Annotated in this window: 58 protein-coding genes, 1 tRNA gene and 1 pseudogene (1 of these 60 running past the window's edge); 54 read left to right on the top strand and 6 right to left on the bottom strand. The window is 39.1% G+C overall.

Translation table 11 applies throughout. From position 1 onward, the window contains the following. The 15 genes and pseudogenes from HMPREF2805_RS08760 to HMPREF2805_RS08690 all read left to right on the top strand — a co-directional run. Positions 1-369, top strand: the end of a protein-coding gene (locus HMPREF2805_RS08760; RefSeq protein WP_075232204.1) for an ABC transporter ATP-binding protein. 396 nt of this gene lie to the left of the window's left edge; 369 of the gene's 765 nt are visible here — the last part of the coding sequence; its start codon lies off the left edge, out of view; it ends in the stop codon at positions 367-369. After that, positions 369-1,079: an ABC transporter ATP-binding protein gene (locus tag HMPREF2805_RS08755; RefSeq protein ID WP_075232203.1), complete on the top strand. Its 711-nt coding sequence runs from the start codon at positions 369-371 to the stop codon at positions 1,077-1,079. The genes HMPREF2805_RS08760 and HMPREF2805_RS08755 overlap by 1 nt, the downstream gene beginning before the upstream one ends. Positions 1,080-1,380: 301 nt before the next feature. Continuing rightward, a complete protein-coding gene (locus HMPREF2805_RS08750) occupies positions 1,381-2,037 on the top strand; it encodes a CBS domain-containing protein (RefSeq protein ID WP_075232202.1) in 657 nt (218 codons plus the stop codon). A gap of 129 nt (positions 2,038-2,166) precedes the next feature. Further along, entirely contained in the window at positions 2,167-2,457 is a 291-nt protein-coding gene (gene rpsF / locus HMPREF2805_RS08745) for a 30S ribosomal protein S6 (protein ID WP_075232201.1), read from the top strand. Between the two features lie 11 nt (positions 2,458-2,468). Next, entirely contained in the window at positions 2,469-2,939 is a 471-nt protein-coding gene (gene ssbA, locus HMPREF2805_RS08740; RefSeq protein ID WP_075232200.1) for a single-stranded DNA-binding protein SsbA, read from the top strand. A 31-nt stretch (positions 2,940-2,970) separates the two neighbouring features. Continuing rightward, on the top strand, positions 2,971-3,210 hold the full coding sequence (gene rpsR, locus HMPREF2805_RS08735; RefSeq protein WP_000068664.1) for a 30S ribosomal protein S18: 240 nt from the start codon (positions 2,971-2,973) through the stop codon (positions 3,208-3,210). A 271-nt stretch (positions 3,211-3,481) separates the two neighbouring features. Next, positions 3,482-3,985 (top strand): GNAT family N-acetyltransferase, encoded by a 504-nt coding sequence (locus tag HMPREF2805_RS08730; protein WP_004244450.1) that lies wholly within the window; start codon positions 3,482-3,484, stop codon positions 3,983-3,985. 81 nt (positions 3,986-4,066) lie between these two features. Continuing rightward, on the top strand, positions 4,067-5,467 hold the full coding sequence (locus tag HMPREF2805_RS08725) for a bifunctional Cof-type HAD-IIB family hydrolase/peptidylprolyl isomerase (RefSeq protein ID WP_075232199.1): 1,401 nt from the start codon (positions 4,067-4,069) through the stop codon (positions 5,465-5,467). Position 5,468: 1 nt separating this feature from the next. Next, on the top strand, positions 5,469-5,831 hold the full coding sequence (locus HMPREF2805_RS08720) for a S1 RNA-binding domain-containing protein (RefSeq protein ID WP_075232198.1): 363 nt from the start codon (positions 5,469-5,471) through the stop codon (positions 5,829-5,831). A gap of 52 nt (positions 5,832-5,883) precedes the next feature. Next, a complete protein-coding gene (locus HMPREF2805_RS08715) occupies positions 5,884-6,633 on the top strand; it encodes a tRNA1(Val) (adenine(37)-N6)-methyltransferase (protein WP_075232197.1) in 750 nt (249 codons plus the stop codon). Further along, complete coding sequence (locus HMPREF2805_RS08710) at positions 6,623-6,910, top strand: GIY-YIG nuclease family protein (protein WP_075232196.1); 288 nt, start codon at positions 6,623-6,625, stop codon at positions 6,908-6,910. The genes HMPREF2805_RS08715 and HMPREF2805_RS08710 overlap by 11 nt, the downstream gene beginning before the upstream one ends. A gap of 82 nt (positions 6,911-6,992) precedes the next feature. Continuing rightward, positions 6,993-7,928 (top strand): manganese-dependent inorganic pyrophosphatase, encoded by a 936-nt coding sequence (locus tag HMPREF2805_RS08705; protein ID WP_075232195.1) that lies wholly within the window; start codon positions 6,993-6,995, stop codon positions 7,926-7,928. An 86-nt stretch (positions 7,929-8,014) separates the two neighbouring features. Beyond that, positions 8,015-8,528 (top strand): annotated as a pseudogene (locus HMPREF2805_RS08700) (YiiX/YebB-like N1pC/P60 family cysteine hydrolase). Beyond that, positions 8,512-9,162, top strand: coding sequence for a DUF1803 domain-containing protein (locus HMPREF2805_RS08695; protein ID WP_049534303.1), 651 nt, complete (start codon positions 8,512-8,514; stop codon positions 9,160-9,162). The pseudogene HMPREF2805_RS08700 and the gene HMPREF2805_RS08695 overlap by 17 nt, the downstream one beginning before the upstream one ends. Positions 9,163-9,264: 102 nt before the next feature. Continuing rightward, on the top strand, positions 9,265-9,456 hold the full coding sequence (locus tag HMPREF2805_RS08690; RefSeq protein WP_000051184.1) for a CsbD family protein: 192 nt from the start codon (positions 9,265-9,267) through the stop codon (positions 9,454-9,456). 44 nt (positions 9,457-9,500) lie between these two features. Here HMPREF2805_RS08690 and HMPREF2805_RS08685 read toward each other — a convergent pair whose 3' ends face one another. After that, positions 9,501-10,946 (bottom strand): UDP-N-acetylmuramoyl-L-alanyl-D-glutamate--L-lysine ligase, encoded by a 1,446-nt coding sequence (locus HMPREF2805_RS08685; RefSeq protein ID WP_075232194.1) that lies wholly within the window; start codon positions 10,944-10,946, stop codon positions 9,501-9,503. 105 nt (positions 10,947-11,051) lie between these two features. Here HMPREF2805_RS08685 and HMPREF2805_RS08680 point away from each other — a divergent pair, with 105 nt between their 5' ends. From HMPREF2805_RS08680 to HMPREF2805_RS08590, 19 genes are all read left to right on the top strand, one after another. Next, positions 11,052-12,674, top strand: a complete 1,623-nt coding sequence (locus tag HMPREF2805_RS08680) for a putative polysaccharide biosynthesis protein (RefSeq protein WP_075232193.1) — start codon at positions 11,052-11,054, stop codon at positions 12,672-12,674. 190 nt (positions 12,675-12,864) lie between these two features. Next, on the top strand, positions 12,865-14,823 hold the full coding sequence (locus HMPREF2805_RS08675) for a peptide ABC transporter substrate-binding protein (RefSeq protein WP_075232192.1): 1,959 nt from the start codon (positions 12,865-12,867) through the stop codon (positions 14,821-14,823). Between the two features lie 145 nt (positions 14,824-14,968). Continuing rightward, positions 14,969-16,063: a cystathionine gamma-synthase gene (locus HMPREF2805_RS08670; protein ID WP_075232191.1), complete on the top strand. Its 1,095-nt coding sequence runs from the start codon at positions 14,969-14,971 to the stop codon at positions 16,061-16,063. Positions 16,064-16,070: 7 nt separating this feature from the next. Continuing rightward, a complete protein-coding gene (locus tag HMPREF2805_RS08665) occupies positions 16,071-17,237 on the top strand; it encodes a MalY/PatB family protein (RefSeq protein ID WP_045763860.1) in 1,167 nt (388 codons plus the stop codon). Between the two features lie 92 nt (positions 17,238-17,329). Then, entirely contained in the window at positions 17,330-20,416 is a 3,087-nt protein-coding gene (locus HMPREF2805_RS08660; RefSeq protein ID WP_075232190.1) for a pilus expression-regulating Snf2 family helicase, read from the top strand. 58 nt (positions 20,417-20,474) lie between these two features. Next, positions 20,475-21,071: a divisome accessory protein ZapJ gene (locus HMPREF2805_RS08655; RefSeq protein ID WP_075232189.1), complete on the top strand. Its 597-nt coding sequence runs from the start codon at positions 20,475-20,477 to the stop codon at positions 21,069-21,071. Between the two features lie 11 nt (positions 21,072-21,082). Beyond that, complete coding sequence (gene murC, locus HMPREF2805_RS08650; protein WP_075232188.1) at positions 21,083-22,417, top strand: UDP-N-acetylmuramate--L-alanine ligase; 1,335 nt, start codon at positions 21,083-21,085, stop codon at positions 22,415-22,417. Positions 22,418-22,425: 8 nt separating this feature from the next. Beyond that, positions 22,426-22,941 carry a GNAT family N-acetyltransferase gene (locus HMPREF2805_RS08645; protein WP_075232187.1) on the top strand — a complete coding sequence of 172 codons (516 nt, stop codon included), beginning with the start codon at positions 22,426-22,428 and terminating at the stop codon, positions 22,939-22,941. Next, a complete protein-coding gene (locus HMPREF2805_RS08640; RefSeq protein ID WP_075232186.1) occupies positions 22,938-23,432 on the top strand; it encodes a GNAT family N-acetyltransferase in 495 nt (164 codons plus the stop codon). Before HMPREF2805_RS08645 ends, HMPREF2805_RS08640 begins: the two co-directional genes overlap by 4 nt. 75 nt (positions 23,433-23,507) lie before the next feature. After that, positions 23,508-25,313, top strand: coding sequence for an endolytic transglycosylase MltG (gene mltG, locus HMPREF2805_RS08635; RefSeq protein ID WP_398577617.1), 1,806 nt, complete (start codon positions 23,508-23,510; stop codon positions 25,311-25,313). Positions 25,314-25,659: 346 nt separating this feature from the next. Continuing rightward, on the top strand, positions 25,660-26,142 hold the full coding sequence (greA, locus tag HMPREF2805_RS08630; RefSeq protein WP_075229222.1) for a transcription elongation factor GreA: 483 nt from the start codon (positions 25,660-25,662) through the stop codon (positions 26,140-26,142). 82 nt (positions 26,143-26,224) lie between these two features. After that, positions 26,225-27,598, top strand: coding sequence for an amino acid permease (locus HMPREF2805_RS08625; protein ID WP_075232184.1), 1,374 nt, complete (start codon positions 26,225-26,227; stop codon positions 27,596-27,598). 98 nt (positions 27,599-27,696) lie between these two features. Then, complete coding sequence (locus HMPREF2805_RS08620) at positions 27,697-28,107, top strand: GNAT family N-acetyltransferase (RefSeq protein WP_075232183.1); 411 nt, start codon at positions 27,697-27,699, stop codon at positions 28,105-28,107. Positions 28,108-28,163: 56 nt separating this feature from the next. Beyond that, entirely contained in the window at positions 28,164-28,760 is a 597-nt protein-coding gene (locus HMPREF2805_RS08615; protein ID WP_075232182.1) for an HAD family hydrolase, read from the top strand. A gap of 148 nt (positions 28,761-28,908) precedes the next feature. Further along, entirely contained in the window at positions 28,909-29,118 is a 210-nt protein-coding gene (locus HMPREF2805_RS08610) for a helix-turn-helix transcriptional regulator (RefSeq protein WP_001107501.1), read from the top strand. Then, positions 29,108-29,596, top strand: coding sequence for a DUF6773 family protein (locus tag HMPREF2805_RS08605; protein ID WP_075232181.1), 489 nt, complete (start codon positions 29,108-29,110; stop codon positions 29,594-29,596). The genes HMPREF2805_RS08610 and HMPREF2805_RS08605 overlap by 11 nt, the downstream gene beginning before the upstream one ends. Before the next feature lie 107 nt (positions 29,597-29,703). Continuing rightward, positions 29,704-31,164: a nicotinate phosphoribosyltransferase gene (locus HMPREF2805_RS08600; protein ID WP_075232180.1), complete on the top strand. Its 1,461-nt coding sequence runs from the start codon at positions 29,704-29,706 to the stop codon at positions 31,162-31,164. Then, positions 31,161-31,985 carry an ammonia-dependent NAD(+) synthetase gene (gene nadE, locus HMPREF2805_RS08595; protein WP_075232179.1) on the top strand — a complete coding sequence of 275 codons (825 nt, stop codon included), beginning with the start codon at positions 31,161-31,163 and terminating at the stop codon, positions 31,983-31,985. Before HMPREF2805_RS08600 ends, nadE begins: the two co-directional genes overlap by 4 nt. A gap of 152 nt (positions 31,986-32,137) precedes the next feature. Then, entirely contained in the window at positions 32,138-32,680 is a 543-nt protein-coding gene (locus tag HMPREF2805_RS08590) for a GNAT family N-acetyltransferase (protein ID WP_075232178.1), read from the top strand. Positions 32,681-32,726: 46 nt separating this feature from the next. On the opposite strand, the gene HMPREF2805_RS08585 is transcribed toward HMPREF2805_RS08590, so the two are convergent. The 4 genes from HMPREF2805_RS08585 to HMPREF2805_RS08570 all read right to left on the bottom strand — a co-directional run bounded on the left by HMPREF2805_RS08585 (position 32,727) and on the right by HMPREF2805_RS08570 (position 37,453). Next, a complete protein-coding gene (locus HMPREF2805_RS08585) occupies positions 32,727-33,809 on the bottom strand; it encodes a M24 family metallopeptidase (protein WP_075232177.1) in 1,083 nt (360 codons plus the stop codon). A gap of 115 nt (positions 33,810-33,924) precedes the next feature. Continuing rightward, positions 33,925-34,707, bottom strand: coding sequence for a lipid II isoglutaminyl synthase subunit GatD (gatD, locus tag HMPREF2805_RS08580; RefSeq protein WP_075232176.1), 783 nt, complete (start codon positions 34,705-34,707; stop codon positions 33,925-33,927). Continuing rightward, a complete protein-coding gene (gene murT / locus HMPREF2805_RS08575; RefSeq protein ID WP_075232175.1) occupies positions 34,707-36,050 on the bottom strand; it encodes a lipid II isoglutaminyl synthase subunit MurT in 1,344 nt (447 codons plus the stop codon). The genes gatD and murT overlap by 1 nt, the downstream gene beginning before the upstream one ends. A gap of 86 nt (positions 36,051-36,136) precedes the next feature. Further along, on the bottom strand, positions 36,137-37,453 hold the full coding sequence (locus tag HMPREF2805_RS08570; protein WP_075232174.1) for an FAD-containing oxidoreductase: 1,317 nt from the start codon (positions 37,451-37,453) through the stop codon (positions 36,137-36,139). Between the two features lie 341 nt (positions 37,454-37,794). On the opposite strand from HMPREF2805_RS08570, the gene HMPREF2805_RS08565 reads away from it, so the two are divergent. The 10 genes from HMPREF2805_RS08565 to HMPREF2805_RS08520 all read left to right on the top strand — a co-directional run bounded on the left by HMPREF2805_RS08565 (position 37,795) and on the right by HMPREF2805_RS08520 (position 47,745). Then, entirely contained in the window at positions 37,795-39,372 is a 1,578-nt protein-coding gene (locus HMPREF2805_RS08565) for a degradosome RNA helicase CshA (protein ID WP_075232173.1), read from the top strand. Between the two features lie 269 nt (positions 39,373-39,641). Then, a complete protein-coding gene (gene codY, locus HMPREF2805_RS08560) occupies positions 39,642-40,430 on the top strand; it encodes a GTP-sensing pleiotropic transcriptional regulator CodY (RefSeq protein WP_075232172.1) in 789 nt (262 codons plus the stop codon). After that, positions 40,430-41,005 carry a cysteine hydrolase family protein gene (locus HMPREF2805_RS08555; RefSeq protein ID WP_075232171.1) on the top strand — a complete coding sequence of 192 codons (576 nt, stop codon included), beginning with the start codon at positions 40,430-40,432 and terminating at the stop codon, positions 41,003-41,005. The genes codY and HMPREF2805_RS08555 overlap by 1 nt, the downstream gene beginning before the upstream one ends. Before the next feature lie 81 nt (positions 41,006-41,086). Then, positions 41,087-41,172, top strand: a tRNA-Leu gene (locus tag HMPREF2805_RS08550). Between the two features lie 135 nt (positions 41,173-41,307). Then, positions 41,308-42,585: an ABC transporter permease gene (locus HMPREF2805_RS08545; protein ID WP_075232170.1), complete on the top strand. Its 1,278-nt coding sequence runs from the start codon at positions 41,308-41,310 to the stop codon at positions 42,583-42,585. Positions 42,586-42,598: 13 nt separating this feature from the next. After that, positions 42,599-43,246: an ABC transporter ATP-binding subunit Vex2 gene (gene vex2, locus HMPREF2805_RS08540; RefSeq protein ID WP_075232169.1), complete on the top strand. Its 648-nt coding sequence runs from the start codon at positions 42,599-42,601 to the stop codon at positions 43,244-43,246. A 47-nt stretch (positions 43,247-43,293) separates the two neighbouring features. Next, the gene (gene vex3, locus HMPREF2805_RS08535) at positions 43,294-44,673 is read left to right on the top strand and encodes an ABC transporter permease subunit Vex3 (RefSeq protein WP_075232168.1); all 1,380 of its coding nucleotides are present in this window, start codon (positions 43,294-43,296) and stop codon (positions 44,671-44,673) included. A 70-nt stretch (positions 44,674-44,743) separates the two neighbouring features. Then, positions 44,744-45,400 carry a response regulator transcription factor gene (locus HMPREF2805_RS08530; protein ID WP_075232167.1) on the top strand — a complete coding sequence of 219 codons (657 nt, stop codon included), beginning with the start codon at positions 44,744-44,746 and terminating at the stop codon, positions 45,398-45,400. Continuing rightward, on the top strand, positions 45,397-46,707 hold the full coding sequence (gene vncS, locus HMPREF2805_RS08525) for a sensor histidine kinase VncS (RefSeq protein WP_075232166.1): 1,311 nt from the start codon (positions 45,397-45,399) through the stop codon (positions 46,705-46,707). Before HMPREF2805_RS08530 ends, vncS begins: the two co-directional genes overlap by 4 nt. Before the next feature lie 156 nt (positions 46,708-46,863). Then, positions 46,864-47,745: a class II fructose-bisphosphate aldolase gene (locus HMPREF2805_RS08520; protein ID WP_049549139.1), complete on the top strand. Its 882-nt coding sequence runs from the start codon at positions 46,864-46,866 to the stop codon at positions 47,743-47,745. Between the two features lie 503 nt (positions 47,746-48,248). On the opposite strand, the gene HMPREF2805_RS08515 is transcribed toward HMPREF2805_RS08520, so the two are convergent. Then, positions 48,249-48,584, bottom strand: coding sequence for a helix-turn-helix domain-containing protein (locus HMPREF2805_RS08515; protein ID WP_075232165.1), 336 nt, complete (start codon positions 48,582-48,584; stop codon positions 48,249-48,251). A 141-nt stretch (positions 48,585-48,725) separates the two neighbouring features. Here HMPREF2805_RS08515 and HMPREF2805_RS08510 point away from each other — a divergent pair, with 141 nt between their 5' ends. From HMPREF2805_RS08510 to HMPREF2805_RS08470, 10 genes are all read left to right on the top strand, one after another. Then, positions 48,726-51,212 (top strand): SEC10/PgrA surface exclusion domain-containing protein, encoded by a 2,487-nt coding sequence (locus tag HMPREF2805_RS08510; RefSeq protein ID WP_075232164.1) that lies wholly within the window; start codon positions 48,726-48,728, stop codon positions 51,210-51,212. After that, positions 51,212-52,297 carry a DUF6287 domain-containing protein gene (locus tag HMPREF2805_RS08505; protein ID WP_075232163.1) on the top strand — a complete coding sequence of 362 codons (1,086 nt, stop codon included), beginning with the start codon at positions 51,212-51,214 and terminating at the stop codon, positions 52,295-52,297. The genes HMPREF2805_RS08510 and HMPREF2805_RS08505 overlap by 1 nt, the downstream gene beginning before the upstream one ends. Positions 52,298-52,329: 32 nt before the next feature. Then, positions 52,330-52,452, top strand: coding sequence for a hypothetical protein (locus HMPREF2805_RS11545; protein WP_261676362.1), 123 nt, complete (start codon positions 52,330-52,332; stop codon positions 52,450-52,452). A gap of 248 nt (positions 52,453-52,700) precedes the next feature. Beyond that, the gene (locus HMPREF2805_RS11325) at positions 52,701-52,862 is read left to right on the top strand and encodes a hypothetical protein (protein ID WP_186822565.1); all 162 of its coding nucleotides are present in this window, start codon (positions 52,701-52,703) and stop codon (positions 52,860-52,862) included. A 564-nt stretch (positions 52,863-53,426) separates the two neighbouring features. Beyond that, positions 53,427-53,732 carry a type II toxin-antitoxin system RelB/DinJ family antitoxin gene (locus tag HMPREF2805_RS08495; RefSeq protein ID WP_075232162.1) on the top strand — a complete coding sequence of 102 codons (306 nt, stop codon included), beginning with the start codon at positions 53,427-53,429 and terminating at the stop codon, positions 53,730-53,732. After that, the gene (locus HMPREF2805_RS08490; protein WP_075232161.1) at positions 53,729-54,061 is read left to right on the top strand and encodes a type II toxin-antitoxin system RelE/ParE family toxin; all 333 of its coding nucleotides are present in this window, start codon (positions 53,729-53,731) and stop codon (positions 54,059-54,061) included. The genes HMPREF2805_RS08495 and HMPREF2805_RS08490 overlap by 4 nt, the downstream gene beginning before the upstream one ends. Positions 54,062-54,461: 400 nt before the next feature. Then, complete coding sequence (locus HMPREF2805_RS08485) at positions 54,462-55,454, top strand: ABC transporter ATP-binding protein (RefSeq protein ID WP_075232160.1); 993 nt, start codon at positions 54,462-54,464, stop codon at positions 55,452-55,454. A 1-nt stretch (position 55,455) separates the two neighbouring features. Beyond that, positions 55,456-56,274, top strand: coding sequence for an ABC transporter permease (locus tag HMPREF2805_RS08480; protein ID WP_075232159.1), 819 nt, complete (start codon positions 55,456-55,458; stop codon positions 56,272-56,274). 1 nt (position 56,275) lies between these two features. Further along, positions 56,276-57,061 (top strand): ABC transporter permease, encoded by a 786-nt coding sequence (locus HMPREF2805_RS08475; RefSeq protein ID WP_075232158.1) that lies wholly within the window; start codon positions 56,276-56,278, stop codon positions 57,059-57,061. A 37-nt stretch (positions 57,062-57,098) separates the two neighbouring features. After that, positions 57,099-57,560 (top strand): GNAT family N-acetyltransferase, encoded by a 462-nt coding sequence (locus tag HMPREF2805_RS08470; RefSeq protein ID WP_075232229.1) that lies wholly within the window; start codon positions 57,099-57,101, stop codon positions 57,558-57,560. Positions 57,561-57,671: the final 111 nt, after the last annotated feature.

Genomic DNA, 57,671 nt, shown 5'->3' with positions numbered 1-57,671 from the left:
TTAGAATTACTAAAAATCTTTGATTTGGATGGAGATGCTGAAACTCTCGCTAAAAATTTAGCCTATGGTCAACAACGTCGCTTAGAGATTGTGCGTGCCCTTGCTACAGAACCTAAAATCCTTTTCTTGGATGAGCCTGCAGCGGGTATGAATCCACAAGAAACTGCAGAATTGACTGAGTTGATTCGTCGCATCAAGGATGAATTCAAGATTACTATTATGCTGATTGAACATGATATGAACTTGGTTATGGAAGTTACGGAGCGTATCTATGTTCTTGAGTACGGTCGTTTGATTGCTCACGGGACACCAGATGAAATCAAGAGTAATAAACGTGTTATCGAAGCTTATCTTGGAGGTGAAGCCTAATGTCTATGTTAAAAGTTGAAAACCTCTCAGTACACTATGGTATGATTCAAGCTGTACGTGATGTGAGCTTTGAAGTAAATGAAGGAGAAGTTGTTTCCCTTATCGGTGCAAACGGTGCTGGTAAAACAACCATCCTTCGTACCTTATCAGGCCTTGTTCGTCCAAGTTCTGGTCGGATTGAATTTTTAGGACAAGAAATCCAAAAGATGCCCGCACAAAAAATTGTGGCATCAGGACTTTCTCAAGTACCAGAAGGACGTCACGTCTTCCCTGGTTTGACAGTTATGGAAAACTTGGAAATGGGAGCCTTCCTTAAGAAAAATCGTGAAGAAAATCAAGCAAATCTGAAAAAAGTATTTTCACGTTTCCCGCGTTTGGAAGAACGTAAAAACCAAGATGCAGCTACCCTATCAGGTGGTGAACAGCAGATGCTTGCTATGGGACGTGCGCTTATGTCAACGCCTAAGCTTCTTCTCTTAGATGAACCATCAATGGGGCTTGCTCCAATTTTTATCCAAGAAATTTTTGATATCATCCAAGATATTCAAAAACAAGGTACGACCGTTCTTTTGATCGAGCAAAATGCCAATAAAGCACTTGCCATCGCAGATCGAGGCTATGTTCTTGAAACAGGAAAAATTGTCCTATCAGGAACAGGAAAAGAACTCACCGCATCAGATGAAGTCAGAAAAGCATATCTAGGTGGCTAAACTAGTCTGGGAGACTAGTTTAGGTTGCGGATAAAAATTGCGCCAGCAATCCACATTTAGTCCGAGGGACCTTTTTAGTCGGCAGATAGAGATTGCTTGGCAATCATCAAATCCAGTGGATTGTTTTAGTCTGCGGGAAAGATTGTCGAATAAATTGCATAATCATAAGATTGAGGGCCCTAATATAGGGCTCTTTTTATAGTATTTCAGAGTTTTCAGAATCTTGAAAAAGAGATGAAAGCGTTTGAATGATTTTCTTAAAAAGTGTATAATAAAGCTATAAACATAAAGGAGAGTTCCTATGGCAGTTAAAGATTTTATGACACGTAAGGTGGTATATATTAGCCCAGATACGACTGTAGCACATGCAGCAGACTTGATGCGCGAGCAAGGTTTGCATCGTCTTCCTGTTATTGAAAATGATAAATTAGTTGGTCTAGTAACAGAAGGAACAATTGCTGAAGCCAGTCCATCAAAAGCAACGAGTCTTTCAATCTATGAGATGAATTACTTGCTAAACAAAACAAAAGTAAAAGATGTCATGATTCGGGATGTAATCACTGTTTCAGGCTATGCAAGTTTGGAAGATGCAACCTACCTTATGCTAAAGAATAAAATTGGAATTTTGCCAGTTATGGATGATGGACAACTATACGGCGTCATTACTGACCGTGATGTATTCAGAGCATTTCTTGAAATTTCTGGTTATGGCGAAGAGGGAATCCGTGTTCGTTTTATCACAGAAAATGAAGTTGGGGTACTTGGAAAGATTGTTTCTTTAATCGTTGAGGAAAATCTTAATATCTCTCACACTGTTAATATTCCACGTAAAGATGGTAAGATTGTTATCGAAGTTCAAATTGAGGGAACGGTTGATCTAGCTACCTTTAAACAGAAATTTGAATCTGAGAATATTCAGGTTGAAGAAATTACACAAACTTCTGCAAAAAAACTGTAAAAAATAAAATAGAAGCAGTTTTTCACTTGCGTAAAAAAATGTTTTCTAGTATAATAGTTTATTGTGAGCGAACCTCACTTACCCCTTGCAAAGTCTTGGGGTCATTAGACCAAAAGGAGGAACATATCAATGGCTAAATACGAAATTCTTTATATCATTCGTCCAAACATTGAAGAAGAAGCTAAAAACGCTTTGGTAGCACGTTTTGACTCTATTTTGACTGACAACGGTGCAACTGTTGTTGAATCAAAAACTTGGGAAAAACGTCGTCTTGCATACGAAATCCAAGATTTCCGTGAAGGACTTTACCACATCGTTAACGTTGAAGCAAACGACGACGTAGCTCTTAAAGAGTTTGACCGTCTTTCAAAAATCAACGCTGACATTCTTCGTCACATGATCGTCAAAACTGACGCGTAAGAAGGTAAACTATGATTAACAATGTTGTACTTGTAGGGCGTATGACACGTGACGCTGAGTTGCGTTATACCCCATCAAATGTAGCAGTTGCGACTTTTACTCTTGCAGTAAACCGTACATTTAAGAGTCAAAATGGCGAACGTGAGGCTGATTTTATCAATGTCGTTATGTGGCGCCAACAGGCTGAAAATCTTGCTAACTGGGCTAAAAAAGGCTCGCTTATCGGGGTGACAGGTCGTATCCAGACTCGTAGTTACGATAACCAGCAAGGACAACGTGTATACGTGACAGAGGTCGTGGCTGAGAATTTCCAAATGTTGGAAAGCCGTAGTGTGCGAGAGGGTCACACAGGTGGAGCTTATTCTACACCAAGTTCAAACTATTCAGCGCCTACAAATTCAGTACCAGACTTTTCACGTGATGAAAATCCATTTGGAGCAACAAATCCATTGGATATTTCAGATGATGATTTACCATTCTAATGGACAACTAAAATTATAAAGGAGAAAAAACATGGCTCAACAACGTCGTGGCGGATTCAAACGCCGTAAAAAAGTTGATTACATCGCAGCAAACAAAATTGAATATGTTGATTACAAAGATACTGAGCTTCTTAGCCGTTTCGTTTCAGAACGTGGGAAAATCCTTCCTCGTCGTGTAACAGGAACTTCAGCTAAAAACCAACGTAAAGTAACAACAGCTATCAAACGCGCTCGCGTAATGGCTTTGATGCCTTTCGTAAACGAAGATTAAAGAAAAGACCCCGACGGGTCTTTTTTTCACGAGCATAGAAATGTGAAAGCGAGTTGAGGTCCGGGGGACCTCTTTTTCAGACCCGCTTGGGTCTTTTTTTCACGATCCTTGAAATGAGAGAGCGAGTTTGGGTCCGGATGGACCTCTTTTTCATGAGCTCGGAAATAAGAAAGCGAATTGAGACTCGATTGGTTTTTTTCACGAGATCGTTTTTTTCTGACCTTGGCGTGCTATAATGGTAATAAAAAGAGTAAAGGTGGGTAAGTCAAAGATGAATTGTACGATTAGAAATATGATTAAGTCTGATATTGAATCCTTATCTCATGGATTTATGAATCAAGGTTGGCCTGGTAGAGAGGAAATTTTGGCTAGATATTTTCTGGAACAGGAAAGTGGGGAGAGAGAAGTCTTAGTTGCAGAGATTGATGGTGCTGTAGCGGGCTACGTTACCATTTTGCCCTCTGCTAAACATGGTCCTTTTGCAGAAGTCTACCCAGAATTATCAGATTTTAATGTGTTTGAACCTTTTCGAAATCAAGGGATTGGGAATCAACTGCTAGAAGAAGCAGAAAAACGAGTCAAGTTTGTTTCGAGTAAGGTCACTCTTGGTGTAGGTTTGCACTTAGGCTATGGCCCTGCCCAGAGATTGTATATCAGACGGGGCTACATTCCAGATGGGACAGGTGTCTGGTATCGAAATCAACCCTTGGAAATGAATGCAACTAGCCAAAATAATGATGATTTGGTTTTGTATCTAGTAAAGGAATTCGGATAAGAGACAAGGATTTTATTGGGGATGTGGGATTTAGCTACTTTATGGTATAATGGAAAGAGTTAGATTGAAAGAGGTAGTGAGATGGATGCCAAATTAAGATACAAGGCAAAAAAGATTAAGATTGTCTTTTTTGATATTGATGATACATTGAGAAATTCCAAGACAGGTTTTATTCCAGCTTCAATCCCAACTGTTTTTAAGCAATTACGTGAGAAAGGAATTTTGACGGGTATTGCTTCTGGACGAGGGATTTTTGGTGTCGTTCCTGAGATTCGTGAACTCAAGCCTGACTTTTTTGTAACTCTGAATGGGGCTTATATCGAAGATAAAAAAGGTCAGGTTATTTATCAACATCAGATCGAGAAGTCAGATGTTGAGGAGTATATTTCTTGGGCTAAGCAAGAAGGAATTGAGTATGGTTTGGTTGGGAGTCATGATGCCAAGTTGTCGACTCGCACCGATATGATTAGTGAAGCTATTAATCCAATTTATCCTGATTTAGATGTGGATCCAGATTTTCATGAGAAAGAAGACATCTATCAGATGTGGACTTTTGAAGATAAAGGAGATAACTTGCACTTGCCTGACAGTCTCTCAGACAAGCTTCGCATGGTTCGTTGGCATGAACATTCGTCAGATGTGGTACCAATTTCAGGTTCAAAAGCAGCTGGTGTAGCAAAAGTTGTAGAACATTTAGTTCTTAAACCAGAGAACGTCATGGTTTTTGGAGATGGGCTCAACGACTTGGAACTCTTTGATTATGCTGGAATCAGCGTTGCCATGGGAATTTCTCATGATAACATCAAAGAAAAAGCAGATTATATAACAAAAACATTAGAAGAAGATGGCATTTTTGATGCCTTAGAAGGATTTGGTATGGTAGAAAAAGAATTACATTTTCCGCAAGTAGACATTGAAGCAGTAGAAGGTCCGATTGCCACTATTAAAACAAATCATGGAGATATGCGTATTAAGCTTTTCCCTGAACATGCACCAAAAACAGTAGCCAACTTTATCGCTCTGTCAAAAGATGGTTACTATGACGGGGTCATTTTCCACCGTATTATCAAAGACTTTATGATTCAAGGTGGAGACCCAACTGGTACTGGTATGGGTGGCGAATCAATCTATGGTGAGTCATTTGAAGACGAATTTTCAGAGGAACTTTACAATATCCGCGGAGCCCTTTCTATGGCTAATGCTGGACCAAATACAAACGGTAGCCAGTTCTTTATCGTGCAAAATCAACACTTGCCATACTCTAAGAAAGAAATTGCTCGTGGTGGTTGGCCAGAACCAATTGCAGAAATTTATGCGGAACAAGGTGGAACTCCTCACCTTGATCGTCGTCACACAGTTTTTGGACAGCTTGCAGATGAAGCTTCTTATGAAGTTCTGGATGCAATTGCAGGTGTAGAAACAGGTGCGATGGACAAGCCAGTTGAAGATGTCGTTATCGAAACGATTGAAATCGAGGACTAAGATGAAAATAGGTGATAAGCTAAAGGGTCGTATTACAGGAATTCAGCCCTACGGTGCCTTTGTTGAGCTAGAAACGGGTGATACGGGGCTGATTCACATTTCAGAGATTCGGACAGGCTTTATTGAAAATATTCATGACGCCTTGAAAGTCGATGAAGAGGTTCAGGTTCAGGTAGTGGATTTAGATGAATTTACAGGGAAAGCTAGTCTTTCTATTCGCACTTTGGAGGAAGAAAAGCACCAGTTTCCGAGAAGGAGACGCTTTTCAAGCGACCGCTTTAACTACGGCTTTGCGCCTCTCAAACGAATGATGCCAATTTGGACCAAGGAAGCCCTTCAACATTTGAAGAATCAGAAGCACTAGTTAGAAACCTCTATCTTTTGTAATGTTAATATAAATTTGCTATAATAAGACCATGGAAGAAGAACAATTATTAAAATCAGGAGAGCGTATTAACCAGCTCTTTTCGACAGATATTAAAATCATTCAAAATAGAGAGGTTTTTAGCTATTCGGTGGATAGTGTTCTCTTGTCACGTTTTCCACGTTTTCCTAAAAAGGGCTTGATAGTGGATTTTTGCGCTGGAAATGGAGCAGTTGGGCTATTTGCTAGCACTCGTACTCAGGCACAGATTTTGGCTGTTGAGATTCAGGAGCGTTTGGCAGATATGGCTGAGCGCTCTGTCCGTTTGAATGGTTTGGAAGAGCAGATGCAGGTCATCTGTGATGATTTGAAAAATATGCCTGCTTACATCCAGGGAAGTAAGGTGGATATGATTTTGTGTAATCCACCCTATTTCAAGGTGGATCCTCATTCTAATCTGAACGAGAGTGAACATTACCTCTTGGCTCGCCACGAAATCACGACTAATTTGGAAGAAATCTGTCGTAGTGCCCAAAGTATTCTCAAGTCTAATGGGCGTTTGGCCATGGTTCATCGTCCTGATCGACTTCTGGATATTTTGGATACATTACAACGGCATAATCTAGCTCCTAAGCGCCTGCAATTTGTCTATCCCAAAAAGGAAAAGGAAGCCAATATGCTTTTGATTGAGGCTATCAAGGATGGCTCGACAAGTGGCTTTAAGGTCTTGCCACCTCTCATTGTACACAATGATGATGGCTCTTATACGCCGGAACTTGAAGAGATTTATTATGGATCATAAGGCTTATATGTATGTGCTGGAGTGTCGTGACGGATCCTACTATACAGGCTATACGACTGATGTAAGTAGACGCCTCGCTGTCCACAATAGTGGGAAGGGAGCCAAATACACACGAGCACGCTTGCCAGTCAAACTTATCTATGCTCAAGGTTTTGCCAGTAAGGAAGAAGCCATGTCGGCAGAAGCCCTTCTCAAGCGTAAGAAGCGACCACAGAAGGAAGAATTTTTATCTGAAAATCAAGATAGAAATTTACTCAGTTATTTTGAAGAATCGTGAGGAGTCCTTTGACTCCTCTTACTTTTGTCAAAAAGCGAAAAAAATGCTACAATAAAGAGAATAAACAAAATGAGGTATTATCATGTCTAAGATTCTAGTATTTGGTCACCAAAATCCAGACTCAGATGCCATCGGGTCATCTGTAGCCTTTGCCTATCTTGCAAAAGAAGCTTACGGTTTGGATACGGAAGCTGTTGCCCTTGGAACTCCAAATGAAGAAACAGCCTTTGTCTTGAACTATTTTGGTGTGGAAGCACCGCGTGTTATCACTTCTGCTAAAGCAGAAGGTGCAGAGCAAGTTATCTTGACTGACCACAATGAATTCCAACAATCTGTATCAGATATCGCTGAAGTAGAAGTTTATGGTGTTGTGGACCACCACCGTGTGGCTAACTTTGAAACTGCAAGCCCACTTTACATGCGTTTGGAGCCAGTTGGATCAGCGTCTTCAATCGTTTACCGTATGTTCAAAGAACATGGTGTAGCTGTTCCTAAAGAGATTGCTGGTTTGATGCTTTCAGGTTTGATTTCAGATACCCTTCTTTTGAAATCCCCAACAACACACCCAACAGATAAGGTTATTGCTCCTGAATTAGCTGAATTGGCTGGTGTAAACTTGGAAGAGTATGGTTTGGCTATGTTGAAAGCTGGTACCAACTTGGCTAGCAAATCTGCTGAAGAATTGATTGACATCGATGCTAAGACTTTTGAACTCAACGGAAATAATGTTCGTGTTGCTCAAGTAAACACAGTTGACATCGCTGAAGTTTTGGAACGTCAAGCAGAAATTGAAGCTGCAATGCAAGCTGCCAACACAGCAAATGGCTACTCCGACTTTGTCTTGATGATTACAGATATCGTCAACTCAAACTCAGAAATCCTAGCACTTGGTGCTAACATGGACAAGGTTGAAGCAGCCTTCAACTTCAAACTTGAAAACAATCATGCCTTCCTTGCTGGTGCCGTTTCACGTAAGAAACAAGTGGTACCTCAATTGACTGAAAGCTTTAATGCTTAAGATTTTGAGTGTTAATTCAAATTAGGAAAGTCTAGTTTGACTTATATCGAAAGGAGTTTCGGCTCCTTTTTTTCTAGGAGTGAAGCATGTTAGAAAATGGCGATTTGATTTTTGTGAGAGATGAGTCAGATATGGGACAGGCCATCCAGACTTCCACAGGCAACTATAATCATGTTGCCATTTATTTGGATGGGATGGATTTACCACTCTAGTGGATAGGCTGGTGTAGTCTGTCAAGAACCAGCAGACTTCTTTGAGTCCAATCATTTGTACGACCTCTATGTCTACCCAGAAATGGATATCCAGTCTGTGAAGGAAAAAGCTTGCAAACATCTGGAAGCTCCTTACAATGCTTCTTTCTATCCGGATGGACATGGTTTTTACTGTTCCCAGTATATGGCAGAAATCCTACCGATTTTTGAAACTATTCCCATGAAATTTGGAGATGGGGAGCAGGAGATTAGTGATTTTTGGAGAGAGTATTATAGAGAACTAGGTTTGCCTGTTCCTCTGAACCAAGCTGGTACCAATCCCAATCAATTGGCAGCATCGCCTCTGTTAGAATGTAAAGAAAGGAATCTTCATGATTCAGATTTTTAATCCATCTCGTTTGACGAGACAGCCATTTTTTAGAGAATTGATTCGCTATCTGGATCAGCATGAGGATGTGATTTTACGGGAAATCAAGGCTCAATTTCCAGATCTAGCAGTTGACAAACTCATGGAAGAGTATATAAAGGCTGGCTTGATTCTACGAAAAAATAAGCGCTATTACCTCAATCTTCCTATGCTTGAGTCCCTTGATAGTCTCGAACTGGACCAAGAGATTTTTGTTAGAGAAGATAGTCCGATTTATCAAGCCTTGTTGGAGCAGAGTTTTGAGACGGAGTTGCGCAATCAAACCAATGCAGCTATTTTAGTTGAAAAGACGGACTTTGCGCGAACTAAAATGACTCTTTCCAATTATTTCTACAAGGTCAAACATCAGTATCCTTTGACAGAAAAACAGCAGGAGCTCTATGCCATTTTGGGAGATGTCAATCCTGAGTATGCTCTCAAATATATGACGACTTTTTTGTTGAAATTTCTCAAAAAAGACCAGCTTATGCAGAAACGCCGTGATATCTTTGTGGACAGTTTAGTTGTCCTAGGTTATATTGTCCAAAATGAAGATGGAAAGTATGAGTTGGCTATCGATTTTGATAAGGAAAGATTAACTTTCTACTTGGACTGATATCTTGTTTCTGAGCACATTGTTTGACTTTCCTTAGTATTCGATATAAACTAATATGTAACCGGTAACACATATCGGAATAAAACTAAAGGAGACAATCATATGTCACTTGAAAACAAATTGGAACAAGCAACAGGCGCTATCAAAGAAGGATTTGGTAAAGTTACTGGGGATAGCAAAACTGAAGCAGAAGGTGCTGTAGAAAAGACAGTTGCTAAGGCAAAAGAAGTAGTTGAAGATGCTAAAGGTGCTGTAGAAGGTGCCGTTGAAGGCTTGAAAAACGCTTTTAAATAAAGATAGAAAAAATCAAGGGTTTCATTTCCCTTGATTTTTCTATCTTATAAATAATTTTCTGCGACGGCTGCATCACCTGGATAGGTTTCTTTCTTTCCTTGAACGATTTGGTAGCAATCTGCTCCCTTACCAGCAATAATAACTGCATCTAATTCGTGATTTGTGATAGCCATAGCTGCCTTGATGGCTTCTTGGCGATCTGCAATCTTTTCAACAGGATGATTGATGTAGCTACTAATTTCATCCGCAATGGCCATTGGGTCTTCATAGTTGGGATCATCAGCAGTCAGAAAGACTTGAATTTCAGGATGTTGATTGAGGAGAAGTCCAAAGTCCTTGCGACGGCTTTCTCCCTTGTTTCCAGTTGAGCCAAGCACTAGAGCAATCTTTCCAGTTTGATGTGCTTCAACAACTGAGATTAGTTTTTTAAGACTGTCACCATTGTGGGCGTAGTCAATGAAAACTTTTGCGCCATTTTTCTGTGTGAGAACTTCCATGCGACCAGGGACGCGAGTAGACGCAATCCCTTTTTTGATATCTTCAAGACTAGCACCTAGACGAAGGCAGGCAAGTCCTGCAGCGACTGCATTTTCTTGGTTGAAGTGCCCAATCAACTGGATGTCATAATCTCCAGCTAATTTACCGATTGCTGAGAAGCTAAAGGCTTTGGAGTTTTCAATTTGGTTACTTGACTGGTTACCGTAGAAGTCATGCTCTTGGTTCTCAACTTGTTCTTTCAGAACAGAGAAGTGGTCCATATCGCTATTAATGACAACTGCTCTGCTATTTTTCATCAAGAGACGCTTGTGATAAAAATAATCTTCAAAGGTCGGATGCTCAATAGGACCAATATGGTCAGGACTAATGTTGAGGAAGACACCGACATCAAAGGTCAGTCCGTAGACTCGTTTAACCAAGTAGGCTTGACTGGATACTTCCATGATAAGGTGAGTTCGTCCGTTATCAACTGCTTGCGCCATCATCTCAAAGAGATCGATACTCTCAGGAGTAGTCAGGGCAGATTTAAAGAAAATCTTGCCGTCCAAGGTCGTATTCATGGTTGATAACATAGCTGGACGATGTTGTTGACTTAAGATGTTGTAGGCGAAGTAAGCTGCGGTTGTTTTTCCTTTAGTACCAGTGAAAGCAAGTAATTTTAATTTCTCCTGAGGGTTGCCATAAAATTCCATGGCAATCAAACTCATGGCTTTCTTGATATCGCTAACGACAATAACAGGGATACCTACTTCATAGTCTTGTTCTGCTACATACCAACCAAGTCCTTGTTCAATTGCCGAAAGGAGAAATTCTTTTTTGAAGGCTGCTCCTTTGACAAAAAAGAGACTATTTTCTTTTGCTTTTCGGCTATCATAGCAGATGCTATCAAAAACGACATCACTATAATAATAATGGTAATGTCCTTGGTCAATAATCTCACGGAAGAGACCATCTTTCTTTAAAATATCTAATATAGTTTCAATCTTTATCATACTTTCTATTGTAAACCGAAAGTCTGAATTTTACAAGTAACAAGGAAAAGTTTATAATGGAAGATAAGGAACATTTCCTAGTTATTAAAAATGAATGAGGAAGTTATGTCTAACGAAAATAATCATCAGCAGGCCCAGATGTTACGAGGGACTGCCTGGCTAACGGCTAGTAACTTTATCAGTCGCCTGCTCGGGGCCATTTACATCATTCCCTGGTATATCTGGATGGGGACTTATGCCGCTAAGGCCAATGGACTCTTCACTATGGGTTACAATATCTACGCTTGGTTCTTGTTGATTTCGACAGCAGGTATCCCTGTGGCAGTCGCAAAGCAAGTTGCCAAGTATAATACCATGCATGAGGAAGAACATAGTTTTGCCCTGATTCGGAGTTTCCTAGGCTTTATGACAGGACTTGGTGTGATCTTTGCTTTAATCTTGTATCTCTTTGCCCCTTGGTTAGCAGACCTTTCGGGTGTTGGTAAGGAGCTCATCCCCATTATGCAAAGTCTAGCTTGGGCGGTCTTGATTTTCCCATCCATGAGTGTGATTCGTGGATTTTTCCAAGGGATGAATAATCTTAAGCCTTATGCCATGAGCCAAATCGCTGAACAGGTCATTCGTGTTATCTGGATGCTCTTAGCAACCTTTATCATCATGAAGCTGGGTTCAAAAGATTATATATCAGCAGTTACCCAGTCTACCTTTGCGGCCTTTGTGGGAATGGTAGCTAGTTTTGCAGTCTTGATCTATTTCCTATACAAAGAAGGAATGCTTCAAAAAGTTTTTGAAACTCGAGATAAGATTGATAGTAAAGGTCTCTTGATTGATACCATTAAGGAAGCTATTCCTTTTATCTTGACTGGTTCGGCTATTCAGCTTTTCCAAATCTTGGACCAAAATACCTTTATCAATAGCATGAAGTGGTTTACCAACTATAGTAATGAAGACTTAATTGTCATGTTTTCTTATTTCTCTGCCAATCCTAATAAAATTACTATGATTTTGATTTCGGTTGGAGTTTCGATCGGTAGTGTAGGATTACCACTTTTAACTGAGAACTATGTTAAGGGTGATTTGCAGGCAGCTGCTCGGTTGGTGCAAGATAGTATCACCATGCTCTTCTTATTCTTACTTCCAGCAACTGTTGGAGTAGTCATGGTTGGAGAACCTCTCTATACAGTCTTTTACGGTAAGCCAGATAGTTTGGCTATGGGCTTGTTTGTCTTTGCAGTTTTACAGTCAACCATTCTTGGTTTGTACATGGTCTTGTCCCCTATGCTTCAAGCTATGTTCCGTAACCGTAAAGCAGTCTTGTATTTTGTTTATGGCTCAATTGCTAAGATTGTTTTACAATTACCATCAATAGCGATTTTCCATAGTTATGGTCCTCTCATTTCAACGACCATCGGTCTCATTATCCCGAATGTCTTGATGTATCGTGATATCTGTCAGGTTACAGGTGCTCGTCGTAAGCTTATCTTGAAGAGAACAATTTTAGTCACTATTTTGACTCTAGTTATGTTTATCCTCGTAGGATTCTTACAATGGATGATTGGCTTTGTCTTCCAACCATCAGGTCGTTTCTGGAGTTTCCTTTACGTTCTTCTAATCGGAACAATCGGTGGTGGTCTCTACGGAGTCATGTGTCTCTATACTCGTCTCTTGGATAAGGTTATTGGACAGGCAAAAGCGGACCAGTTGCGAGAACGCTTGAAAATATCATAATAGTTTATAAATAAAATGAACAATTTGAACTTTCAACTCTAAAAAAGTTTAAATTGTTCATTTTTTATTTAAAAAAGAGAGAAAAAAATAAAAATTGTAGAAAAAAGATTAATTTATGTCTATAATCGCTTGACTAAAAAAAACAATAGCTGTATAATGATACAAATATTTAAATTTGGAGGTTCTGGAAATGAAAAAGTCTAAGGCAAAATATCTGACGCTGGCAGGCCTTGCCCTAAGTGCCGGTCTACTATTGGCGGCTTGTAGCAACTCAGCTAGTTCAACTAAAACATACAACTATGTCTATTCTAGCGATCCGTCTAGTTTGAACTATCTTGCAGAAAACCGTGCAACAACCAATGACATCGTTACCAATTTGGTAGATGGGTTGATGGAAAATGATCAATATGGTAACTACGTTCCATCCTTAGCAGAGGATTGGACTGTTTCTCAGGACGGTTTGACATACACTTATAAACTTCGTAAAGATGCTAAGTGGTATACCTCTGAAGGTGAAGAATATGCTCCAGTAACTGCCCAAGATTTTGTAACTGGTTTGAAATATGCTGCTGATAAAAAATCCGAAGCTTTGTACCTGGTTCAAGATTCTGTAGCAGGTTTGGATGACTATATCAAGGGGAAAACAACTGACTTTTCAACTGTCGGTGTTAAGGCGATTGACGACCAAACAGTTCAGTACACTTTGACACGACCAGAATCTTATTGGAATTCTAAAACAACATCAACCATTCTCTTCCCTGTCAATGCAGACTTCCTGAAATCAAAAGGGGATGATTTTGGTAAGGTGGATCCTTCTAGCATTTTGTACAATGGACCTTTCTTGATGAAATCCTTTGTTTCAAAATCTGTCATCGAATTCAAGAAAAATCCGAACTACTGGGATGAAAAAAATGTCTTTGTAGATGATGTGAAATTGGCCTATTATGATGGTAGTGACCAAGATGCACTAGCTCGTAACTTTGTAGAAGGAGTCTACAGCTACGCACGTCTTTATCCAAATAGCTCAAGCTTTGAAGGAATTAAAGAGAAGAACAAGGATAACATCATCTATAGTATGCAAAATGCAACTTCTTATTACTTGAACTTCAACTTGGACAGAAAATCTTATAACTTCACGTCTAAGTCCTCAGATATCGAAAAGAAATCAACTCAAGAAGCAGTTCTGAATAAAAACTTCCGTCAAGCCTTCAACTATGCATACAACCGTACAGCCTATGGAGCACAATCTCAAGGGGAGGACGGAGCAACGAAGATTATTCGTAACCTAGTTGTACCTCCAACATTTGTAAGTATCAACGGAAAAGACTTTGGCGATGTTGTTTCAGAAAAGATGGTCAACTATGGCCAAGAATGGCAAGGAATCAACTTTGCAGATGCACAAGACCCATACTACAATCCTGATAAAGCTAAGGCTAAATTTGCGGAAGCCAAGAAAGAATTGGAAGCTAAGGGTGTGCAATTCCCAATCCACTTGGATGTATCAGTTGACCAATCAGCTAAAAAAGGTGTACTTGAAGCAAGCTCTTTGAAACAATCCATCGAATCTGTTCTAGGAGCTGAGAATGTGGTTATCGATATCCAACAGCTATCAACAGATGACTTTGACAACTCTAGCTACCTAGCTCAAACTGCAGCTCAAAAAGACTTTGATATCTATAATGGCGGTTGGAGTGCGGACTACTTGGATCCATCAAGCTATTTAGATATCCTAAATGTCAATAACGGTGGTATGTTGCAAAACATTGGTCTAGAACCAGGTGAGGTCAATGACAAGGCTAAGGCAGTTGGTCTGGATACTTACACTCAAATGTTAGAAGATGCTAACAAGGAGCAAGAACCAGCGAAACGTTATGAAAAATATGCTGAAGTTCAAGCTTGGCTCGTTGATAGCGCCCTTGCAATTCCAAACGTTTCTAAAGGTGGAACACCTACATTGAGAAAAACAGTTCCATTCTCTGCCGCCTTCTCTCAAGCTGGTAATAAGGGTGTTGAATCCTACAAATACGTGAAATTGCAAGATAAGATTGTCACAACAGCTGAGTATGAAGAAGCTAGACAAAAATGGCTGAAAGAAAAAGAAGAATCTAATAAAAAAGCCCAAGAAGATTTTGCTAAACACGTTAAGTAATCAGTCTATTCAACAGGAAAAACGATAGTTTCTCAGGAAGCTATCGTTTTTGTATAGTTTGAAACTATAACTAGCTCTTGAAAACAAGAAAACGAAGGATCCAAAATAAGTGGTACAATAGTTACTATAGATTTGGAGGTAAAGTATGAGCAAATCATTTCATATCAACACAATTTTAGCCCAAGCAGGTATTAAGTCAGATAAAGCGACAGGTGCTTTGGTAACACCAATTCACTTTTCAACGACCTATCAGCATCCAGAATTTGGTCAATCAACTGGATTTGACTATACCCGCACCAAAAACCCAACTCGTAGCAAGGCAGAGGAAGTTTTGGCAGCTATTGAATCCGCCCACTATGCTCTAGCAACTAGTTCAGGTATGTCTGCGATTGTGTTAGCCTTTAGCGTTTTTCCAGTAGGAAGCAAGGTTTTAGCTGTCCGTGACCTTTACGGTGGCTCTTTCCGCTGGTTCAATCAAGTGGAGCAAGAAGGACGTTTCCACTTTACCTATGCCAACACAGAAGAAGAGCTAATTGCCGAGCTAGAAAAGGATGTGGATGTACTTTATATCGAAACACCAACCAACCCTTTGATGTTGGAATTTGATATTGAAAAATTGTCAAAATTAGCTCATGCTAAGGGTGCTAAAGTTGTCGTCGACAATACCTTCTATAGCCCGATTTACCAACGTCCAATTGAAGATGGAGCAGATATTGTCCTTCATTCAGCGACAAAATACCTTGCAGGTCATAATGATGTTTTAGCTGGTGTAGTTGTGACAGATAGTGCGGATCTATACGAAAAACTCTTTTACAATCTCAACACGACAGGGGCTGTTTTGTCACCATTTGATAGCTATCAGTTGATTCGTGGTCTTAAGACCTTGTCACTTCGCATGGAGCGCTCGACTGCTAATGCTCAAGAAATCGTAGCCTTTTTGGAACAATCACCTGCTGTCAAAGAAGTCTTGTATACAGGTCGTGGGGGAATGATTTCCTTTAAAGTAGCAGATGAGAAACGTATTCCTCATATCTTAAATACTTTGAAAGTATTTTCTTTTGCTGAAAGTTTAGGTGGGGTAGAAAGTCTGATTACCTACCCAACTACTCAAACCCATGCAGACATTCCTGCAGAGGTTCGCCATTCTTATGGATTGACAGATGACCTCTTGCGCTTGTCTATTGGTATTGAGGATGTTAGAGATTTGATTGAAGACTTGCGTCAAGCCTTGGAAGGATGATAAAACTATGGGAAAATATGATTTTACGACCTTGCCCAATCGTTTTGGACATCATACCTACAAATGGAAAGAAGCAGAGACTGACCGTCAAGTATTGCCAGCCTGGATCGCTGATATGGACTTTGAAGTCTTACCTGAGATTCGTCAGACAGTCCATGACTATGCTGAGCAATTAGTCTATGGCTATACCTATGCTAGTGATGGCTTGATTGAAGCCGTTCAAAACTGGGAGGAAAAACAGCACGGCTATCGCTTTGATAAGGATGCCCTAGTCTTTATCGAAGGAGTAGTACCAGCTATTTCAACAGCCATCCAAGCCTTTACCAAAGAGGGTGAAGCAGTACTCATTAACACACCAGTTTATCCTCCTTTTGCTCGCAGTATTAAGCTTAATAATCGTAGACTAATCACCAACTCTCTAGTAGAAAAAGACGGACTTTTTGAGATTGACTTTGATCAATTAGAGAAAGACTTTGTTGAAGAGGATGTGAAACTTTACGTTCTCTGCAACCCTCATAATCCTGGTGGACGTGTTTGGGAGAAGGAAGTCTTAGAGAAGATTGGACAACTTTGTCAAAAACATGGAGTTTTGTTGGTGTCTGATGAGATTCACCAAGACTTAGCCTTGTTTGGAAACAAACACCAGTCATTCAATACGGTAAATGAAGATTTTAAAGAATTTTCACTGATTTTAAGCAGCGCTACCAAGACCTTCAATATTGCGGGAACAAAGAATTCCTACGCTATTATCGAGAATCCTAAGTTAAGAGTGGCTTTCCAAAAGCGCCAGCTAGCTAATAATCAACATGAAATCTCAGGGTTGGGATATTTGGCAACAGAAGCAGCCTATCGCTCTGGTGAAGAATGGTTGTCAGAACTCAAAGAACTGATTGAGAAACACATCAATTATGTCGTCGATGTGTTTGGAAAAGAAACGAAAATCAAGGTCATGAAACCTCAAGGAACCTATCTCATTTGGCTTGATTTTTCAGCCTACGATATTCGTGATGAAGAATTAAGAAGCCTTTTAAGAGACGAAGCCAAGGTTATCCTGAACAGGGGCTTGGACTTTGGTGAAGAAGGAGCTCTCCATGCTCGCTTAAATGTAGCCATGCCGACATCTGTCTTGGAAGAAGTTTGCCAGCGAATCATTGCTACTTTCGCTAAATTTTAAGAAGCTAGCCTTTTAGGAGAAAAGTACTCCTAGAAGGCTATTTTCGTAAGAAGAAATGTGGTATAATTAAGAGATAAAGTAAAGGGGAAAATATGGCTAAATTGATTCCAGGGAAGCTTCGAATGGAGGGAGCTCAACTCTACGAAACTAGTCAGATTGAAATTATCAAAGAGAAAGACCATCGCCTCTATGCGCGTGTAGCAGATGAAGAAATTCGCTATAGCCTGGATGATGATTTGGTTTTTTGTGCTTGTGATTTTTTCCAAAAAAGAGGGTTTTGTGTGCATTTGGCAGCACTAGAGCATTACCTGAAAAATGATCCGATTGGTCAGGAACTCTTGGGAAATCTGGAAAATGTGCACGAACAGAAAGAAGAAGTTGAAACTCAGGTTACTTTTGGAGGAAAGTTTTTAGAATCCATTCAAATTCCTAGTCTTTCTGAAATCTATCAGTTGTCTGCTCAGGGGCAGATTGAAGCAGGGACTAATCGTATTATTTGGACTTTGAGGATTGGTCTTATCCAGACGCAGAAATTCTATGTAATCCGAGATATTCCCCTTTTTCTGAAGGTTTTAGAAACTAGTAAACCCTACATGATTGGGAAGTTATATGAAACTTCCTTGAATATTCGTCAGTTTGATGAAAGTAGTCAATTTGTTATAAATTTCCTTCAAGGAATTCTAGAAGATGAGGTTGAAAATACCCTTTTTTTCCAGAATCAATGTCGTCATCTTTATTTCCCGCTGTCTTTTTTTGAGCAGGGTGTTAGTCTGCTGATGGGTTTAGATGAATTTCAATTTGACCATCAGATTTCGAATTATCACCACCTTGTATTTCAAGATTTTGATGGTCAAGCAGGTTTGTTTACCTTTCAAATTGAAGAAAAGTCCAACTATTATGAGATGGAAATTGTTCAACAGGTAGGGCTTAATTCATTTTATAAGGGACAAGTCTTGTTTACTAAAGGTACATTTTATCTTCTGTCTAAAGAACAAGCTAGACTTATAGAAAAATTAAAAAAAGTATCTATCGATAAAAGTGGTAGAAAGATTTTACAATTTGATACCAGTGATCGAGATCTTTTAGCTTCGACCTTGTCGCAGTTTAAAGACATAGGAGAGGTAAAAGCCCCTGATGCGCTCCAAATTCAGTCTTTCCGTCCTTCTTTCTACATGGAAGGAGAAGAGGACGGTTCTATTCGCTTGGATATGCAGTTTCAGTATGAAACTTGCTTAGTAAGGAATCGTAATGAACTAGAGAGTCTTCCTTTTGCTAGTGATATTCAACTGGAGAAGCAAATCTTTCAATTGGCTCTATCTGCTGGATTTGAAGCAGATTTTCGTTCATGGCGTCAAAATTTGAAAGCTGATGCAGTCCATGCCTTCTTCCAGGAAGTTTTGCCAGCCTTTGCAGCACTTGGAGAATTAAAGATTTCTGAAAGCTTGCAAGACCTTTATCAGGTTCAGAAGCCTCAAGTTCACATCTCATCCAAGGGAAACCTATTAGAAATTCAATTTGATTTTCAAGATATAGATCAAGAAGAAATCGATCGAGCGATGAAAGCTCTAGTTGAGAAGCAGGATTATTACATCAGCTCTTCGAATCAGGTTTACTATTTCGATGATCAGACCAAGCGTATTCGTCAGGATTTAGAAGAATTAGGGATAGAGGACCTACAAGATGGAGCTTTTCGAGCTCGTAAATCCCTAGCTTATACCCTATCTCATCTATTTAAGGACCAGGATCAAATTTCTTTCACCGAAGAATTTCGTAATCTGGCCCATGATTTGACGCATCCAGAAGATTTTCCGATGAAAGTGCTGAATATCCAAGCAGATCTCAGGGATTATCAGAAAAAGGGAATTCAGTGGCTGCAGATGCTCCATCATTATAGCTTTGGCGGTATTTTAGCAGATGATATGGGGCTTGGGAAAACCTTGCAAACCATTGCCTTTTTAAGTAGTCAGGTTCAAGCAGATACTAGTGTCCTAATCCTTGCTCCATCTGGCTTAATCTATAACTGGGCTGATGAATTTCAAAAGTTTGCTCCAGATTTGGATGTCGCGGTCGTGCATGGCTTAAAATCTCATCGAGAGTCAATTTTGGCAGAAAATCATCAGATTTATGTGACAAGCTATGCTACTTTCCGTCAAGATAGTGAAATTTATCGAGACCTATCTTTTGATTTTCTTTTTCTAGATGAAGCTCAAGTGATGAAAAATACACAAACGAAGATTGCTCAAAGTTTGCGACGATTTGTGGTTCCATCCGTCTTTGCACTATCAGGAACACCGATTGAAAACCATCTGGGAGAACTCTGGTCGATTTTTCAGATTGTCTTACCAGGCCTCTTACCTGCTAAGAAGGAGTTTATGAAACTATCAACTGAAAGAGTGGCTCAATTTATCAAACCCTTTGTCATGAGACGCAAGAAAGAAGAGGTTTTGACAGAGTTGCCTGACTTGATTGAAGTCGTCTATAAGAATGAACTGGAGGATCAACAAAAAGCTATCTATCTTGCTCAGCTACAACAGATGCAGGAGCGTCTGGGACAGGTAAGCGATTCGGAATTTCAACGAAATCGCGTCGAAATTTTGACTGGTCTCATGCGTCTGCGTCAGATTTGTGATACACCTGCGCTCTTTATGGAGGACTACCAAGGAGAGAGCGGGAAGCTGGATAGTTTACGAGATTTGCTGGTTCAGATTGCTGAAGGTGGACATCGTGTACTTATCTTCTCTCAATTTAGAGGCATGCTAGATCGTATTGAGCAAGAGCTACCTGACTTAGGTCTGACATCCTTTAAAATTACTGGTTCAACGCCTTCTCAAGAACGTCAGGAAATGACCAAATCCTTTAATCAAGGTGAGCGCGATGTATTCTTAATTTCTCTAAAAGCAGGTGGTGTTGGTCTCAATCTTACTGGTGCTGATACAGTTATTTTGGTAGACTTGTGGTGGAACCCTGCGGTTGAATCACAGGCTATTGGTCGTGCCCATCGTATGGGACAAGAGCAGGCTGTTGAAGTTTATCGTCTTGTGACTCGAGGGACAATCGAAGAAAAGATTCAAGAATTACAAGAGAAAAAGAAAAATCTTGTTTCTGAAATCTTGGATGGAACAGAGTCTCGTGGCAGTCTGAGTCTAGCTGAAATACGAGAAATTTTAGGGATTTCATGAGCCTATACTTGAAAAATCAAGACATTACGCTATAATGGAGTATTGAAAGGAAATAAATATGACACAAAAACGATTTCCAATAGTGGCAGATGATGAAGTCATGTTGACAGAAATGCCAGTTATGAATCTCTACGATGAGTCTGATTTCATCAGTAATATAAAAGGTGATTACCAAGACAAAAACTACTTGGAATGGTCTCCGATTACTGAAGAAAAAAAGCAAGAGGAAGCCAAACCTCTTGTAAAACCGATTGAGAAAAAAGAAAAATCCTATGCTGAATTAGCGCGTGAAGAAGCTCGCGCGGATTTGAAAAAGAAGCGCTCGGCTCGATATTTGACTCAGGATGTGAGTCATACGAGACGTCAAACGAAACCAAGCCAGGTGCGTCCAGCAAATCAACCGACAGCACCTTTTCAAAAAGAAAATCCAGGAGAATTTGCGAAATATAGTCAGAAGTTAGGTCAATCTCACTATATTTTGGCAGAAACAGTTTCTCAAGTGGAACATCCAATTTCAGACGGTGAAACAAGTCGTTCCAAGAAAAACAATTATGACTTTTTAAAGAAAAGTCAAATTTATAACAAAAAAAGTAAACAAAAAGAACAAGAACGTCAAGTTGCCCAAGAGCTTAACTTGACTAGAATGAGCGAATAAAGGGGAAGAAAATGGCAAAAACCTATCATTTTATCGGAATCAAAGGATCAGGTATGAGTGCCTTGGCTTTGATGTTGCATCAAATGGGGCACAAGGTGCAAGGTTCTGATGTTGAAAAGTACTACTTTACCCAACGTGGACTAGAGCAAGCAGGGATTACAATCTTACCTTTTGATGAGAAGAACTTACAAGGGGATATGGAGATTATCGCTGGGAATGCCTTCCGTCCAGATAATAACGTTGAAATTGCCTATGCAGATCAACAGGGCTTGAGCTATAAACGTTATCATGAGTTTCTCGGTAGCTTTATGCGTGATTTCATCAGTATGGGAGTTGCTGGAGCCCACGGTAAGACTTCAACAACTGGGATGCTTTCTCACGTTTTGTCCCATATTACAGATACTAGCTTCTTGATTGGTGACGGTACTGGTCGTGGTTCTGAAAATGCCAAGTATTTTGTCTTTGAATCAGACGAGTATGAGCGCCATTTCATGCCATATCACCCAGAATATTCTATTATTACGAACATTGACTTTGACCACCCAGACTATTTCACAAGCTTAGAAGATGTCTTCAACGCCTTCAATGATTATGCCAAACAAATTACCAAAGGCTTGTTCGTTTACGGTGAAGACGCTGAGTTGCGTAAGATTACGGCTAATGCTCCGATTTACTACTATGGTTTTGAAGCAGAAGGTAATGACTTCGTAGCAAGTGACTTGCTTCGTTCTACTACAGGTTCAACCTTTACCGTTCATTTCCGTGGTCAAGAGCTAGGTCAATTCCATATTCCAACCTTTGGCCGTCACAATATCATGAATGCAACTGCGGTTATTGGATTGCTTTACATAGCAGGATTTGACTTGGATTTGGTGCGTGAACACTTGAAGACTTTTGGAGGAGTGAAACGTCGTTTTACAGAAAAGATTGTTAATGATACAGTGATTATCGATGACTTTGCTCACCATCCAACAGAAATTATTGCAACACTAGATGCTGCGCGTCAGAAATATCCAAGCAAGGAAATCGTGGCAATTTTCCAACCACATACCTTTACTCGTACAATTGCCTTGTTGGATGATTTTGCACAAGCATTAAACCAGGCTGATGCCGTTTACCTAGCACAAATCTATGGATCTGCTCGTGAGGTGGACCATGGAGATGTCAAGGTTGAAGATCTTGCAAGTAAGATTAATAAGAAAAATCAAGTAATCACAGTTGAAAATGTTTCTCCACTCCTAGACCATGACAATGCTGTCTATGTCTTTATGGGAGCTGGTGACATCCAAACTTATGAATACTCATTTGAGCGTCTCTTGTCAAACTTGACTAGCAATGTTCAATAAGGAACACCATGGAATTTTCAATCACTATTCGGGAGGTTCAGCCATCAGATTTAGAGTCAATCTGGCTGATAGGAGAAAGCAACTCTGACTCCCAAGATGAAATTAGTATAGAAGTGATAAAAGAGCGTATCCGCAAGCATGCGGGTACGTTTCTGCTAGCCAGCCTTAATGAAGAAATCATTGGTTATATCATTGGTGACGAACTCACTAAGTTCATCCAAAGTGATTCTAGGAAGCAGCTTGAAGCAGCAATTCCTGACACGAGTGACTTTATCACTATTTTAGATCTTGCCGTCCATCCTGATTATCAAGGACAAGGATTTGGAACCTTGTTGTTGGGAGCTATGAAGGAGTATGCTTTTCAGAAAAATAGACCAGGCCTCTATTTGCTGTCCAGGGATGAATTACTGGCTTACTTTGAGATGAATGGATTTCTTGACTATGGTCTAGCAGATATGCCAACTAGTAGTGAAACTTATTTTCATATGTTTTGGGCAAATCCCTATTTTCAGGAGGAAAGATGATTATTAGACAAGCAAGGCTTACAGACCTTGATCGTATCCTAGAGATTGAGTTGGAAAATTTCTCTGCTGAGGAGGCTATTCCTCGATCTGTTTTTGAAGCTCATCTCAAGGAAATTAAGACCAGTTTCTTAGTGGCTGAAAAGGAGGGACGAATCCTTGGTTACGTTGAAGGACCGGTAATGCCTCATCGACATTTACAAGACCAGTCCTTTACAGAAGACATTAAAGATTATAGCCATCAAAAAGGTGGCTATATCTCTGTGACTTGTCTATCCATTGCTAAGAAAGCTCAAGATTTAGGTGTCGGACGAAAATTATTGACCGCCTTAAAAGAGCTCGCTCTTGAGCATGAGCGTGAGGGAATCAATCTAACCTGCCATGACTATCTCATTGGGTATTATGAAAAACATGGTTTTGTAAATGAAGGAAAATCCAAGTCGACTTTTGCTGGTGAAGAATGGTATGATATGGTCTGGGAAAACACGAATTAGGCATTAGAAAGGCATCTATGGTTGCTTTTCTTTAGTTTTTAAGATATAATATTATGGATTATCAAGAAGGAGGTAATACCTTTGAGCGAAAATTCAAGAGAAGAAGAAAAGTTAAGTTTTAAAGAACAAATTTTAAGAGACTTAGAAAGATTGAAAAGAGAAGAAGAGCTTAGCGCTACCGAGAGTGGTAAGGATGTGCTTTTCTCTGATTTTAGTACTCTTTCAAAGACAGATGAACTAGTGAAAGAGCCGTCTGTAGAAGACTTGATGGAAGATTCAGTTTCACTAGTGGATGAACTATTTGCTAATGCTCCAACAGTTCCACCACGTCCATCTTTATCATCAGAAAAACCTGTTGAATCAGCTGTAGTTCCAGAAAAAGTTACGCCTGCAGAACCAGCTGTGGCTCCAGAAAAAGTTACACCTGCAGAACCAGCAGAAGTTACACCTACAGAATCCGCAGTAGCTACAGAACCAGTAGTACCTACTGTAGATCGAGTTGAATCTCATGTACCTGCTCAGCCGGTTCAAGAAGAGAAAGAGTTCAATGCTAATTCGACAAGGATTCCAGTTTCTTATCGTACGAATCAGGCAAAACCAATTCCGGCTAAAAAGACTATTAAGCCGCAACCGAAACCAACGGTTCTTGGAAAAGAAACTCCGAGTCAAGAACCAGCTGCTCCAGTTGAAACTAGAACTGAACTTCCTAGAAGAAGTCGTAAAGAGTCAGTGAAACCAATCAAGAAAAAGAAAAAATCACGCTTAAAAGGATTTTTCGTAACAGTATTTGTTTTATTGATTTTACTAGGTGTGGGTGGATTCTTCGGTTACCGTTATGTCGAATCTGCACTTCAACCAGTTGATGCAAATTCAAAACAGTATGTCACTGTTCAAATTCCAGATGGGGCCAATCTTCAGCAAATTGGTGATACATTAGAAAACTCTGGATTGGTAAAACAGGGTTTTATCTTTAGTCTCTATGCTAAGTATAAAAACTATTCTGATTTAAAATCTGGTTACTATAATTTGCAAAAGAGTATGAGTACAGATGATATCATCAAAGAATTGCAAAAGGGTGGAACGCCTCAACCTCAAGAGGTTGCACTTGCAAATCTTACAATTCCTGAAGGTTATACAATTGATCAAATTGCACAAACAGTTGGTCAGCTTCAGGGAGAGTTTAAAGAACCTTTGACTGCAGATGCCTTCTTGGCAAAAGTTCAAGATGAAACTTTTATTTCTCAATTAGTTGCTAAGTATCCAACCCTTCTTGAAAGTTTACCAACGAAGGAAAGAGGTGTTCGTTACCGTCTAGAAGGATACCTTTTCCCAGCAACATATAGCATCAAAGAAAGTACAACTGTTGAAAGCTTGATTGATGAAATGGTGGCAGCTATGGACCAAAACTTGTCAACGCGTTATACTGCAATCAAAGAAAAGAATTTGACAGTAAATGAACTCCTCACCATTGCATCACTTGTAGAAAAAGAAGGTTTGAAAACTGATGATCGTAAGCTGATCGCTGGAGTTTTCTATAATCGTTTGAACCTTGGTATGCCACTTCAGAGTAATATTGCTATTCTCTATGCAGAAGGTAAGCTAGGACAAAATATTAGCTTGGCAGATGATGCAGCAATTGATACAACAATCAATTCACCTTATAATGTTTATACAAACCTTGGCTTAATGCCTGGCCCAGTAGACAGTCCAAGTCTGGATGCAATTGAAGCAAGTATCAATCAAACTAAGAGTGACAATCTCTACTTTGTAGCTAACGTACAAGATGGCAAGGTTTACTTTGCAACGACACGAGAAGAACATGATCGAAACGTTGCAGAGCATGTTAACAGTAAATTGACACAATCAAGTAGTTCAAACTAACTCTTAGAACAAGATTTGCTATTAAATCCGTGAGTGTAGAAGAGAAACTCTCTTTTTACGGGAATAGCAAGTCACACCAGTCTTTCCGCTATGATCAGAAACGCCTGAAATTCACAAGTTTTAGGCGTTCGGAAAGTTTGAGACTGACACAGTTTTAGAAACTATTTTAGATTGAGTTCAGAAATGAAAGTTTCAGTGCTCAATGTCTACCTAGGGATTTTTCAAGAAATCACTAGCAACCATCATGACTTACGAAAAGTCATAAAAAGAAAATTATGTGGTTTACCACATAATTTTGCTTTACTACCTATAAAAATATAATTTAATTAAAAGAAAGTTGAGAAAAATGGCAGAAAAAACATACCCTATGACCCTTGAGGAGAAGGAAAAACTCGAAAAAGAATTAGAGGAGTTGAAACTAGTTCGTCGTCCAGAAGTTGTTGAACGCATCAAGATTGCTCGTTCATATGGTGACTTGTCAGAAAACAGTGAATACGAAGCAGCGAAAGACGAGCAGGCTTTTGTTGAAGGACAAATCTCAAGCTTGGAAACAAAAATCCGTTATGCTGAGATTGTTAACAGTGATGCAGTTGCTCAAGATGAAGTTGCAATCGGTCGAACTGTCACTATCCAAGAAATTGGCGAGGACGAAGAAGAAGTATACATCATCGTGGGTTCAGCGGGTGCGGATGCCTTTGCAGGAAAAGTATCAAATGAAAGTCCAATCGGGCAAGCCTTGATTGGTAAGAAAACAGGCGATACAGCTACAATTGAAACACCTGTTGGTAGCTACGATGTTAAAATCTTAAAAGTTGAAAAAACAGTTTAATAGGAATGAAAAGAAGGAGTAGATGTAGGGAAAGCGCTTCCCATCACTCCTTTTCTTAATTCTAAAAATTAGAGGAGACTATATGAATTCAGAAAATAAGCACAAAAAGAAGAATAAAATGGAACGTGGGTTAACCAATCGCCATGTTCAGGTTATGGCCATTGCAGGAACAATTGGAACAGGATTGTTTCTAGGAGCTGGCCGTTCCATTAGTTTGACAGGTCCGTCAATCGTCTTGGTCTATATGATTACGGGTGGCTTCATGTATCTTATGATGCGCGCTATCGGGGAAATGTTGTACCAAGATCCGGAGCAACACACCTTTATCAACTTTATTACGCGTTATCTTGGTCAGGGATGGGGTTACTTCTCAGTCTGGTCTTACTGGCTCTCAGTAGTCTTTATTGGAATGGCCGAGATTACGGCTATTGCTCACTATGTTCAGTTTTGGTTTCCATCTTGGCCCTCTTGGTTGATTCAGGTTGTATTTCTGACAATACTCGGTTTGGTGAACTTGATTGCTGTTAAAATCTTTGGTGAAGTAGAATTTTGGTTTGCTATGATTAAAATTGTGGCCATTCTTGCCATGATTGCAACAGGTGTTTTTCTAGTTTTGACTGGCTTTGAAACGCCTTATGGTTCAGCAAGCCTTGCCAATATCAGTGATCATTTCTCCCTTTTCCCAAATGGGGGTATGAACTTTGTCATGGCCTTTCAAATGGTTTTCTTTGCTTACTTGATGATTGAGTTTATCGGTGTTACAACATCTGAAACCAAAGATCCTCGAAAAGTATTGCCTAAGGCGGTTAAGGAAATTCCTTTGCGAATTATCTTTTTCTACGGTGGAGCTCTCTTAGCCATCATGTCTATTATTCCTTGGCGTGAGCTTTCTGCAACAGATTCACCATTTGTGACAGTGTTTGAACTTGTTGGTCTTAAGTGGGCAGCAGCCTTGATTAACTTTGTTGTCTTGACTTCAGCAGCGTCAGCCTTGAATTCAACCCTTTACTCAACAGGTCGTCACTTGTACCAAATTGCCCATGATTCACCAAATCGTTTCTTGAAAGCTATTAAGGCAGACACGCTCTCACGTCACAACGTTCCTCAGAATGCAATCATTGCTTCTGCCGTATTGATTGGTTTTGCAGCCTTCATCAATGTACTTCCTGGAGTATCAGATGCCTTTGCTTTGATTACAGCTTCTTCATCAGGTGTTTATATCGCCATCTACATCTTGATCATGGTAGCCCATCTCAAGTATCGCAAGTCTAAAGACTTCATGGCAAATGGCTATCTCATGCCTCAATACCGCTTGCTAAATCCTCTGACCATGCTCTTCTTTATCTTTGTATTTGGAACACTCTTTTTACAAGACTCTACATTTGTAGGAGCAATCGGTTCAGCTATCTGGATTGTCGCATTTGGTATTTATAGCCAATGGAAATTTAGAAAATAAGTTTTACTCTCATCAACTTAGGTTGGTGAGTTTTTTAGTTTGACAGTTCTTCAAAATAGGAATATAATCAAGGCGTAAGTGTCTTTGAGGAGGTTTTGATGCACATTAGATTGGATAATACAGAGTCTCAGAAAGCGCAAGAAATTGGGGATTTGATTCGCTCCTATAATCGTTCTAAGAGAGAAGCAGCTGAAAGTGAGCCACTTAACCTTTATGTCGAAGATGATAGCGGTCAAGTCATGGCTGGTTTAGTAGCAGAGACCTTTGGAAATTGGCTAGAAATTGAGTATTTATTTGTGAAAGAGGATTTGCGAGGACAAGGAATCGGCTCCCAACTATTGCAGCAAGCAGAGAGTGAAGCTAAGAATCGAAACTGTCGTTTTGCTTTTGTCAATACTTACCAGTTTCAAGCTCCAGATTTTTATAAAAGGCATGGCTACAAGGAAGTCCTTAGGTTACAAGACTATCCCTACACAGGACAAAGGCACTATTATCAAAAAGATTTATAACATAAAAATAGAGATTGAAGCAAAGATTGCTATTCGATTAACAATAGAGGTGGATAATGGATATCATACTAGACATGGGAAATGTTTTATTAGAATGGAATAAGGATAAGATTTTACGAGGTGTGGTAAAAACAGAGAAGGATTATATGATATTGGACAAGGCGATCTTTCAATCAGGTCTTTGGGAAAGATTAGATCTCGGAACCCTGACCAGAGAGGATTTGATCTTGAAAGTGGTTTCCATGATTGGAAGCATATATCAAGAAAAGGTTCAAGAAGTAGTCTGGAATTGGCCTTCTTACATTGAGATTTACACTGAAGTCTTTCCTCTCCTGGTACGTTTAAAGGAAAAAGGCCATCGTATTTTTGTTTTGTCAAATACATCACCAGTTTTTTATGAATTATTAGAGGAACAACTCTCTCCTTTAAATGAAATCTTAGATGGATTCGTTCTTTCTTGTGATATCAAGGCTGTCAAACCTGATCGAAAAATGTTTGAAGAAATCCTCCATAAATATCAGTTGGATCCAGTAAATTGTATTTTTCTGGATGATGTAAAAGATAATACCAAGATGGCAGAAAGTTTAGGTATCAAAGCCTATCAAGTAAAACACAGAAGCGATCTCGTAGGTATTTTACAAAGATTTGAATAAACAGAAAACTCTCTATCATTTAGGTGATAGAGAGTTTTTGTTAAAAAAACCGCACAATATGTAATATATATATTGCATATTGTAAATTATATGATATAATGAACTTAGAAAGAAGCGCGACTTTTTAAAATTATAAAGGAGGTAAGAAGTGGCTAAGAATTTAAAATTAAAGTTAGCTCGAGTGGAGCTTGACATGACACAAGGTGATTTGGCAGAAGCTGTAGGTGTCACTAGGCAGACTATCGGTTTGATAGAAGCAGGAAAGTATAATCCCTCGCTTTCACTTTGCCAATCCATTTGCAGGTGCTTAGGCAAAACGCTAGATCAACTATTTTGGGAGGAAGAAGATGAAAAATAGATTTTATTATTATCAATTATTAGATGAAAGAGAAGAGCAACTGATGAATAAAGCAGGTGCGGAAACTTTTCATATCTCTATCGGATTGTTGTTTCTAGCTTATTTCATAGCAGTGTTAGCACCAAGCCTTTTTAATCCAAGTATGCTTCTCGTTATTATTATCATAGGGACTTTTTACTTTTTCACCCGTGCTCGCAATCTCGGTGTGACCTACTATAGTCGTTTTCATTTTACGATTTTGGGTTGTTTTTTCCTGACCTTGGCTATTACGGCTCTTTTAATGTTACAGAATTATCAATTCAATATCGAAATTTATCAGCACAATCCTCTGAACGTTAAATACTTGTCTGCTTGGGTCATTACCTATCTCCTTTATCTTCCTTGGGTCTTTCTTGGAAACTTAGGCTTAAAAAGTTATGGTGAATGGGCTCAGAAGAAATATGAAAAAGATATGGATGAGCTCGAGAGCATGGAATAGCTTGTTAGCTTTTTATCAATATCGATAAAATGTGTTATAATAGTACTAATTTATGATAAAAGAAGAAATATTTTCTTTTTTTTGCAAATAAGGAAGAAGGACAGTATATGTACCAAGATGACAGTTTAACATTGCACACAGATTTGTATCAGATTAACATGATGCAGGTTTACTTCGACCAAGGGATTCATAACAAGAAAGCGGTTTTTGAAGTTTATTTCCGCCAACAACCTTTTAAAAACGGTTATGCTGTTTTTGCAGGTTTGGAACGAATTGTGAAATACCTTGAAAACTTGCGTTTCTCAGATAGCGATATTGCTTATTTGGAGTCACTTGGTTATCATGGTGCCTTCTTGGAATATCTCCGTAATCTTAAGTTGGAATTGACTGTACGTTCTGCTCAAGAAGGGGATTTGGTCTTTGCTAATGAACCAATCGTTCAAGTGGAGGGACCTTTGGCTCAGTGCCAATTAGTGGAAACAGCCCTTTTGAACATTGTCAACTTTCAAACCTTGATTGCGACTAAGGCTGCCCGTATTCGTTCAGTCATTGAAGATGAGCCTTTGATGGAGTTCGGTACACGTCGTGCGCAAGAAATGGATGCTGCTATCTGGGGAACTCGTGCGGCTGTTATTGGTGGTGCCAATGGAACTAGTAATGTACGCGCAGGTAAGCTCTTTGGTATTCCTGTTCTAGGGACTCATGCTCACGCCTTGGTACAAGTCTATGGCAATGATTATCAGGCTTTCAAGGCTTATGCCTCAACTCACAAAAACTGTGTATTCCTAGTGGATACCTATGATACTCTTCGGATCGGTGTTCCAGCAGCAATTCAGGTTGCGCGTGAACTTGGTGATAAGATTAATTTCCTTGGTGTTCGTATTGACTCTGGAGATATCGCCTATATTTCTAAAAAAGTTCGTCAACAACTGGATGAGGCAGGATTTACAGATGCTAAGATTTACGCATCAAATGATCTTGATGAAAATACCATCCTTAACCTCAAGATGCAGAAAGCTAAGATTGATGTCTGGGGTGTAGGTACTAAGCTCATCACTGCTTATGACCAACCAGCACTTGGAGCAGTCTACAAGGTTGTTGCCATCGAAGATGAGAACGGTCATATGCGCAATACCATCAAGCTTTCAAACAATGCAGAGAAGGTTTCAACGCCAGGGAAGAAACAAGTTTGGCGCATCACCAGTCGTGAAAAAGGCAAGTCAGAAGGTGATTATATTACCTATGATGGTGTCGACGTTGCTAGCATGACTGAAATCAAGATGTTCCATCCAACCTATACTTACATCAAGAAAACTGTCCGTAATTTTGATGCTGTTCCTCTCTTGGTTGACATTTTCAAGGATGGTAAGCTGGTTTATGACTTACCAAGTCTGCCTGAAGTTCAAGCCTATGCTCGTAAGGAATTTGATAAGCTCTGGGATGAATACAAACGTGTTCTTAACCCACAACATTACCCTGTCGACTTGGCTCGTGATGTATGGCAAGACAAGATGGACTTGATTGATAAAATGCGTAAGGAAGCTCTAGGTGAAGGAGAAGAAGAATGAGTTTGCAAGAGACTATTATCCAAGAACTGGGGGTTAAACCAGTGATTGATGCCCAGGAAGAAATCCGTCGTTCGATTGACTTTTTGAAAAGATACTTGAAAAAACATCCTTTTTTAAAGACATTTGTCTTAGGAATTTCTGGGGGACAGGACTCGACCTTGGCAGGACGCTTGGCTCAATTAGCCATAGAAGAAATGCGAGCTGAAACCGGTGATGATAGTTATAAATTTATCGCTGTTCGTTTGCCTTATGGAGTGCAAGCTGACGAGGATGATGCTCAAAAAGCCTTAGCTTTTATCCAGCCAGATGTGAGCTTGGTCATTAATATCAAAGAATCTGCTGATGCTATGACAGCAGCAGTGGAAGCAACAGGAAGTCCTGTTTCAGATTTCAACAAGGGAAATATTAAGGCGCGTAGTCGTATGATTGCCCAATATGCCCTTGCAGGTGCTCATAGCGGAGCTGTTATCGGAACAGACCATGCTGCGGAAAATATCACAGGTTTCTTTACTAAATTTGGTGACGGTGGTGCAGATATTCTCCCACTTTATCGCCTCAATAAACGCCAAGGGAAACAACTCTTGAAGGAACTTGGAGCTGATCCAGCCCTCTATGAAAAAGTTCCAACAGCAGATTTGGAAGAAGAAAAACCAGGTATTGCAGACGAAGTAGCCTTGGGAGTCACTTACAATGAAATTGATGATTACCTCGAAGGTAAACAAGTCAGCCCAGAAGCCCAAGCTACCATTGAAAAATGGTGGTACAAAGGCCAACACAAACGCCACCTACCAATTACTGTGTTTGATACGTTTTGGGAGTAAAAACCTCCGGGGGAGGTTTTTACCCCGAGTCTAGAAACAGGAGAACGAGGAAAGTCCGGAGGACCTTTTTCACTTTATAACTTGCAATAGGAGACTGAGATAGGTCAATGTAAGTTTGAGCCCATCCATAAAATAGAAAGCGAGTTACGATTATGAAAGCACTAGGGACACAACCTATAGAAACTGAACGATTGATCTTGAGGAGATTTGTGGAAGATGATGCTCAAGCTATGTTTGAGAATTGGGCTTCTCGTCTAGATAATCTAACCTATGTTACTTGGGATCCACACCTGAATGTCGAACAGACTCGAAATTCTATTGGCAATTGGGTAAAAACCTATGACGATCCAAATTGCTACAAATGGGCCATCTGTCTCAAAGAAAATCCAGACTATGTCATTGGAGATATTAGTCTGGTCAGTGTGGATAAAGAAAACTCTAGCTGTGAGATCGGATATATCTTGGGGATGGACTACTGGGGACGAGGACTCATGACAGAAGCCTTGAAGGCAGTTTTATCATACTGTCTAGATGAGATTGGATTTGAAGAGGTTGATGCTTGCTATGTAAGTCTAAACCCAGCATCTGGTCGTGTTATGGAAAAGGTGGGTATGGCTTTTTGGAAGACGATTCCAAATGCAGTTGAACGAAAAGGTTATATCGCTGATAAAATTTATTATCAAATCAAAAAATAAGATGGAAAAGAATAACTTTTCCATCTTATTTTTTATAATATACTTTTTAATCAAAATAAAGTAAATCTTTGCTGGTACTTGTAAAGAGGTCGAAGCCATCCTTCGTTACAACACCACAGTCTTCGATGCGGACACCGACTTTACCAGGGATGTAGATACCAGGCTCAACTGAGAAGCACATGCCTTCTTCGATAACCATGTCGTTTCCTTCCATGATGGATGGGAATTCGTGTACATCCATACCGATACCATGACCGAGACGGTGGTTAAAGTACTCACCGTAGCCAGCTTTTTCAATCACTTCACGAGCTGCGCGGTCTACTTCATGAGCTGTCACACCAGGTTTGATAAAGTCAAGGGCAGCTTGTTGGGCTTCCAGAGTCAAGTTGTAAATATCTTTCTTGAACTGGTCAGGTTTACCAACAGCGACTGTACGAGTCATATCTGATGCATAACCATTGACCATCACACCGAGGTCAAAGAGGAGAAGGGCATTGTTTTCAACCTTGTTAGCTCCAGGGATACCATGCGGATTTGCAGCGTTATCACCTGTTAAAACCATAGTATCAAAGCTCATTTCATAGCCTTCACGTTTCATAGCAAAGTCGATTTGTGCAATGATATCTGTTTCCGTATTATCAAGAGAGATATTGTCAAAACCAACTTTAACAGACTTGTCGGCGTAAACACCTGCAACCATCATCTTTTGCACTTCATCTGCTGATTTGATCAAGCGCATACGTTGGATCAATGGAGTTAAGTTCTCAAACTCAGCACTTTCAAAGACAGTTTTCAAACCGTGATATTTAGTCAAGATGAGATTGTCAAACTCAACTGCTACACGTTTGAAATCAAGCTGTGGAAGAGCATTTTGGATTTTCTTCCAAGGATTTTCAGAGTCCACGTAGCCAACTACTGGGAAAGAGACAGTGCTAGTCGCACGTTCAACCTCAAGTGCTGGAACGAAGAGAAGCGGTTCCTGATCTGCAAGGACAAAAAGGAACATTTGACGTTCGTGTGGATCACTGTAAAAGCCAGTGAGGTAATTAATTGTGACGGGGTCAGATACGACAGCGACGTCTAGCTTTTCTGATTCAAGATAAGTTAAGATTTGTTGTAATTTAGACATATTCTACCTTCTTTCTACCCCTCTATTTTTGCAAAAATTAGTAGAAAATGCAAGGAAGAAGGAGAAAAGAACCTAAAAAAATTCCAACAGCTAATAGCATGTTGGAATCTAAATATTAATTGAAGTCTGCCTTGCTTTTAACATCGCTATATTCTTCAGCGATTTCTTGGCTGAGAATATCCTCATAAGCTGGAAGGTCGATGTCTTGACCATATTTTTTCTTAAGAGCAGTAGTGATCAAGCGATAGGCTAGGTTGGCATTACGAGATAAGATAGGCCCGTGGAAATAAGAACCAAAGACATTTTTATAGTGAACACCTTCACCGACCTTTTCTTCGTTGTTGCCATTTCCGTAGACAACCTGCCCCAGTGGTTTTTGGTCATCTGAGAGGAAGGTGCGGCCTTGGTGATTTTCAAAACCATAGTAGGTTTCATCGAATTCTTCGTTATGAATTTTAATGTCACCGATAAAGCGGTTATTGGTTTGGTTGAGTGTGTAATGTCCCATGACACCTAGACCTTCTATGCGTCTTCCGGAAGCTTCAATATAGTATTGACCTAATAGCTGGAAGCCACCACAGATAGCAAGGACGACACCATCATTTTGGATAAAGTTGTCGATACTTTCTTTTTTAGCAGGCAAATCACCAGCAATGATGCTTTGTTCAAAGTCTTGGCCACCGCCGAAAAAGGCAATATCGTAGTGATGTTCATCGAAATTGTCATGAAGCGAAACGATGTCAACTGTCACATGGGCCCCCAGCTTTTCAGCTACATACTTGAGCATGAGGATATTCCCATTATCTCCGTAGGTATTCATGAGATTCCCATAGAGGTGGGCGATATTTAGTTGGTAAGGATAAATGCCGTCTTTTGAGGAAAGTGAAGTATAAACCATTAGTTCATCTCCTTTCTAACAATCTGACGATTGGCTAGTAATTCTCGGAATTCTAGCATAGCCGTATAAGTCGCAAGGATATAGGCATGCTTGCAGTCTTGAGCTTCGATCGTTTTGAGAACTTGTTCCAGTCTACTTGTTTCAGTGATCTTGTCAGCTGGATAGCCAGTAACACGTAGACGACGAGCAATTTCAGAATGACGAACGCCACCTGCATTGATTTCAGGAATGTCCATATCAGTAATTTGTTCAAAATCTGCATCCCAAATCCAGCTGGTATCAATCCCATCCGCATAGTTGGCATTGAGGAGAACAGATAGACTAAATGGGTAAGGAGCTAGTTTGATCATTTCGATGGCCTGGGTAGCACCAACAGGATTTTTAATAAGAACCAGTGTGCATTCCTTGTCACCAATCTGGAAGGTTTCTTGGCGACCGAATACTGCACGACTCTTGTCAAATCCTTGTTTAATCAGTTGAGAATCAGCGCCTAGGTAACGGGCGATAGCAACTGCAGCCAGAGCATTGTAGATGTTGTAGAGACCACCGATTTGGATACCGTATTCCTGGCCGTCGATAACAAAACGAGAGCGATTGTTGGTCAATTCAACCAGTTCAGTCAGACGATAATCCAGCTCAGGACGTTTGCATCCACAATTTTCACAGATGTAGGCACCCAAGTTGGCATAGGTATTGAGCTCGTACTTAAGAATGCTATGACATTCAGGGCAGAGGATACCTTCGGTATTGTAGTGAGCCAGTTGTGCTGGTCCTTTTTCCAAATCAAAACCAAAATATTGAACAGGATTTGGAATTGCAGGTTTATAGAAAAGTGGACTATCACCGTTCAGCAGAACAGTAGCAGTAGGAACTTTTCGAATAGCATCCAAAATCATGTTATAGGTTGTATAAATCTCACCGTAGCGGTCCATTTGATCGCGGAAGATATTGGTGATGACGAAGAGACTTGGCTTGATGTAGTCACAGATACGGGAAAGACTGGCCTCGTCGATTTCTAAAACTGCAATGTTTTTGCCTGTTTTAGAGGATTTGGCTGTCAAGAAGGTAGTTGTAATCCCTGTGATCATGTTGGCACCACTTGGATTGGTCAAAACTTGACCATAGACTTCGTTTAAAATACCGACAGTGAGGGCAGTTGTCAAGGTTTTTCCATTGGTACCAGTAACCACGACAATTTCGTAGTTCTTCGCTAAATGTTGTAAAATATCTTTATCAAATTGAAGGGCCAGTTTTCCAGGGAGCGTACTTCCACGTCCAAGACGACTCAAAATAAAATGAGAAGAACGCCCAGCAAGAAGACCCAAAGTAGTTTTTAATTTCATGTTTCTATTATATCATAAAAGCTGAAAAAGACAGTTTTGAGATTTTAGAAAAAGAAAAACAGCCCAAGGAGGGCTGCTTGATAAAACTAAATCGCAAACAAGTCATTCAAGTTCTCAGCCAAGGTTGGGTGAGTGAAGATTTGTTTTGTGAAGTATGTGTATGGGATTTTGTTATCCATTGCAACAGTGATGATATTAATGATTTCTTGAGAACCTTCAGAGAAGATAGTTGCACCGAGAATTTCTTTAGTTTCAGTATTGACAACAGCTTTGAAGGCGCCACGAAGGTCACCGTTTACATGACCACGAGGCATTGCTGCAACAGGGATTTCCTTGACAGCGTATGGAAGTTTCAAATCAGCTGCTTGGCTTTCAGTCAAACCAACTTGTGAAAGTGCAGGTGTGATAAACATGGTGTTTGGCACATTGAGACGGTCTTCAAGTGTGTAGCTGCCATCACCAGCAAGGTAGCTGTAGACAACACGGAAGTCATCAAGTGAAATGTAAGTGAATTGAAGGCCACCGTTGACATCTCCAACTGCAAAGACTCCAGGAACATTTGTTTGACAGTTTTTGTCGACCTTGATAGCGCCACGTTCAGTAAGTTCAATATCTGTATTTTCAAGTTGAAGTGGTTCAACATTTGGTTTACGTCCTGTTGCATAGAGAAGGGCATCGAAACGATAGGTTTCATTTTCAGTCACAACAAGAACTTGGTCACCATCGTTTTTGATTTCAGTAGTATGGATGTTTTGAAGCAATTCGATGCCGTCTTCTTCCATGTATTGTTTAGCAAGAGCTGCGATGGAAGGTTCTGCACGAGGTAGGAAAGTATCTAGAGCATCCAAGACTGTTACCTTGCTTCCGAGTTTGTTGTAAAGACCAGCAAATTCAAGACCAATGTTTCCACCACCAAGAATTCCGAGTTTTTCTGGTAATTGTTCCAAGTTTTGGATGCCTGTTGAGTCAAAGACATTCTTGCTAGTCGCAAGACCTGGAATTGGCAATACGTTTGAAACAGCACCAGTGTTGATGACGATTGTTTCAGCAGTTAGTTCTTGTTTTTCATCACCAGCTTGAATTTCGATGACTTTATTAGAAACAAAGTGGGCTTCGGCATCAATGATATCAACTCCAGTACCAGCGATAGTAGCATAGTTTTTACCATTGAGGCGTGTAGTAACAGTGTTTTTAGTTGCCATAACCTCGTCAAATGACAAGTCCTTTTCTGCGGCAACTAACAAGGTTTTAGTTGGGATACAACCGATATTGATACAAGTTCCTCCGTACATCGCCTTACTGCGTTCGATAAGGGCAACTTTTTTACCAGCTGAAGCTAGTTTCCCAGCAAGAGTTTTACCTGCCTTACCAAATCCAATAACAATTAAATCGTATGTTAACATTTTTAAATCCTCCTGTTTGATTTCATTCTAGCACAAGAAAAAAATAATTTCACAAATCTGCTACGGAAAAAAATATTGGACTAAATTAGTCTTACGAAAGCTTTTGAGAATCAAGTTCAAAAAATAGAAAAATCGTTTACATGATTTAATCAAGTGGTTAGACTATCTTTTGGCCCTTTCTTGTGTTATACTAGATAAGTTGCAAAGAAAGCAGTACTTTTCTTTTGTGGAAAAGAAGCAACACGATCTTTCATAGAAGATATGAAAATACGTCATGAAAAGAAAAGTATAAACTAAGCGCTATAGGGTGGCTTCGCACCACCTTTAGAAAGAAGAAAAACGTGAAATTTAATGAATTTAACTTGTCTGCTGACCTTTTAGCAGAAGTTGATAAAGCAGGATTTGTGGAAGCAAGTCCTATCCAAGAGCAAACTATTCCTTTGGCTCTTGAAGGAAAAGATGTTATCGGTCAAGCACAGACTGGTACAGGGAAAACAGCAGCCTTTGGCTTGCCAACCCTTGAAAAAATTCGCACAGAAGAAGCGACAATCCAAGCTTTGGTGATTGCGCCAACTCGTGAACTGGCTGTTCAAAGTCAGGAAGAACTCTTCCGCTTTGGTCGTAGTAAAGGTGTAAAAGTTCGTTCAGTCTATGGTGGTTCAAGTATTGAAAAACAAATCAAGGCTCTTAAATCAGGGGCTCATATCGTAGTTGGAACGCCTGGTCGTCTCCTAGACTTGATTAAACGCAAGGCCTTGAAATTGCAAGACATTGAAACTCTCATCCTTGACGAAGCAGATGAGATGCTCAACATGGGATTCCTTGAAGACATCGAAGCCATCATCTCTCGTGTCCCAGAAAATCGTCAAACCTTGCTCTTTTCAGCGACTATGCCAGATGCTATCAAACGTATTGGTGTTCAGTTCATGAAAGAACCTGAGCATGTGAAGATTGCTGCCAAAGAATTAACTACAGAACTAGTTGACCAGTACTATATCCGTGTTAAGGAACAAGAAAAATTTGACACCATGACTCGTCTTATGGATGTTGATCAACCTGAGTTGTCAATCGTTTTTGGTCGTACAAAACGTCGTGTAGACGAGTTAACTCGTGGGCTTAAAATCCGTGGTTTCCGTGCAGAAGGGATTCATGGAGATTTGGACCAAAACAAACGCCTTCGTGTCCTTCGTGATTTTAAAAATGGCAACCTTGATGTCTTAGTTGCAACAGACGTGGCTGCTCGTGGTTTGGATATTTCAGGTGTGACTCATGTCTACAACTATGATATCCCACAAGATCCTGAGAGTTATGTTCACCGTATCGGTCGTACAGGTCGTGCAGGTAAGTCAGGTCAGTCTATTACTTTCGTTTCACCTAATGAAATGGGTTACCTCCAAATCATTGAGAACTTGACTAAGAAACGTATGAAAGGTCTCAAACCTGCAAGTGCGGAAGAAGCCTTCCAAGCTAAGAAGCAAGTAGCTCTTAAGAAAATTGAACGTGATTTTGCGAATGAGGAGATTCGTGGCAACTTTGAGAAGTTTGGCAAGGATGCTCGTCAATTAGCCTCAGAATTCAGTCCTGAAGAATTGGCTATGTATATCCTCAGCTTAACTGTTCAAGACCCAGATAGTCTTCCTGAGGTTGAGATTGCACGTGAAAAACCGTTACCATTTAAACCATCTGGTGGTGGCTTTGGTGGCAAAGGTAAGGGAGGTCGTCGTGGAGATGACCGTCGTGATCGTGAACGCCGTCGTGACAATCGTCGTGGTGAACGTCGGGATGATTTCAAAAAAGGCAGTCGCAAAAACGACCGCTTTGATAAGGAAAAACGTTACCGTAAGGACAACAAAAAACCTCGCACAACATCTAGCGAAAAGAAAACAGGCTTCGTTATTCGTAACAAGGGCGATAAATAATAAAAAAGCGGTTCACTGAGGTGGATCGCTTTTATATATAAGGAGACCGAGAGTTACGTAAAAATTAATACTAGAAGTCATATCTATATATTTGTTATCTTGTAATATTATATTATCAAAAAATGGAGAAGCTGTCAACAAGAAAATTGAAAAAAATATAAAAAATTGCAAATGTAAGAGAATTGCAATGCAATAAGCAATTTTCAGATAATTATTGAAATAAAGACAGTTTTGTGATATAATGGAAGCGATTAAATACGAGGTGGAAAATGGCACATTTATTAGAAAAAACGAGAAAAATTACGTCTATCCTGAAGCGTGCGGAGGAGAAATTACAAGATGATCTTCCATATAATGCTATCACACGCCAATTAGCGGATATTATTGATTGCAACGCTTGTATTGTTAACAGCAAGGGGCGCCTCCTTGGCTATTTTATGCGTTACAAAACCAATACAGATCGCGTAGAGCAGTTCTTCCAAACTAAGATTTTCCCGGATGACTATGTACAAGGTGCAAACATGATTTACGATACAGAAGCAAATCTGACTGTAGATCACGAATTAAGCATCTTTCCAGTTGAGAGTCGTTCTGATTTTCCAGAAGGTTTGACAACAATTGCTCCAATCCATGTTTCTGGGATTCGTTTGGGTTCTTTGATTATTTGGCGAAATGACAAGAAATTCGAAGATGAGGATTTGATTCTTGTTGAGATTGCTAGTACGGTGGTTGGTATTCAGCTTTTGAACTTCCAACGTGAAGAAGACGAGAAAAATATCCGTCGTCGTACAGCCGTAACGATGGCAGTCAACACTCTTTCTTACTCTGAGTTACGAGCAGTGTCAGCTATTTTGAGTGAATTGAATGGCAATGAAGGACAGTTAACTGCGTCAGTCATTGCAGACCGTATCGGTATTACGCGTTCTGTGATTGTCAATGCCCTTCGGAAGCTCGAATCAGCAGGAATTATTGAAAGTCGTTCACTGGGGATGAAGGGAACTTATCTTAAGGTCTTGATCCCAGATATCTTTGAAGAAGTGAAAAAGAGGGACTATTAATGGCTAAGGCTTTAATTTCGATTGACTATACAGAAGATTTTGTAGCGGATTATGGAAAATTGACAGCTGGAGCTCCTGCTCAAGCAATATCAGAAGCGATCAATCAGGTGACTAGATTAGCATTTGACCGTGGAGATTATATTTTCTTTACCATTGATGCTCATGAGGAAAATGATGTCTTTCATCCAGAAAGTAAACTATTTCCCCCACATAATCTGATTGGGACTAGCGGGCGTAATCTATATGGTAAGTTAGCTGAATTTTATCAGGAACAGGCCCAAGATAGTCGTGTTTTCTGGATGGACAAACGTCACTATTCGGCTTTTTCTGGTACAGATTTGGATATTCGTCTCCGAGAGCGTCGCGTGGATACAGTCATCTTAACAGGAGTTCTTACAGATATCTGTGTATTGCATACGGCTATCGATGCCTATAATCTTGGGTATCAGATAGAAGTTGTCAAGCCAGCAGTCGCATCCATTTGGCCTGAAAACCATCAGTTTGCACTTGGACATTTTAAGAATACATTAGGAGCGAAACTCCTTGATGAAAATCTAGTTGAAATCAAAGAATAATGTATTCAAAAAAACTGAAAAAAATCTGAAAAAAGTGTTGACAAAGTTTGTGAAAGTTGATATACTAGTAAAGTAATCGACGCGGGGATGGCGGAATTGGCAGACGCGCAGGACTAAGGATCCTGTGACCGCTTTAGGTCGTGAGGGTTCAAGTCCCTCTCTCCGCATAGGATAAGAGCTGGCAATTGCTAGCTCTTTATTTTTTTATCAAAATGAGGGCAAAGATTTTGCTCTTTTTTTGTGATTTCATAAACATTTCATATTTGAATATTATAATGGTTTTACAAATATGGAGGTGCTATATGAATCCCACTCAAAGAGCCTGGGCTTACGTCAGCAGAAAACGACTGAGAAGTCTCATATTATTCCTGATTCTATTTGTCTTATTGGCTGGAATATCGGCTTGTTTGACGCTTATGAAGTCCAACAAAACAGTAGAAAATAATCTCTACCGCTCACTGAATACATCTTTTTCTATTAAAAGAATAGAAGCAGATCAGATTTTTCAACTGTCTCAACTAGATGACCTTAAAAAGATAAAGGGTCTCGAGAAGATTTCACCTGAGCTAGAAACAATAGCCAAGTTAACTGACAAAGAAGTCGTTACTGGAGAACAAAGTATCCAAAGGGATGATTTGACAGAGGCTGAAAAAAATCTTATCAGTCTGATTGCTTTAGAAGATTCTTCCAAGGATGTTTCTTTTACAAGTTCCGCCTTTACCCTTAAAGAAGGAAGACATCTACAAAAAGGAGATAACCAGAAAATCTTAATCCACGAAGATTTAGCCAAGAAAAACAAGCTAAAAGTAGGGGATAAGATTAGTTTAACTCCTGCTCAAGTTGAAGGAAATAGTGGACAAAGGCTAGACTATGAAATCGTAGGTATTTTCTCAGGTCAGAAGCAAGAGAAATTTACCGGTCTATCATCAGACTTTAGTGAAAATACGGTCTATACAGACTACGAAAGTAGCCAAACTCTTCTTGGAAATAAGGAAGATCAAGTCACTGCAGCCCGTTTCTATCTTGAAAATCCAAAAGATATGGATGACATCATTCAAGAGGTTGAAAAATTATCTCTGGAAAACCAAGGTTACCAAGTTGAAAAGGAAAATAAGGCCTTTGAACAAATCAAGGATTCCGTTTCGACCTTCCAAACCTTCCTACAGATTTTTCTCTATGGCATTATGATTGCTGGAGTAGGAGCGCTGGTCTTGGTCTTGTCACTTTGGTTACGAGAGCGAGTCTACGAGGTTGGTATTTTATTGGCACTAGGTAAAGGAAAAATAGCAATCTTTAGCCAATTCTGTCTGGAAGTTATCCTAGTTTCATTGGCAGCAATTCTACCAGCATTTCTTGCAGGAAATGCTATTACTTCCTATCTCTTGAAGACTGTACTAGCAAGTGGAGATCAGGCTGCACTACAAGATACGCTAGCAAAAGCAACGAATCTTTCAACAAGTCTTTTATCATTTGGAGAATCTTATATCTTCCTACTAATCATCAGCTGCTTGTCAGTTGCACTTTGTTTCCTATTTTTATTTAGAAAATCACCGAAAGAAATTTTATCATCCATTAGTTAATGAAGGAGAAATCATGACTTTACTACAATTACAAGATCTTACTTATCGTTATAAGAACACTGCAGAAGCAGTATTATATAAAATCAATTACGATTTTGAACCTGGCAAGTTTTATAGTATTATCGGAGAATCTGGAGCTGGGAAGTCAACACTCTTATCTCTATTAGCAGGACTTGATAGCCCAGTCGAAGGTGCTATCCTATTCGAAGGCAAGGATATTCGTGAACAAGGTTATTCTTATCATCGCATGCACCATATCTCGCTAGTTTTCCAAAACTATAACTTGATTGATTATCTTTCCCCATTGGAAAATATCCGCTTGGTCAATAAAAAGGCTAGCAAGGATACTCTTCTTGAACTTGGTTTAGATGAAAGTCAAATCAAGCGGAATGTTCTCCAATTATCAGGAGGACAGCAACAACGGGTTGCCATTGCTCGTAGTCTTGTCTCTGAGGCGCCAGTGATTTTAGCAGATGAACCAACAGGAAATCTAGATCCTAAGACTGCTGGGGATATCATCGATTTGCTCAAATCTCTTGCTGAGAAAACAGGCAAGTGTGTGATCGTTGTGACCCACAGCAAGGAAGTAGCACAAGCATCAGATATTACACTTGAATTGAAGGATAAGAAACTGACTGAAACAAGAAGAAATAGTAACTAAAACATTTAAACATATTAAAAACTGAAGTAAATCTAGAAAGGAATCTTATGTTACACAACGCATTTGCCTATGTCACAAGAAAATTTTTCAAGTCTATTGTGATCTTTCTTATCATTCTCTTGATGGCTAGTTTGAGTTTGGTCGGCTTATCTATCAAGGGTGCGACAGCCAAGGCTTCTCAAGAAACCTTTAAAAATATCACCAATAGTTTCTCCATGCAAATCAACCGTAGGGTCAATCAAGGAACTCCACGTGGTGCTGGGAATATCAAGGGTGAAGATATCAAAAAAATTACCGAGAACAAGGCCATTGAATCCTACATCAAACGGATTAATGCTATCGGTGATTTGACAGGCTATGAACTTATTGAAACGCCTGAAACCAAGAAAAATCTAACTGCAGATCGTGCTCAACGTTTTGGAAGTAGCTTGATGATAACAGGAGTTAATGATTCGGCTAAAGAAGACAAGTTTGTGTCAGGCTCTTACAAGCTGGTCGAAGGTGAGCATTTAACCAATGACGACAAGTACCAGATTCTCATGCACAAAGACTTGGCTGCTAAACATGGCTGGAAGGTAGGAGATAAGGTCAAACTGAACTCCAATATCTACGATGCAGATAATGAAAAAGGAGCCAAGGAAACAGTAGAAGTAACGATCAAAGGACTTTTTGATGGACATAACAAATCTGCTGTGACCTACTCACAAGAACTTTATGAGAATACAGCTATAACAGATATTCACACAGCAGCCCAACTCTATGGTTATACAGAAGATACAGCTATTTATGGAGATGCTACCTTCTTTGTAGCTGGAGATAAGAATCTAGATAGTGTCATGCAAGAATTAGGGTCTATCAACGGCATCAACTGGAAGATGTATAGCTTGATTAAGAGTTCATCTAACTATCCTGCCCTTGAACAATCTATCTCAGGCATGTACAAGATGGCTAATCTTCTCTTCTGGGGTAGCTTAAGCTTCTCTGTTCTACTACTTGCTCTCTTACTGACACTATGGATTAACGCCCGTCGTAAAGAAGTTGGAATTCTCCTTTCAATTGGTCTTAAACAAGCAAGTATTCTAGGACAATTTATCACAGAAGCAGTTATGATTGCAATTCCAGCTCTCATTTCAGCCTACTTCTTAGCTAATTACACAGCTCGTGCTATTGGGAACACAGTTCTTGCCAATGTCACATCAGATGTGGCTAAACAGGCAAGTAAGGCAGCCCAAGCTTCCAATCTTGGTGGTGGTGCAGAAGTTGACGGCTTTAGCAAGACTCTTTCAAGTTTGGATATTTCTATTCAACCTTCAGACTTTGCCATCATCTTTGTACTTGGTTTGGTATTGGTAGTATTAGTTATGGCACTTGCTTCAAGCAATCTCCTCTTTAAACAACCAAAAGAACTCTTGTTGGATAGTGAATAAAAAACCTGCTACCTATTCTCACTCAAATGAGATATAATATAGGTAGCATTTTTGATAGAAAAGGATTTATATGAAAATTCTAATTGTAGAAGATGAAGACATGATCCGCGAGGGAATTAGTGACTATTTGACGGATTGTGGCTATGAAACCATTCAGGCAGGAGATGGAGAGGAAGCTCTAAAGCAATTTTTCAATCATCAAGTAGACTTGGTTCTCTTGGACATTCAAATGCCTAAACGAAATGGTTTAGAGGTTTTGTCAGAAATTCGTAAAAGAAGCCAAGTTCCGGTTTTGATGTTGACAGCCTTTCAGGACGAAGAATATAAGATGAGTGCCTTTGCTGCATTAGCAGATGGTTATTTGGAAAAACCTTTTTCTCTATCTTTGTTAAAAGTACGAGTGGATGCCATCTTTAAACGTTATTATGATACCGGTTGTATTTTTACCTATAGAGACACCGAGGTAGACTTTGACAGTTATAGCGCTAAAGTAGCTGGTCAAGAAGTTGCAGTGAATGCAAAAGAGCTGGAAATTTTAGACTATCTGGTTAAAAATGAAGGTCGAGCCTTAACACGGTCGCAGATTATCGATGCTGTATGGAAGATGACAGATGAGGTTCCTTTTGACAGAGTGATCGATGTCTATATCAAGGAACTACGGAAAAAATTGGATTTAGACTGTATTCTTACCGTGCGCAATGTTGGTTATAAATTGGAGAGAAAATGAGACGTTCAGGTTTATTTAAAAAAATTTTTATCTATACCTTCTCGGTATTTTCTACCTTGGTCATTTGTTTGCATTTGGCCATCTATTTCCTCTTTCCTCCGACCTATCTCAGTCATCGTCAGGAGAGCATAGGGCAAAAGGCTACAGAAATTGCCCAGTCCCTCCAAGGAAAGGACAGTCAAGCTATTCAGGAAGTCCTTGAACTTTATTCTAAAAGCAGTGATATTAAGGGAGCTGTTAAGGGAGAGATGACTCAGGATAAGTTGGAAGTCAATGATAATCTTCCCATTGATAAACAACGACAAACGGCTTCCTTGGTTATTGAGGAAAGAGAAGTTCAAACTAAGGATGGTCAGACGATGACCTTGCAATTCTTGGCATCTATGGATTTGCAGAAAGAAGCAGAAGACATCAGTCTTCAATTTCTGCCTTATACTTTATTAGCGTCTTTCATCATTTCGCTCCTCATCGCCTTTATCTATGCTAGAACCATTGTTGCACCTATTTTGGAAATCAAACGAGTGACTCGACGGATGATGGATTTGGATGCAGAAGTGAGGTTGCGCGTGGATTCTAAGGATGAAATTGGCGATCTCAAAGAACAAATCAATAGCCTTTATCAGCATCTCTTGACTGTGATTGCAGATTTGCATGAGAAAAACGAGGCCATTCTCCAGCTGGAAAAGATGAAGGTTGAGTTTTTGCGAGGTGCTTCCCACGAACTGAAAACACCTCTAGCTAGTCTAAAGATTCTTCTGGAGAATATGAAAGCCAATATTGGACGCTATAAAGATCGTGATCATTATCTGGGAGTTTCTTTGGGTATTGTGGATGATTTGACTCACCATGTCCAGCAAATCCTATCGCTTTCTTCAGTGCAGGAGTTGCGAGATAAGAAGGAAGTAATCGACCTTTTTGATATGACCAATCTCCTATTGAAGGACTATGACTTGTTAGCCAAAGAGAGAAAAATCACTGTAGAAAATCAACTGACTGACCAACAAACTTATCTAAATCCTTCGGTACTCAAGCTGATTCTTTCCAATCTGATCAGTAATGCTGTGAAACACTCTGTTCAAGGTGGTTATCTGAAAATTGGAGCAAAAGATAGTTGGATGTTTATAGAGAACGCCTGTACATCTGAGGAGCAAGATAAATTTGAACAATCCTTCACGTCCTCTAGTCGACAAAGTAAGGGAGCTGGCTTGGGACTCTTCGTAGTCAAAAGTTTATTGGAAAATGAAGAAATTGACTATCGATTTGAAAGACATGATGATCACTTGGTATTTTACATGAACCTGCCTTAGAACAAGGAGTAGACCAAGTGGGAAAAGGTTTACATATCTGAAAATAGAAGAAATTCAATCGAAACTACGGGAAAAACTAGCTTTTTTTGCTAAAAAGTGATAAAATGAACAATGTAAATGGGATGTCCCATAAAAATATACAGGAGGCCTGATAAAATGGCAATCGTTTCAGCAGAAAAATTTGTCCAAGCAGCTCGTGACAACGGTTATGCAGTTGGTGGATTTAACACAAACAACCTTGAGTGGACTCAAGCTATCTTGCGCGCAGCAGAAGCTAAACAAGCTCCAGTTTTGATCCAAACTTCAATGGGTGCTGCTAAATACATGGGTGGTTACAAAGTTGCTCGCAACTTGATCGCTAACCTTGTTGAATCAATGGGTATCACTGTACCAGTAGCTATCCACCTTGACCATGGTCACTACGAAGATGCACTTGAGTGTATTCAAGTTGGTTATACTTCAGTTATGTTTGACGGTTCACACCTTCCAGTTGAAGAAAACCTTGAAAAAGCTCGTAAAGTTGTAGAATTTGCTCACGCAAATGGTGTATCAGTCGAAGCTGAAGTTGGAACTATCGGTGGTGAAGAAGACGGAATCATCGGTGATGGTGAATTGGCTCCAATCGAAGATGCTAAAGCAATGGTTGCAACTGGTATCGACTTTTTGGCAGCTGGTATCGGTAACATCCACGGTCCTTACCCAGCAAACTGGAAAGGTCTTCACCTTGACCACTTGCAAAAATTGACTGAAGCTGTACCAGGATTCCCAATCGTATTGCACGGTGGTTCAGGTATTCCTGATGAGCAAATCCAAGCAGCTATCAAACTTGGTGTTGCTAAAGTTAACGTTAACACTGAATGCCAAATCGCATTCGCTAACGCAACTCGTAAATTTGCTCGTGACTACGAAGCAAACGAAGCAGAATACGACAAGAAGAAACTCTTCGACCCACGTAAATTCTTGGCTGACGGTGTAAAAGCTATCCAAGCATCAGTTGAAGAACGTATCGACGTATTCGGTTCAGAAGGTAAAGCTTAATTTAGCTGGACAATACAAAACAGAAACCTGCCCCTGAGGGTGGGTTTTTTCAATTTAATGTTTTATAGAGTTGTGAGAATAAATGTAAATCAAAGATGTTGATAAACAAGTCTTTAAAATCAGAAAAACGTATATTATCAGGTGGTAAAAAACTTGATAATATGCGTTTTATTTTGGGAATATTCACTAACTTATATGGTAGATTTAATTTTTTATCTAACCTACTTCATATGACTAACAAAGTCAACTTGAAGAACTGCTTTAAATTTTTGTATAAAACTGATAAAGTCAGTAATCTAGTCATATCAAGGATACATCGACCTAATTTGAATCATATTTTTATCAGATATATAATGTAATGAAATAAAATCTGAACAAATTGACTAGGAAAATCAAATCAATTTCTAGTAATGTTTTAGAAGCCAGACTGTACTATTGTTTATTCAACTCACTATAAAATTGAAGTGTCAACAGAAAAATGCTAGATAAAAAAGTCTAGCATTTTATTCTTCTAAAGTCTCTAAGATGAGGTTAATAGCATCAAGTAGTTTTTTTCGTTTTGAAATGGGTAGTTCAGAAATCAGTTCAAATGTTTTTGTCGTCTCAAAATCAGTTTCTTGATTAAAAAAGTTAAAAAATTCAGCTTCAGTGACTTCCAAAGCAATGATAATTTTCTCTAACGTTTCTAATTTTATATTTAAATTTTTATTTTCAATATTATAGATATAATTAATACCTAGATTGGCTTTCTCACTCAACTCCCACTGTGTCATTTTTTTCTGCTTTCTTAAATGTCGGATTCGAAGAGAGATATGTTTTTGTAATGTGTATTTGTTCATATAATCCCCTAATTTCTCTATTGTAACTCTTAAATTATCACCACAAATCCCCTCTGTAGAGTTAAAATTATACTGAAATCACTTTACAAAATAGGTATTTTGTATTAAACTAATGGAAGAACGACTTATAAGGAGTGAAATATGGATAAACGCACAAAATGGAGTTTAGCAGCAGCTGCACTTGTTACAGCTAGCCTAGCAAAGGTTGAAGATGTCAATGCTAAGGAATTAACTGAACAAGGACTTTCTTCTCAAGTAGTCACTGAGCAAACATCAACTAAAACCGTAGAAATTACAAAAGAACAAGTCAATCACGCAAAAGAAAACGTGAAACATGCTGAACAAACTGTTGAAAATGCACGTACAGTGAATGACAATGCCATTCAAACAGTAACAGAACTTGAAAAACAGGTATCTGTAGCGAAACAAAATGTACAAGATGCAGAAACGAATCAAAAAGCATCTGATATATCTATTGCTGAAGCGGAAGATAAACTAACCAATGCAGTTGAACAGGTTACCAATGCCACAATGCAACATTCGGTATCAGCTGATCAAGTAACTCATGATAAGCAAGCCGTTGACGAACAAACAACAAAACTCAAACAAGCAACTGAACAAGTAAACGAACAAGAACATATTGTTCAATCAGCACAAGATCGTGTTCAAGAAATTGAAGAATCGATTCATCATACAAATGAACGTGAATTAACTGATGCGCTTACTCAAGCAACCACAGTTGTCGAGCAATCAAAAGAAGCTGTTACCGTAGCTGAACATCAAGTAGAAATTGCAAAAGAAGCTGATGAAAAACGTAATGAAACAATCAATATCTTAGATGAAAAAGTTACCCAAGCAACAACCAATAATGTTATTGCAAATAATACAGTAACAAACAAAGAAGCAGAGGTTAAGGTAGCAGAACAACGAGTTCAAGATGCGCAACAAACACTTACTAATGCTACTACAACGCTAAAAACATTAACAAATCAAGTTGTAAATACATTAACTCTTAGTGAAGAATATATTAAAGCACTAAAAGAAGATGATGAAGTAACCTTGAAACGTATTAATGAAATTGTTGGTGATAAAAACGAATACAAGTCAAATGAAGTTGACAAAACTCGAAATATTGATATTCGAAATTTAACATACGATCAACAATTAGAGTTAACACAATTTGCAGCTGATTTGATTAATCAAGTACGTAAGCAATATGGTTCACCACTTGTTACAATTACAAAAGACTCTCTTAAATTTGCAAATACAGTTGTACGTAGAGATGAAGCAAATGGTTATCAAATGGATGATGGGCATGATGTTAAAGTTATCAATGAAGTTGCACGTGAATTTGGTCTAACAACTGGTGGAAAACTTCAATTTTATGAAAACTTATTTTCATATGGATTAAATGATGATGAGTACGAAAATGAATACAAACACTTGGGTGTAAATGCTGATCAATTTGATACTAAAACAATGGATGAAGCTAAACGACGAATTTATAAATCATTAGAAGCATTCTTGTTTAACGGATATGAATGGCAACATGCTAGAAGTATTGTGGGTTATAGAAATGAACCTGCATATTTTGGTCTTGCAATTGGTCATGGATTAGCAGTAGGTAAAGTACATTTCGAATTAGTTCGACCAGATTATATTGATGACCCATCAAAATTCGATACTATTGAAATTAAAGTGGAATCACCAACAGAACGTATTGAAAAAGCAAAGACTGACGTTAAAAATGCAGACGTTACTCTTTCTAATGCAAAGACTGAATTAACTGAAAAACAAACTGAATTAGAAACTGCAAAAGAACAGGCTCAAGCAACAGGTCTCATTCTTACACAGGCAAAAGAAGCACTTACAGAAGCTAAGGAATCTAAAGAACAGACTCCTGAAGCAGTAACAAAACTAGACTTAGCCAAAGATGGCCTTCGTAAAGCTGAACTTGAAAAAGAAAATGCAGAAGAAAAACTTAAATCTCTTTCTAAAACAAAAGAAGAAAAAGAAAAAGATTTAGTTGCAGCTAAAGAACAGTTAAGTCAAGATAAGAAAGAATTAAAATCTCGTCAAGATAACCTTTTAACCGTTGAAAGACATTATCAGGAAGCCGTTAAACAATTAGCAGATGCAGAAGAAAACTTTAATATTACATTAAACGTATTAACAGATGCGAAACAAGATCTTAAACGTGCACAAGATAAAGTTGATGCATTGAAAAATGCACCGAAACGATTAGAAGATGCGAAACATGCGCTTGATCAACTCACACAAGAGTATGAAAAAGCTCTAGACTTACAACATACAAGTGAACTTAACTTGAAACATGCAATCGACGAGTTTGATAAAGCCACTCATGAATATCAATTACTTAAAGCTCAATACGAAGCATACCAAGCAAGCCTAAAACCATCAGTAGATGTGAAAGATAGTAAAGATCAAAATCTGAAAGGGAAAAAAGAGACTCAAAGTGCGAATCAGGTTGTTAGCTATAGCCGTGTAGCTAGAAATAAAGAATTGCCAAAAACTGGTAGTGCAAGCTCTGTTTTAACCTTGATTGGCCTAGGTGCACTTAGCTTACTTGGAGTAACACGTTCAAAACGCAAAAAAGAGGATAGATAATGAAAAGAGTCAGTATATTTGTTTCATTGATATTCCTACTTGTTTTGTTAACAGGTTGTAGTAAGAACCTTAACGGTATTTATGAAGGGAAAAATGGGATAGTTTCATATCGCTTGGAGATTAAAGATAAAGTAGCATCTTTGAGAATGAATGCCTTGGTTTTTGAGGATAATGTGGATCTGTCTGTTGATTCTAAAAATAAGGAGTTAACTGGAACATATAGGGATGACGAAGTAAGCTTATCTTATGAAATGAAGGAGGAGGCTCTTACTTTAACACCGAAAAATTCAGGAGCTTTAAAGATTACATCAGACTCAGTTGTAATGAAAAAAATAACCGGAAATGGTCAAAAAGAATCAGAAAAGCAATCTTCTTCAACTCGGAGTGAAGATGCTGGAACGTCAACAAAATCATCGACTAACAGCAGCTCGCAAAACACTAGTTCTAAAGAAAAAGGGGCCTCGAAGTCTTTGGATGTGACTGCTATCCAGTCAGGAGAGTTTTCTAGTCTAGTTGGAACGTGGCAGAATGCTAACGGAAAAGTCTTGAAATTTGATCGACAAGGTCTTGTCGAGCCACAAGATACGCGCTTGAATACAAATCGTTCTACTCTTGAAGGAGGGATTTTAAAGGCTAGTTTACAGCATGGATTTACTGGTTCAATGATTTACTTGGCGCCCAGTGGAACAGTTTTTCCAGATGGAGTAGATGGGAAACATGATGCTTCTGATAGTTCAAAAGATAGAATCTGGACTGGACAACAAGGGATATTTTCAGATGCAAATGATTTTTACTACAAGATGAGCACGGAGCTTTTAGATACGACGGGAACTACTGTGAAACGTAGTGGAGATGATGCACGTAAACGGCGTAATACTGGTGTTTGGTTAAGTGGTGGACAGTCCTCCGTTGATTATGCAAACGAAAAGCTAGGTTTTAAAGAGCGTGAAGTATTTGCAGGAAACTACGGTATGACAGATGAAATCCCCTATAATGCAGTTCATAGTACAGATGGTTCTGTAGTTTGGGTCTATCAAAACGGGGTAATCTTACAAGAAGACGGACAAATTCTTTATGAACCGTGAGTGGGAGTTAGTATAAAGAAAAGGAAATGGAAATGACGAGAGAGGAAATTTTACAATACTTACAAGATAAACGTGAGTTGACAGCTCCAGTAGCAGTAACTTTGAAAAATTTACAAGAAAAACTATCATTGCAATGTTTGTACTTACTTTACTAATTTTGATTACTGATAGTGGTAGAGGTTTGGAACGTTTTGTATTTCTGATGATAGGAATTGTATTATTTGGTGGTCGTCAGTTATTTTTGATATAACCAGCAGAAGCGGAACTGGAACAGGCTCAGAAATTACATAATACAGAAATTAGTCAACCAGGGTACATTAATGGGAAAAAGAATTTTCCAGAGAAATTTTATAATTATAGTGATACTTACCGTCTTTATAAACTGGTTGAAGAAGGACGTGCTTTGACATTGCAGGAGGCGTATAATCTTTTAGAAACACAACAATTTCAAGAAAATCAACTTTCTATTCAAGAAGAAACGCGCGCTTTGCAGCATGATATTGCTAGTTCAGCACGTGTTGCAGCTGTCGGCTCTGTTATTTCAGCTTTTAATACTAGAAAGTAATAAACGATTTCTCTTAGTGTATCAGAAGGAAATGAAAGAAAATATTGTCAATTTCTGACTGTCAAAATTATTTCAGAGAATGACTACTTATCATACCCTCATTAAGGTGTAGAAACTCTGTACCCTAGTCAATTAAAATCAATGTCCTATCTGTCTACAAAATCTTTTAATGTTTTGTAAATAAATTGATTAAAAATATGATGAATTATAAGAATCAATAAGTGGTAAATGTCCCTCAGAATTCATGTTTTTGGGGTAAATATACAAATGAGGTCAGGAAAAAATTACGACCTCATTTTTTAATAAATGAGACTTTTCTTATAATTTTAGTTTCTATATTCAAAACATTCAATTAACCAGTAAGTTTTTAAAACATCTGGGGGTTAGGATTACGAGAGCGCTACATGATCAATAGTTTTCTGTATAACCACTTTTTTGATGACTAATCTAATCTAATCTTTCAACAGTGTAATAGTGGTATTTCGTTTTCAGAAAAACATTAAATTGACAAGTAATGTAAATTGATGTACAATTACAGTACAAAACTTAAGTGAGGTGATAAGAATGGGAAAAACAGCTACAATTAGTGTTCGAGTTGATGAATTAGATAAACAATCAGCTGAACAGGTTTTGAAGCAGCTTGGGATGCCGATGTCAACATTAGTTACACTATTATTGAAACAAGTATCATTAACGAAGAAAATCCCTTTTGATATTTCATTGCCAGACGCACCTTCATCAGTGAATGTAGAGGAAATGACAGCTGATCGATTTGGACAAATGATGGTTGAAGCTTATCATGAAGCAGAAAACGGTCAGGTTCGATCGGTCGATGAGTTCTTTAAAGAATTTAAGGAACGGAATGTATGACTAAAATAACCATTAATATTTTAAAAAGAGCTGAAAGTGATATGGAAGCCATTTATCATTATATTGCAGACGAGCTTCAATCGCCGGAAACTGCCATGAATCACTTTGAAGCTATTGCAGAAGGGATTCAAACCTTAGAAATATTTCCTGAAAGATGTGCTATTGTAGAAGAATTGCTCAGTTTAGATATTAAAGTTAGACGACTACTAGTAAAAAATTATTCAGTGTTTTATCGCTTTGATAAGGATACAGTTACCATCTTGAGAGTGTTACATCAATCAAGTAGCTTGGACAGATTACTGTTTGAAATCGGGAACAAATCCGATTGACGTATACGTATTTAGTCAGATTATATTCTATTTCATGGCACTTTATATAAAATCGTAGTTAAAGCTTTCTAAAAAACATGTGACACTGCTCAGTAGGTTCAAGAAAGTAAAGTTTAATCTAGCTGAACCATATAAAATAGCAACCTGCCCCTTTTGGCAGGTTTTTTGGTATTTTAAGGAAACTATCAAGCCAGAATTTTTGATTAAAAGTATTATTTTAAGAGAGAAATCTCTAATTTCATAATCAATAAGCAAACGCTTGCATTCCTATTTTTATTAGATTATAATAGGTTGGTATAAAGCCTTCTGTAATAATATTGAGAAAGTGTAGAAAGTAAGGATTTAGAATATTTGTAGTCAACAATACAATATTGCTATTCCTTACGATAGGGAGATAGATATGGCAATGATAGAAGTGGAACATCTTCAGAAAAATTTTGTGAAGACAGTTAAGGAACCGGGCTTGAAGGGAGCTTTGCGCTCCTTTATTCATCCTGAAAAGCAGACCTTTGAAGCGGTCAAAGATTTGACCTTTGAGGTTCCCAAGGGGCAGATTTTAGGCTTCATAGGAGCAAATGGTGCCGGGAAGTCGACAACCATTAAAATGCTGACAGGGATTTTGAAACCGACATCTGGTTTTTGTCGGATTAACGGCAAGATTCCACAGGACAATCGCCAAGATTATGTCAAGGATATTGGAGTCGTTTTCGGACAACGTACCCAGCTATGGTGGGATTTGGCACTGCAAGAGACTTATACGGTCTTAAAAGAAATTTACGATGTACCAGACTCGCTCTTCCATAAACGCATGGACTTTTTGAATGAAGTTTTGGATTTGAAGGAATTTATCAAGGATCCCGTGCGGACTCTTTCGCTTGGTCAACGGATGCGGGCGGATATTGCAGCTTCCTTGCTCCACAATCCCAAGGTTCTTTTTTTAGATGAGCCAACCATCGGTTTGGATGTTTCGGTCAAGGATAACATTCGTCGGGCTATTACTCAAATCAATCAGGAAGAAGAAACTACTATTCTCTTGACCACTCACGATCTGAGTGATATTGAGCAACTCTGTGATCGGATTTTTATGATTGATAAGGGGCAGGAGATTTTTGATGGAACGGTGAGCCAGCTTAAGGAGACTTTTGGCAAGATGAAGACTCTATCCTTTGAATTGATGCCAGGGCAAAGTCATCTCGTTTCTCACTATGAAGGTCTACCTGATATGAGCATTGATAGACAGGGGAATAGTCTCAACATTGAATTCGACAGTTCTCGCTACCAGTCAGCTGATATTATTAAACAAACCCTGTCTGATTTTGAAGTTCGTGATTTGAAGATGGTAGATACGGATATTGAGGATATTATCCGTCGCTTCTATCGAAAGGAGCTCTAAGATGGTCAAATTGTGGAGACGTTATAAACCCTTTATCAATGCAGGGATTCAGGAGTTGATTAGCTATCGAGTCAACTTTATTCTCTATCGGATTGGGGATGTCATGGGGGCTTTTGTGGCCTTTTATCTCTGGAAGGCTGTCTTTGATTCCTCCCAGGAGTCTTTGATTCAGGGCTTTAGTATGGCAGATATCACCCTCTACATCATTATGAGTTTTGTGACCAATCTTCTGACTAGGTCAGATTCGTCCTTTATGATTGGGGAGGAGGTCAAGGATGGTTCCATTATCATGCGCTTGTTGAGACCGGTGCATTTTGCGGCCTCCTATCTTTTCACTGAGCTTGGTTCCAAGTGGTTGATTTTTATCAGCGTTGGCCTTCCATTTTTAAGTGTCATTGTGTTAATGAAAATCTTATCTGGGCAAGGGATTGTAGAAGTGCTGGGATTAACTGTCCTTTATCTTTTTAGCTTAACGCTGGCCTATCTGATTAACTTTTTCTTTAATATTTGCTTTGGATTTTCAGCCTTTGTGTTTAAAAATCTTTGGGGTTCCAATCTACTCAAGACTTCCATAGTGGCCTTTATGTCTGGAAGTTTGATTCCCTTGGCTTTCTTTCCAAAGGTTGTTGCAGATATTCTGTCCTTCCTGCCTTTTTCATCCTTGATTTATACTCCAGTCATGATTATCGTTGGGAAATACGATGCCAGTCAGATTCTTCAGGCACTCCTTTTGCAGTTTTTCTGGCTCTTAGTGATGGTGGGCTTGTCTCAGTTGATTTGGAAACGAGTCCAGTCATTTATCACCATTCAGGGAGGTTAGTATGAAAAAATATCAGCGTATGCATCTGATTTTTATCAGACAATACATCAAACAAATTATGGAATACAAGGTGGATTTTGTGGTTGGTGTCTTGGGAGTATTTCTGACTCAAGGCTTGAACCTCTTGTTTCTTAATGTCATCTTTCAACATATTCCATCCCTAGAAGGTTGCACCTTTCAAGAGATTGCTTTTATCTATGGATTTTCCTTAATTCCAAAGGGATTAGATCATCTCTTTTTTGACAATCTCTGGGCTTTAGGTCAACGACTAGTTCGAAAAGGGGAGTTTGACAAGTATCTGACTCGTCCTATCAATCCTCTCTTTCACATCCTCGTTGAGACCTTTCAGATTGATGCCTTGGGTGAACTCTTGGTCGGTGGCATTCTATTAGGAACAACAGTGACTAGCATCGCTTGGACTCTTCCAAAATTCCTGATTTTTCTAGTCTGTATTCCTTTTGCGACCTTGATTTACACTTCTTTAAAAATCGCGACAGCCAGCATCGCTTTTTGGACCAAGCAGTCAGGCGCCATGATTTACATTTTCTATATGTTTAATGATTTTGCCAAGTACCCGATTTCCATTTACAATTCGCTCCTTCGTTGGTTAATTAGCTTTATTGTACCTTTCGCCTTTACGGCTTACTATCCTGCCAGCTATTTCTTGCAGGATAAGGATGGGCTTTTTAACATCGGAGGATTGGTTCTGATTTCCCTTATCTTCTTTGGAATCTCTCTAAAACTCTGGGATAGGGGCTTAGATGCCTACGAAAGTGCGGGTTCTTAATAGCAAAAATTGGACCAAATCATGAAAGGATTTTATGATGTTTGTAATTGAAGAAGTGAAAGATGTTAATCAAAAAATGGCAGTTGTCGCTGAGGTTTTAAAGGATTTGCCAGAATGGTTTGGAATTCCAGAAAGTACGCAAGCCTATATCGAAGAAGCCAAGGACTTGCAAGTGTGGGCTGCCTATCAGGAGAGTGATTTAACTGGCTTTGTAAGCTTGTCCTATTCTAGTGAAGATTGTGCCGAGATTGATTGTCTCGGAGTAAAAAAAGCTTATCAAGGTAGAGGAATTGGTAGTCAGTTACTTGCTACTTTAGAAAGTGAAGCCAGTAAAAATGTTGATTTTTTGCAGGTGAAAACAGTAGCAGAAGGTTCTAATAAAGATTATGACCGAACAAATATCTTTTATGGTAGTCTTGGTTTTAAAAAACTAGAGATTTTTCCGCAACTGTGGGGATCCCAAAATCCTTGTCAGATTTTGATTAAAAAGATGGGTTAAGAATCCCTTGATATCCGTCCTTATAGTGCTATACTGTAAGTGTAATCGCCGATTTAGCTCATACTCTTCGAAAATCAAATTCAAACCGCGTCAACGTCGCCTTGCCGTACT

The sequence above is a fragment of the Streptococcus sp. HMSC034E03 genome (genome assembly GCF_001811505.1).
Classification (GTDB): domain Bacteria; phylum Bacillota; class Bacilli; order Lactobacillales; family Streptococcaceae; genus Streptococcus.
This window is presented reverse-complemented; position numbering and strand designations above follow the sequence as displayed.

Coding starts and splice junctions, on each gene's coding strand:
- HMPREF2805_RS08755 (WP_075232203.1), top strand. CDS start 369: ATGTCTATGTTAAAAGTTGAAAACCTCTCAGTACACTATGGTATGATT.
- HMPREF2805_RS08750 (WP_075232202.1), top strand. CDS start 1,381: ATGGCAGTTAAAGATTTTATGACACGTAAGGTGGTATATATTAGCCCA.
- rpsF (WP_075232201.1), top strand. CDS start 2,167: ATGGCTAAATACGAAATTCTTTATATCATTCGTCCAAACATTGAAGAA.
- ssbA (WP_075232200.1), top strand. CDS start 2,469: ATGATTAACAATGTTGTACTTGTAGGGCGTATGACACGTGACGCTGAG.
- rpsR (WP_000068664.1), top strand. CDS start 2,971: ATGGCTCAACAACGTCGTGGCGGATTCAAACGCCGTAAAAAAGTTGAT.
- HMPREF2805_RS08730 (WP_004244450.1), top strand. CDS start 3,482: ATGAATTGTACGATTAGAAATATGATTAAGTCTGATATTGAATCCTTA.
- HMPREF2805_RS08725 (WP_075232199.1), top strand. CDS start 4,067: ATGGATGCCAAATTAAGATACAAGGCAAAAAAGATTAAGATTGTCTTT.
- HMPREF2805_RS08720 (WP_075232198.1), top strand. CDS start 5,469: ATGAAAATAGGTGATAAGCTAAAGGGTCGTATTACAGGAATTCAGCCC.
- HMPREF2805_RS08715 (WP_075232197.1), top strand. CDS start 5,884: ATGGAAGAAGAACAATTATTAAAATCAGGAGAGCGTATTAACCAGCTC.
- HMPREF2805_RS08710 (WP_075232196.1), top strand. CDS start 6,623: ATGGATCATAAGGCTTATATGTATGTGCTGGAGTGTCGTGACGGATCC.
- HMPREF2805_RS08705 (WP_075232195.1), top strand. CDS start 6,993: ATGTCTAAGATTCTAGTATTTGGTCACCAAAATCCAGACTCAGATGCC.
- HMPREF2805_RS08695 (WP_049534303.1), top strand. CDS start 8,512: ATGATTCAGATTTTTAATCCATCTCGTTTGACGAGACAGCCATTTTTT.
- HMPREF2805_RS08690 (WP_000051184.1), top strand. CDS start 9,265: ATGTCACTTGAAAACAAATTGGAACAAGCAACAGGCGCTATCAAAGAA.
- HMPREF2805_RS08685 (WP_075232194.1), bottom strand. CDS start 10,946: ATGATAAAGATTGAAACTATATTAGATATTTTAAAGAAAGATGGTCTC.
- HMPREF2805_RS08680 (WP_075232193.1), top strand. CDS start 11,052: ATGTCTAACGAAAATAATCATCAGCAGGCCCAGATGTTACGAGGGACT.
- HMPREF2805_RS08675 (WP_075232192.1), top strand. CDS start 12,865: ATGAAAAAGTCTAAGGCAAAATATCTGACGCTGGCAGGCCTTGCCCTA.
- HMPREF2805_RS08670 (WP_075232191.1), top strand. CDS start 14,969: ATGAGCAAATCATTTCATATCAACACAATTTTAGCCCAAGCAGGTATT.
- HMPREF2805_RS08665 (WP_045763860.1), top strand. CDS start 16,071: ATGGGAAAATATGATTTTACGACCTTGCCCAATCGTTTTGGACATCAT.
- HMPREF2805_RS08660 (WP_075232190.1), top strand. CDS start 17,330: ATGGCTAAATTGATTCCAGGGAAGCTTCGAATGGAGGGAGCTCAACTC.
- HMPREF2805_RS08655 (WP_075232189.1), top strand. CDS start 20,475: ATGACACAAAAACGATTTCCAATAGTGGCAGATGATGAAGTCATGTTG.
- murC (WP_075232188.1), top strand. CDS start 21,083: ATGGCAAAAACCTATCATTTTATCGGAATCAAAGGATCAGGTATGAGT.
- HMPREF2805_RS08645 (WP_075232187.1), top strand. CDS start 22,426: ATGGAATTTTCAATCACTATTCGGGAGGTTCAGCCATCAGATTTAGAG.
- HMPREF2805_RS08640 (WP_075232186.1), top strand. CDS start 22,938: ATGATTATTAGACAAGCAAGGCTTACAGACCTTGATCGTATCCTAGAG.
- greA (WP_075229222.1), top strand. CDS start 25,660: ATGGCAGAAAAAACATACCCTATGACCCTTGAGGAGAAGGAAAAACTC.
- HMPREF2805_RS08625 (WP_075232184.1), top strand. CDS start 26,225: ATGAATTCAGAAAATAAGCACAAAAAGAAGAATAAAATGGAACGTGGG.
- HMPREF2805_RS08620 (WP_075232183.1), top strand. CDS start 27,697: ATGCACATTAGATTGGATAATACAGAGTCTCAGAAAGCGCAAGAAATT.
- HMPREF2805_RS08615 (WP_075232182.1), top strand. CDS start 28,164: ATGGATATCATACTAGACATGGGAAATGTTTTATTAGAATGGAATAAG.
- HMPREF2805_RS08605 (WP_075232181.1), top strand. CDS start 29,108: ATGAAAAATAGATTTTATTATTATCAATTATTAGATGAAAGAGAAGAG.
- HMPREF2805_RS08600 (WP_075232180.1), top strand. CDS start 29,704: ATGTACCAAGATGACAGTTTAACATTGCACACAGATTTGTATCAGATT.
- nadE (WP_075232179.1), top strand. CDS start 31,161: ATGAGTTTGCAAGAGACTATTATCCAAGAACTGGGGGTTAAACCAGTG.
- HMPREF2805_RS08590 (WP_075232178.1), top strand. CDS start 32,138: ATGAAAGCACTAGGGACACAACCTATAGAAACTGAACGATTGATCTTG.
- HMPREF2805_RS08585 (WP_075232177.1), bottom strand. CDS start 33,809: ATGTCTAAATTACAACAAATCTTAACTTATCTTGAATCAGAAAAGCTA.
- gatD (WP_075232176.1), bottom strand. CDS start 34,707: ATGGTTTATACTTCACTTTCCTCAAAAGACGGCATTTATCCTTACCAA.
- murT (WP_075232175.1), bottom strand. CDS start 36,050: ATGAAATTAAAAACTACTTTGGGTCTTCTTGCTGGGCGTTCTTCTCAT.
- HMPREF2805_RS08570 (WP_075232174.1), bottom strand. CDS start 37,453: ATGTTAACATACGATTTAATTGTTATTGGATTTGGTAAGGCAGGTAAA.
- codY (WP_075232172.1), top strand. CDS start 39,642: ATGGCACATTTATTAGAAAAAACGAGAAAAATTACGTCTATCCTGAAG.
- HMPREF2805_RS08555 (WP_075232171.1), top strand. CDS start 40,430: ATGGCTAAGGCTTTAATTTCGATTGACTATACAGAAGATTTTGTAGCG.
- HMPREF2805_RS08545 (WP_075232170.1), top strand. CDS start 41,308: ATGAATCCCACTCAAAGAGCCTGGGCTTACGTCAGCAGAAAACGACTG.
- vex2 (WP_075232169.1), top strand. CDS start 42,599: ATGACTTTACTACAATTACAAGATCTTACTTATCGTTATAAGAACACT.
- vex3 (WP_075232168.1), top strand. CDS start 43,294: ATGTTACACAACGCATTTGCCTATGTCACAAGAAAATTTTTCAAGTCT.
- HMPREF2805_RS08530 (WP_075232167.1), top strand. CDS start 44,744: ATGAAAATTCTAATTGTAGAAGATGAAGACATGATCCGCGAGGGAATT.
- vncS (WP_075232166.1), top strand. CDS start 45,397: ATGAGACGTTCAGGTTTATTTAAAAAAATTTTTATCTATACCTTCTCG.
- HMPREF2805_RS08520 (WP_049549139.1), top strand. CDS start 46,864: ATGGCAATCGTTTCAGCAGAAAAATTTGTCCAAGCAGCTCGTGACAAC.
- HMPREF2805_RS08515 (WP_075232165.1), bottom strand. CDS start 48,584: ATGAACAAATACACATTACAAAAACATATCTCTCTTCGAATCCGACAT.
- HMPREF2805_RS08510 (WP_075232164.1), top strand. CDS start 48,726: ATGGATAAACGCACAAAATGGAGTTTAGCAGCAGCTGCACTTGTTACA.
- HMPREF2805_RS08505 (WP_075232163.1), top strand. CDS start 51,212: ATGAAAAGAGTCAGTATATTTGTTTCATTGATATTCCTACTTGTTTTG.
- HMPREF2805_RS11545 (WP_261676362.1), top strand. CDS start 52,330: ATGACGAGAGAGGAAATTTTACAATACTTACAAGATAAACGTGAGTTG.
- HMPREF2805_RS08495 (WP_075232162.1), top strand. CDS start 53,427: ATGGGAAAAACAGCTACAATTAGTGTTCGAGTTGATGAATTAGATAAA.
- HMPREF2805_RS08490 (WP_075232161.1), top strand. CDS start 53,729: ATGACTAAAATAACCATTAATATTTTAAAAAGAGCTGAAAGTGATATG.
- HMPREF2805_RS08485 (WP_075232160.1), top strand. CDS start 54,462: ATGGCAATGATAGAAGTGGAACATCTTCAGAAAAATTTTGTGAAGACA.
- HMPREF2805_RS08480 (WP_075232159.1), top strand. CDS start 55,456: ATGGTCAAATTGTGGAGACGTTATAAACCCTTTATCAATGCAGGGATT.
- HMPREF2805_RS08475 (WP_075232158.1), top strand. CDS start 56,276: ATGAAAAAATATCAGCGTATGCATCTGATTTTTATCAGACAATACATC.
- HMPREF2805_RS08470 (WP_075232229.1), top strand. CDS start 57,099: ATGTTTGTAATTGAAGAAGTGAAAGATGTTAATCAAAAAATGGCAGTT.